At 70.9% G+C, this 55,556-nt stretch carries 52 protein-coding genes (1 of these 52 running past the window's edge); 34 read left to right on the top strand and 18 right to left on the bottom strand.

What is annotated here, in order from left to right:
- Nucleotides 1-334 precede the first annotated feature (334 nt).
- The 4 genes from JIG36_RS42210 to JIG36_RS42195 all read left to right on the top strand — a co-directional run bounded on the left by JIG36_RS42210 (nucleotide 335) and on the right by JIG36_RS42195 (nucleotide 5,230).
- Nucleotides 335-2,989 (top strand): AfsR/SARP family transcriptional regulator, encoded by a 2,655-nt coding sequence (locus tag JIG36_RS42210; RefSeq protein WP_203382483.1) that lies wholly within the window; start codon nucleotides 335-337, stop codon nucleotides 2,987-2,989.
- Nucleotides 2,990-3,066: 77 nt separating this feature from the next.
- A complete protein-coding gene (locus JIG36_RS42205) occupies nucleotides 3,067-3,660 on the top strand; it encodes a hypothetical protein (RefSeq protein ID WP_203382481.1) in 594 nt (197 codons plus the stop codon).
- Complete coding sequence (locus JIG36_RS42200; RefSeq protein ID WP_203382479.1) at nucleotides 3,657-4,304, top strand: bifunctional 4-hydroxy-2-oxoglutarate aldolase/2-dehydro-3-deoxy-phosphogluconate aldolase; 648 nt, start codon at nucleotides 3,657-3,659, stop codon at nucleotides 4,302-4,304. The genes JIG36_RS42205 and JIG36_RS42200 overlap by 4 nt, the downstream gene beginning before the upstream one ends.
- 2 nt (nucleotides 4,305-4,306) lie before the next feature.
- Nucleotides 4,307-5,230, top strand: coding sequence for a sugar kinase (locus JIG36_RS42195; RefSeq protein ID WP_203382477.1), 924 nt, complete (start codon nucleotides 4,307-4,309; stop codon nucleotides 5,228-5,230).
- Nucleotides 5,231-5,327: 97 nt separating this feature from the next.
- Here JIG36_RS42195 and JIG36_RS42190 read toward each other — a convergent pair whose 3' ends face one another.
- Nucleotides 5,328-5,525: a hypothetical protein gene (locus JIG36_RS42190; protein WP_203382475.1), complete on the bottom strand. Its 198-nt coding sequence runs from the start codon at nucleotides 5,523-5,525 to the stop codon at nucleotides 5,328-5,330.
- 77 nt (nucleotides 5,526-5,602) lie between these two features.
- Nucleotides 5,603-7,681, bottom strand: a complete 2,079-nt coding sequence (locus JIG36_RS42185) for a M14 family zinc carboxypeptidase (RefSeq protein ID WP_203382473.1) — start codon at nucleotides 7,679-7,681, stop codon at nucleotides 5,603-5,605.
- Nucleotides 7,682-7,862: 181 nt separating this feature from the next.
- Here JIG36_RS42185 and JIG36_RS42180 point away from each other — a divergent pair, with 181 nt between their 5' ends.
- The 3 genes from JIG36_RS42180 (at nucleotide 7,863) to JIG36_RS42170 (ending at nucleotide 13,394) form a co-directional block, all read left to right on the top strand.
- On the top strand, nucleotides 7,863-11,513 hold the full coding sequence (locus tag JIG36_RS42180; protein WP_203382471.1) for an NACHT domain-containing protein: 3,651 nt from the start codon (nucleotides 7,863-7,865) through the stop codon (nucleotides 11,511-11,513).
- 121 nt (nucleotides 11,514-11,634) lie between these two features.
- A complete protein-coding gene (locus JIG36_RS42175; RefSeq protein WP_203382498.1) occupies nucleotides 11,635-12,705 on the top strand; it encodes an RNA ligase RtcB family protein in 1,071 nt (356 codons plus the stop codon).
- Nucleotides 12,702-13,394: a peptide chain release factor-like protein gene (locus JIG36_RS42170; protein ID WP_203382469.1), complete on the top strand. Its 693-nt coding sequence runs from the start codon at nucleotides 12,702-12,704 to the stop codon at nucleotides 13,392-13,394. Before JIG36_RS42175 ends, JIG36_RS42170 begins: the two co-directional genes overlap by 4 nt.
- Here JIG36_RS42170 and JIG36_RS42165 read toward each other — a convergent pair.
- From JIG36_RS42165 to JIG36_RS42155, 3 genes are read right to left on the bottom strand one after another with little or no spacing between them, the layout of a single operon-like run.
- The gene (locus tag JIG36_RS42165; RefSeq protein WP_203382467.1) at nucleotides 13,336-14,076 is read right to left on the bottom strand and encodes a dienelactone hydrolase family protein; all 741 of its coding nucleotides are present in this window, start codon (nucleotides 14,074-14,076) and stop codon (nucleotides 13,336-13,338) included. The genes JIG36_RS42170 and JIG36_RS42165 overlap by 59 nt on opposite strands.
- An 11-nt stretch (nucleotides 14,077-14,087) precedes the next feature.
- Nucleotides 14,088-14,981, bottom strand: coding sequence for a GlxA family transcriptional regulator (locus JIG36_RS42160; protein WP_203382465.1), 894 nt, complete (start codon nucleotides 14,979-14,981; stop codon nucleotides 14,088-14,090).
- A 7-nt stretch (nucleotides 14,982-14,988) separates the two neighbouring features.
- Entirely contained in the window at nucleotides 14,989-15,573 is a 585-nt protein-coding gene (locus JIG36_RS42155) for a cysteine hydrolase family protein (RefSeq protein ID WP_203382463.1), read from the bottom strand.
- 115 nt (nucleotides 15,574-15,688) lie between these two features.
- On the opposite strand from JIG36_RS42155, the gene JIG36_RS42150 reads away from it, so the two are divergent.
- The 4 genes from JIG36_RS42150 to JIG36_RS42135 all read left to right on the top strand — a co-directional run bounded on the left by JIG36_RS42150 (nucleotide 15,689) and on the right by JIG36_RS42135 (nucleotide 19,439).
- Entirely contained in the window at nucleotides 15,689-16,555 is an 867-nt protein-coding gene (locus JIG36_RS42150; protein ID WP_203382461.1) for a S66 peptidase family protein, read from the top strand.
- A 72-nt stretch (nucleotides 16,556-16,627) separates the two neighbouring features.
- Nucleotides 16,628-16,969, top strand: coding sequence for a YciI family protein (locus JIG36_RS42145; protein WP_203382459.1), 342 nt, complete (start codon nucleotides 16,628-16,630; stop codon nucleotides 16,967-16,969).
- Between the two features lie 50 nt (nucleotides 16,970-17,019).
- Entirely contained in the window at nucleotides 17,020-18,192 is a 1,173-nt protein-coding gene (locus tag JIG36_RS42140; protein ID WP_203382496.1) for an RNA polymerase sigma factor, read from the top strand.
- Nucleotides 18,189-19,439, top strand: coding sequence for an FAD-dependent monooxygenase (locus tag JIG36_RS42135; RefSeq protein ID WP_203382457.1), 1,251 nt, complete (start codon nucleotides 18,189-18,191; stop codon nucleotides 19,437-19,439). Before JIG36_RS42140 ends, JIG36_RS42135 begins: the two co-directional genes overlap by 4 nt.
- A 237-nt stretch (nucleotides 19,440-19,676) precedes the next feature.
- Here JIG36_RS42135 and JIG36_RS42130 read toward each other — a convergent pair whose 3' ends face one another.
- On the bottom strand, nucleotides 19,677-22,694 hold the full coding sequence (locus tag JIG36_RS42130) for an FG-GAP repeat domain-containing protein (RefSeq protein WP_203382455.1): 3,018 nt from the start codon (nucleotides 22,692-22,694) through the stop codon (nucleotides 19,677-19,679).
- Between the two features lie 380 nt (nucleotides 22,695-23,074).
- On the opposite strand from JIG36_RS42130, the gene JIG36_RS42125 reads away from it, so the two are divergent.
- The 3 genes from JIG36_RS42125 (at nucleotide 23,075) to JIG36_RS42115 (ending at nucleotide 25,841) form a co-directional block, all read left to right on the top strand.
- A complete protein-coding gene (locus JIG36_RS42125) occupies nucleotides 23,075-24,043 on the top strand; it encodes an NAD-dependent epimerase/dehydratase family protein (RefSeq protein WP_203382453.1) in 969 nt (322 codons plus the stop codon).
- A 129-nt stretch (nucleotides 24,044-24,172) separates the two neighbouring features.
- Complete coding sequence (locus tag JIG36_RS42120; protein WP_203382451.1) at nucleotides 24,173-24,751, top strand: nucleotidyltransferase family protein; 579 nt, start codon at nucleotides 24,173-24,175, stop codon at nucleotides 24,749-24,751.
- Nucleotides 24,744-25,841 (top strand): XdhC family protein, encoded by a 1,098-nt coding sequence (locus JIG36_RS42115; protein WP_203382449.1) that lies wholly within the window; start codon nucleotides 24,744-24,746, stop codon nucleotides 25,839-25,841. Before JIG36_RS42120 ends, JIG36_RS42115 begins: the two co-directional genes overlap by 8 nt.
- Here the strand turns inward: JIG36_RS42115 and JIG36_RS42110 are convergent.
- Genes JIG36_RS42110 through JIG36_RS42100 form a run of 3 tightly spaced genes read right to left on the bottom strand, consistent with a single transcriptional unit; the run spans nucleotide 25,838 to nucleotide 28,473 of the window.
- Complete coding sequence (locus JIG36_RS42110; RefSeq protein ID WP_203382447.1) at nucleotides 25,838-26,377, bottom strand: dihydrofolate reductase family protein; 540 nt, start codon at nucleotides 26,375-26,377, stop codon at nucleotides 25,838-25,840. The two genes, JIG36_RS42115 and JIG36_RS42110, sit on opposite strands and share 4 nt — an antisense overlap.
- A 9-nt stretch (nucleotides 26,378-26,386) precedes the next feature.
- Nucleotides 26,387-27,136: a class I SAM-dependent methyltransferase gene (locus JIG36_RS42105; protein WP_203382445.1), complete on the bottom strand. Its 750-nt coding sequence runs from the start codon at nucleotides 27,134-27,136 to the stop codon at nucleotides 26,387-26,389.
- On the bottom strand, nucleotides 27,133-28,473 hold the full coding sequence (locus JIG36_RS42100; RefSeq protein ID WP_203382443.1) for a hypothetical protein: 1,341 nt from the start codon (nucleotides 28,471-28,473) through the stop codon (nucleotides 27,133-27,135). The genes JIG36_RS42105 and JIG36_RS42100 overlap by 4 nt, the downstream gene beginning before the upstream one ends.
- A gap of 121 nt (nucleotides 28,474-28,594) precedes the next feature.
- Between JIG36_RS42100 and JIG36_RS42095 the strand changes: the two genes are divergently transcribed.
- From JIG36_RS42095 to JIG36_RS42085, 3 genes are read left to right on the top strand one after another with little or no spacing between them, the layout of a single operon-like run.
- Nucleotides 28,595-29,596, top strand: coding sequence for a hypothetical protein (locus tag JIG36_RS42095; protein ID WP_236049274.1), 1,002 nt, complete (start codon nucleotides 28,595-28,597; stop codon nucleotides 29,594-29,596).
- Nucleotides 29,597-29,625: 29 nt separating this feature from the next.
- Nucleotides 29,626-30,771, top strand: coding sequence for a sensor histidine kinase (locus JIG36_RS42090; protein WP_203382441.1), 1,146 nt, complete (start codon nucleotides 29,626-29,628; stop codon nucleotides 30,769-30,771).
- Nucleotides 30,768-31,400, top strand: coding sequence for a response regulator (locus JIG36_RS42085; protein WP_203382439.1), 633 nt, complete (start codon nucleotides 30,768-30,770; stop codon nucleotides 31,398-31,400). The genes JIG36_RS42090 and JIG36_RS42085 overlap by 4 nt, the downstream gene beginning before the upstream one ends.
- A 197-nt stretch (nucleotides 31,401-31,597) precedes the next feature.
- Here JIG36_RS42085 and JIG36_RS42080 read toward each other — a convergent pair whose 3' ends face one another.
- Nucleotides 31,598-31,720 carry a ribosomal protein bL36 gene (locus tag JIG36_RS42080; RefSeq protein WP_203382437.1) on the bottom strand — a complete coding sequence of 41 codons (123 nt, stop codon included), beginning with the start codon at nucleotides 31,718-31,720 and terminating at the stop codon, nucleotides 31,598-31,600.
- 115 nt (nucleotides 31,721-31,835) lie between these two features.
- On the opposite strand from JIG36_RS42080, the gene JIG36_RS42075 reads away from it, so the two are divergent.
- Nucleotides 31,836-33,482 carry a S8 family serine peptidase gene (locus JIG36_RS42075; protein WP_203382435.1) on the top strand — a complete coding sequence of 549 codons (1,647 nt, stop codon included), beginning with the start codon at nucleotides 31,836-31,838 and terminating at the stop codon, nucleotides 33,480-33,482.
- A gap of 149 nt (nucleotides 33,483-33,631) precedes the next feature.
- Here the strand turns inward: JIG36_RS42075 and JIG36_RS42070 are convergent, their stop codons facing one another.
- Nucleotides 33,632-34,114: an NADPH-dependent FMN reductase gene (locus tag JIG36_RS42070; protein WP_203382433.1), complete on the bottom strand. Its 483-nt coding sequence runs from the start codon at nucleotides 34,112-34,114 to the stop codon at nucleotides 33,632-33,634.
- On the opposite strand from JIG36_RS42070, the gene JIG36_RS42065 reads away from it, so the two are divergent.
- The 8 genes from JIG36_RS42065 (at nucleotide 34,037) to JIG36_RS42030 (ending at nucleotide 41,541) form a co-directional block, all read left to right on the top strand.
- Complete coding sequence (locus tag JIG36_RS42065; protein WP_307873133.1) at nucleotides 34,037-34,636, top strand: molybdopterin dinucleotide binding domain-containing protein; 600 nt, start codon at nucleotides 34,037-34,039, stop codon at nucleotides 34,634-34,636. The genes JIG36_RS42070 and JIG36_RS42065 overlap by 78 nt on opposite strands.
- A gap of 55 nt (nucleotides 34,637-34,691) precedes the next feature.
- A complete protein-coding gene (locus JIG36_RS42060; RefSeq protein WP_203382429.1) occupies nucleotides 34,692-35,192 on the top strand; it encodes a winged helix-turn-helix domain-containing protein in 501 nt (166 codons plus the stop codon).
- On the top strand, nucleotides 35,189-36,457 hold the full coding sequence (locus JIG36_RS42055; protein WP_203382427.1) for an FAD/NAD(P)-binding protein: 1,269 nt from the start codon (nucleotides 35,189-35,191) through the stop codon (nucleotides 36,455-36,457). The genes JIG36_RS42060 and JIG36_RS42055 overlap by 4 nt, the downstream gene beginning before the upstream one ends.
- 162 nt (nucleotides 36,458-36,619) lie before the next feature.
- Complete coding sequence (locus JIG36_RS42050) at nucleotides 36,620-37,651, top strand: S1 family peptidase (RefSeq protein ID WP_307873132.1); 1,032 nt, start codon at nucleotides 36,620-36,622, stop codon at nucleotides 37,649-37,651.
- A 163-nt stretch (nucleotides 37,652-37,814) separates the two neighbouring features.
- Nucleotides 37,815-39,368: a GAF domain-containing protein gene (locus tag JIG36_RS42045; RefSeq protein WP_203382425.1), complete on the top strand. Its 1,554-nt coding sequence runs from the start codon at nucleotides 37,815-37,817 to the stop codon at nucleotides 39,366-39,368.
- A gap of 18 nt (nucleotides 39,369-39,386) precedes the next feature.
- A complete protein-coding gene (locus JIG36_RS42040; RefSeq protein ID WP_203382423.1) occupies nucleotides 39,387-40,013 on the top strand; it encodes a carbonic anhydrase in 627 nt (208 codons plus the stop codon).
- Nucleotides 40,014-40,191: 178 nt separating this feature from the next.
- On the top strand, nucleotides 40,192-41,001 hold the full coding sequence (locus JIG36_RS42035; protein WP_203382421.1) for a hypothetical protein: 810 nt from the start codon (nucleotides 40,192-40,194) through the stop codon (nucleotides 40,999-41,001).
- Between the two features lie 33 nt (nucleotides 41,002-41,034).
- Nucleotides 41,035-41,541, top strand: coding sequence for a DinB family protein (locus JIG36_RS42030; RefSeq protein WP_203382419.1), 507 nt, complete (start codon nucleotides 41,035-41,037; stop codon nucleotides 41,539-41,541).
- A gap of 54 nt (nucleotides 41,542-41,595) precedes the next feature.
- Here JIG36_RS42030 and JIG36_RS42025 read toward each other — a convergent pair whose 3' ends face one another.
- Complete coding sequence (locus JIG36_RS42025) at nucleotides 41,596-42,615, bottom strand: methyl-accepting chemotaxis protein (RefSeq protein ID WP_203382417.1); 1,020 nt, start codon at nucleotides 42,613-42,615, stop codon at nucleotides 41,596-41,598.
- 147 nt (nucleotides 42,616-42,762) lie between these two features.
- Between JIG36_RS42025 and JIG36_RS42020 the strand changes: the two genes are divergently transcribed.
- Both JIG36_RS42020 and JIG36_RS42015 read left to right on the top strand, forming a co-directional pair.
- Entirely contained in the window at nucleotides 42,763-43,719 is a 957-nt protein-coding gene (locus JIG36_RS42020; RefSeq protein ID WP_307873131.1) for a serine hydrolase, read from the top strand.
- Entirely contained in the window at nucleotides 43,716-44,282 is a 567-nt protein-coding gene (locus tag JIG36_RS42015) for a hypothetical protein (RefSeq protein ID WP_203382415.1), read from the top strand. The genes JIG36_RS42020 and JIG36_RS42015 overlap by 4 nt, the downstream gene beginning before the upstream one ends.
- A 163-nt stretch (nucleotides 44,283-44,445) precedes the next feature.
- Here the strand turns inward: JIG36_RS42015 and JIG36_RS42010 are convergent, their stop codons facing one another.
- Nucleotides 44,446-44,718 carry a hypothetical protein gene (locus JIG36_RS42010; RefSeq protein ID WP_203382413.1) on the bottom strand — a complete coding sequence of 91 codons (273 nt, stop codon included), beginning with the start codon at nucleotides 44,716-44,718 and terminating at the stop codon, nucleotides 44,446-44,448.
- 352 nt (nucleotides 44,719-45,070) lie between these two features.
- Nucleotides 45,071-45,415, bottom strand: a complete 345-nt coding sequence (locus JIG36_RS42005; RefSeq protein WP_203382411.1) for a VOC family protein — start codon at nucleotides 45,413-45,415, stop codon at nucleotides 45,071-45,073.
- 170 nt (nucleotides 45,416-45,585) lie between these two features.
- Here JIG36_RS42005 and JIG36_RS42000 point away from each other — a divergent pair, with 170 nt between their 5' ends.
- Entirely contained in the window at nucleotides 45,586-45,954 is a 369-nt protein-coding gene (locus JIG36_RS42000) for a hypothetical protein (protein ID WP_203382409.1), read from the top strand.
- 295 nt (nucleotides 45,955-46,249) lie between these two features.
- Here the strand turns inward: JIG36_RS42000 and JIG36_RS41995 are convergent, their stop codons facing one another.
- Together JIG36_RS41995 and JIG36_RS41990 are read right to left on the bottom strand one after the other, a co-directional pair.
- Nucleotides 46,250-46,843 (bottom strand): DedA family protein, encoded by a 594-nt coding sequence (locus tag JIG36_RS41995; RefSeq protein ID WP_203382407.1) that lies wholly within the window; start codon nucleotides 46,841-46,843, stop codon nucleotides 46,250-46,252.
- Nucleotides 46,840-47,616 carry an MBL fold metallo-hydrolase gene (locus JIG36_RS41990; protein ID WP_203382405.1) on the bottom strand — a complete coding sequence of 259 codons (777 nt, stop codon included), beginning with the start codon at nucleotides 47,614-47,616 and terminating at the stop codon, nucleotides 46,840-46,842. The genes JIG36_RS41995 and JIG36_RS41990 overlap by 4 nt, the downstream gene beginning before the upstream one ends.
- Before the next feature lie 115 nt (nucleotides 47,617-47,731).
- On the opposite strand from JIG36_RS41990, the gene JIG36_RS41985 reads away from it, so the two are divergent.
- The 5 genes from JIG36_RS41985 (at nucleotide 47,732) to JIG36_RS41965 (ending at nucleotide 54,211) form a co-directional block, all read left to right on the top strand.
- Nucleotides 47,732-48,646, top strand: coding sequence for a diacylglycerol/lipid kinase family protein (locus JIG36_RS41985; RefSeq protein ID WP_203382403.1), 915 nt, complete (start codon nucleotides 47,732-47,734; stop codon nucleotides 48,644-48,646).
- Nucleotides 48,639-49,685, top strand: a complete 1,047-nt coding sequence (locus JIG36_RS41980; RefSeq protein ID WP_203382401.1) for a YihY/virulence factor BrkB family protein — start codon at nucleotides 48,639-48,641, stop codon at nucleotides 49,683-49,685. Before JIG36_RS41985 ends, JIG36_RS41980 begins: the two co-directional genes overlap by 8 nt.
- 10 nt (nucleotides 49,686-49,695) lie before the next feature.
- Nucleotides 49,696-51,192 (top strand): phosphatase PAP2 family protein, encoded by a 1,497-nt coding sequence (locus tag JIG36_RS41975; protein ID WP_203382399.1) that lies wholly within the window; start codon nucleotides 49,696-49,698, stop codon nucleotides 51,190-51,192.
- A gap of 36 nt (nucleotides 51,193-51,228) precedes the next feature.
- Nucleotides 51,229-52,005, top strand: coding sequence for an endonuclease/exonuclease/phosphatase family protein (locus JIG36_RS41970; protein WP_203382397.1), 777 nt, complete (start codon nucleotides 51,229-51,231; stop codon nucleotides 52,003-52,005).
- 97 nt (nucleotides 52,006-52,102) lie between these two features.
- A complete protein-coding gene (locus JIG36_RS41965; protein ID WP_236049273.1) occupies nucleotides 52,103-54,211 on the top strand; it encodes an EAL domain-containing protein in 2,109 nt (702 codons plus the stop codon).
- Here the strand turns inward: JIG36_RS41965 and msrA are convergent.
- The gene (gene msrA / locus JIG36_RS41960) at nucleotides 54,208-54,714 is read right to left on the bottom strand and encodes a peptide-methionine (S)-S-oxide reductase MsrA (RefSeq protein ID WP_203382395.1); all 507 of its coding nucleotides are present in this window, start codon (nucleotides 54,712-54,714) and stop codon (nucleotides 54,208-54,210) included. The two genes, JIG36_RS41965 and msrA, sit on opposite strands and share 4 nt — an antisense overlap.
- 113 nt (nucleotides 54,715-54,827) lie before the next feature.
- Nucleotides 54,828-55,556, bottom strand: partial view of an MFS transporter gene (locus JIG36_RS41955; RefSeq protein WP_203382393.1) — the 3' portion only. The gene runs 654 nt beyond the window's last position; 729 of the gene's 1,383 nt are visible here — the last part of the coding sequence; its start codon lies beyond the right edge, outside the window; its stop codon occupies nucleotides 54,828-54,830.

The raw sequence follows: 55,556 nt of genomic DNA, 5'->3' as shown, positions 1-55,556 counted from the left end.
ACCCGCCGGCACGCCTCGCCGGTACCTACTCCCTGTTCCACAAGATCCAAATATGCGCGCCGCTGTTCAGCCTTGCCCAACCCATTGACCCAGCCCGCACCAGAACCCTCGAACACCTGACAACCCCTCGTTGAACTCAGGTGTTGCGACGACCCCTTGAACCGGAGGCGGGTGGGGGAGGTGGTGGCGGAACTGTCCTACACCAAGATCGGCAGGCGCTTCATCCGCCAAGATCGGCAGCGCGGCGGGGTTCGGCGTGGGGTCGGGAGTGCGGCGGGTGTCGGGTTTCCGCTGGGTGTGGGGCTGGGGCGGCGGCAAGCCGTAGGGTCGGCGCGTGCTCGTCCGGATGCTTGGGCCGTTCGAGGCCGGCCGGCCCGTGGCCGGTGGCAGCCAGCGGACTGTGCTGGCCCTGCTGGCGCTGCACGCCGGGCAGCCCGTGAGCGTGGCCGCCCTGGTCGACGCGCTCTGGCCGGACGGGGCGCCGGCCTCGGCCCGCAACAGTCTTCAGTCTCATGTGGCCCGGCTGCGGGCGGCGCTGGGAACTCCGGGGCTGATCACGCTGACGCCCGCGGGCTACTGCCTGGCGGTGGCGCGGGACCAGGTCGACGTTCTGCTGTTCGAAGACCTGCTCAAAGCGGGGGCGGCCGAGACGGCGCTGGAGTTGTGGCGTGGCGAGCCGCTGCCCGAGTTCGAGGGCGAGCCGTTCCGGGGGTTGGCGACCAGGCTGACCGGGGTGCATCGGGAGGCCTGGGCCGCGATCAGCGAGAAGGGTGGGCCGGACGATGAGCTGCGAGCGGCTGTGGCGGCGGATCCGTGCTGGGAGCGGGGCGCGGTCACGCTGGCCCGAAGTGAAGCGGAGAAGGGGCGGCGCGGAGAGGCGCTCGAGACCCTGCGGCGGTACTCGGACGCGGTGGTGGACCAGCTGGGGATCGACCCGTCCGAAGCCGTACGGGAACTGCAGGTGGCGATCCTGCGGCATGAGCCGGAGCGGGAGCCGCAAAAGACGGCCGTGCCTCTGCGGTTTTCGACTTTTCTCGGTCGCGCGGGGGAGCAGCGTGAGCTCGCCGGCCTGATGGCCGAGCCGGGGCTGGTGACCGTCACGGGACCGGGCGGAGTGGGGAAGACGCGGCTGGTTGCTGAGACCGTACGGGCCCGCTCGCGGGTGGCCTGGGTGGATGCGGCCGACGTGTCCGCCGCTGACTTTCCGGCCGCGGTTGCCCTGGCGGTCGGTGCGCGGCCGGGGCCGCTCGACGAACCGGTCGTGCTGGCGGGGCGGCATGCGCGGGAGTTCACCGTGGTGGTGCTCGACAACTGTGAGCACGTCGTCGAGGGCGCGGCCCGGGTGGCCGAGGCCATGCGGGGTGTCCGGGTGGTCGTGACCAGTCAGGAACGGCTGCGGGTGGACGGGGAACGGGTGCTGGAGCTCGGGCCGCTCGGCGGGGAGGCGGCGGCGCGGCTGTTCCGGGAACGGGCGCGGATCACCGACGGGGGTGACGCGGTCGGGGAGATCGTGGACCGGCTCGACCGGCTGCCGCTCGCGATCGAGCTGGCGGCCACCCAGGCGGCCGCGCTCGGGGTCGGTGAACTGCGGGAACGGCTGGACGACCGGCTCGACCTGCTGGTTCGCGGGCAACGTACGGGGGCGGCCCGGCACCGCACGTTGCGGGCGGTGGTGCAGTGGTCGTACGGGCTGCTCGACGACCGGGAGCGGGCGGTCCTGAGCGGGTTGTCGGTGTTCGCGGGCGCGTTCACGGTCGGGCAGGCCGAGGCCGTCGTGGGCGGGGCGGCGGTGGCGGCCACGCTGGCTTCGCTCGTGGACCGGTCGCTTGTCGCGCGGCACGGTCCGGGCCGGTTCCGCCTTCTCGAGACGGTTCGCGCGTACGCCTCCGAGCAGCTGGGCGCCGCGCGGGAGGCGCTGTTCGACCGGCACGCCGAGGCGATGCTGACCGCCGTGCGAAGGCTCGACCGGGAATTCCGTGGGCCGGGGCAGGTCCGGGCGGTGCGGGAGCTCGACGGCCTGCTGCCCGATCTGCGCCTGGTCGTCGCCCGCGGCCGGGTGGCCGAGCCGCTGGCGGCCGCCCTGTACCGCTACGGCTACCGCTGCCAGCAGTACGAGGTGCTCGCCTGGGGCCGCACCGCCTTGGCGGCGGCCGACACCCACGCCGCCGACCCGGATGCTCTGGCGGCCGCCGCCACTCACGCCTGGGGTCGCGGTGACCTGGCCGAGGCGCGAGCGTTCGCCGAGCGGGCGGCGCACCCGACGGCCGCGATCCACGAGGTTCTGGGTGACGTCGCGCTCGTCTCGTGCGACCCGGCCACGGCTCTGGCCCATTACCGGGCGATGGACGGCGAACCCGTGCACCGCGTGGCCGGGCTGGTCGGCGAGGCGCTGGTGCTGGCGTGGTCGGGACGGGCGGCCGACGCCGTCGCGGTCGCGCGGTCCGCAGTGGACCTGGCCGACGCGACCGGCAACCCGGGGGCCCGGGCCGAGGCACGCTACGGCCTGGGGGAGGCGCTCGGCGACAGCGACCCCGAGCGCGCCCTGGAGCTGCTGACCGAGGCCGCCGGCCTGGCCGCAACCGTCGACGACCGCCTGTTCCGGGGTGCGTCCGAGACGGCGGCGGTCGCGATCCGCAGCCGGCACGGCGACCCGGCGGCCGCGCTGGCCTCGTTCCGGGAGGTGCTGGCGCTGTGGCGGGAGGTCGGCAACGACACCCTGCGGGCGGCCGCGTTGCGCAACCTGGTGGTGCTGCTGGTGCGGGTCGGCGCCGACGAGACGGCCGTGCTGGTCGACGCCGCTCTGCCGCCGGCCGACGTCTATCCGGCCGAGCAGGCCCGCATCGACCGGGCCCGGGCGGCGGTCGCCGAACGGCTGGGTGCCGGGCGGGTGGCGGCCCTGCGGCGGCGCGGCGCCCTCCTCTCCCCGGCGGCGGTGCACGACGAAGCGTCACGTGCCATCGACGCTGCGCTGTCCCGGATGGCCGGATAGGTCAGGTTTTTCTGTCGGCTGGTCACGATCGGCCGACGCCCCGAGACCGGCGGGCGCGACGTCGATACGGTTAGCGCGTGTCTAACGTCCCGTGGTGGGGGCTGCCCCTCATCGCCGCCGTGTTCGCCCTGGCCGGAGCCGCTGCGGTCCAGATCGTGTCCGCCCGTAACGACTATCTGCGCGGCCGGCGGCGGCGCACCCGGAGGTGGTACGAGGAGCGCAAGGCCGCGTACGTGGCCCTGCTCGCGGTCTTCGAGCGCGACACGTTCCGGCTCCGGGCCGCCTACGACGCCGGCGACAAGCCGGTGCCCGCGCTCGTCTACATGGACGAGGTCGGCCCGGCCCTGATGCAGGTGCGGCTGCTCGCCTCGGGTCCGGTGCGCAGCGCCGCCCTGGCGGTCCACGTGCTGCTGCAGAAGCTGCACGGCGAGATGAACCCGGCGGCCGTGATCGGGGTCCAGCCCGAGATCCACTTCCGGGAGCTGCTGACCCAGGTGCCGCTGGTCATGCAGCAGTTCGAGGCGGCCATCCGCGAGGAGCTGCGCATCGACACCACGCCGCCGGTCTCCCCGCCGCCGCTCAACGGGCGGGCCCGGGGCCTGCTGAGACGTCCCACACGATCGGAGCCCCTGGATGGACTGGCCGAGATCGGGCAGGATCGCAAGGTGTGACCGATGAGAGCGTTCCCCTCGACGCCGTGTCCGCCGCCGTGGTGCGAAGCGGCATCGTCGCCATCCTCCGCGCCCCCACCGCCGACTATTTCGCTGCCGTCGCCGAGGTGCTGGCCGGCAACGGCATCACCGCGCTGGAGGTGACGCTGACCGCGCGCGGTGCCCTCGAGGCGCTGGCCGGTCTGCGCCGCCAGTTGCCCGCCTCGGTGGCGGTCGGCGCCGGCACGGTGCTCACCGCCGACGACGCCAAGGCCGCGGCCGACGCCGGGGCCGAGTTCCTGGTCTCTCCGGTTTTCGACCCCGATCTCGTACGGGGAACCGCTCTTCCGTTTTATCCCGGCACGTCCACCCCGACCGAGATGTACGCGGCCCACCTCGCCGGCGCCCCGCTGGTCAAGGTGTTCCCGGCGTCCGGTCTCGGCCCCGACTGGCTGCGTGACGTGCGAGCCCCGTTGCCCCAGGTCAACGTCATGCCCACCGGCGGCGTCAAGATCGAAGACATCGCCGACTGGCTGTTCGCGGGAGCCCGGGCGGTCGGTGTCGGTGGTCCGCTCGTCGGCGACGCCGTCACCGGAGGCAGCCTGACCGCCCTCGCCGCCCGCGCCCGCCACGCGGTCAGCGCGGTCGCGTTCGCGCGGTCCTGACCATGGGCGGTCTGCTCACCTTCGGCGAGACGATGGGTCTGGTCGCCGCCGACGGCATCGGCCCGCTGGGTCACGCCAAGAGTTTCTCGTTCGGCATCGGCGGCGCCGAGAGCAACGTCGCGATCGGCGTGGCCCGGCTGGGTGGCGAGGCGACGTGGCTGGGCCGGGTCGGGCCCGACGCAACGGGCGCGCTGATCGCTTCCCGGGTCGCTGCTTCCGGCGTACGCACCCTGGCCGTCACTGACGAGTCGTTCACCGGCCTGATGGTGCGGCACCGGCGGTCCGGCGAGTTCGCCCAGGTCGACTATCACCGCTCGGGCAGCGCGGGTTCGCGGCTCTCCCCGGCCGACATCCCGGCCCACGAGGTCACGAACGCCGCGATCCTGCACGTAACCGGCATCACGCCCGCGCTGAGCGAGAGCGCGCGGGCGGCCGTGTTCCAGTCGGTCGAGACCGCCCGCGCGGCCGGGGTGACAGTGTCGGTCGACGTGAACTACCGGGCCAAGCTGTGGAGCCGTTTCGACGCGGCGCCGGTGCTGCGCGACCTGGTGTCGCGGGCCGACGTCGTCTTCGCCTCGCCCGAAGAGGCGGCGCTGTTCGCCTCGGGTGACACGCCGGAGGCCCTGGCCGAGCTCGGGCCGGCCGAGGTGATCGTCAAGGACGGCGGCCGGGGATGTGTGGCGCTGATCGAGGGGAAACGGTTTCAGCAGCCGGCGCTGCCGGTGACCGTGGTCGACCCGGTCGGCGCCGGCGACGCGTTCGTGGCGGGTTACCTGGCCGACCGGCTGGCCGGCGCCTCACCCGAGGACAGGCTGGTCACGGCCATCGCCACCGGTGCGTTCGCGGTGACCGTGCCCGGCGACTGCGAGGGTGCGCCCACGCGCGACGAGCTGGCCTTCCTCAAGGGCGATGACGTACGGCGATAGGGCGCGCGATGCGATGCGGTGGCGCAGACGTTTCCCGTACGGCGGTAGGGCGCTTTGACGTGATGCGGGTGGCGCTGACACTCCCGTACGGCGGAAGTCAGCGCCCCTCGCGGGCCAGGCGCTTCTGTTCGCGCTGCTCACGGGTGTAGCGCTTGCGGTTCTCGAGGTCGCGCTTCCACTGCTCGCGGGCGCCCTCGTCGCAACCCTGCACGGCGCCCTTGGTCTGGGCCGGGCCGATCAGCGACCGGAACCACCAGTCGTCGAACGTATCGTGGAACCACTGGCGGAGCTTCATGTCAGCGCCCTCCGTTCGTTGCCGTGCCAATAATTTGTACCCCAACTATCGGCACGGCACCAAACGGATGTGAGCCTTTACTCCCGGTCCGACGACTCGGCGGCCGCCTTGTCCCGCGCCACCCGGACGAGTTCCACGAGCCCGCCCGCATACTCCTGCGACTCACCGTGCGCCTCGTCGAACGGCGGCTGGAACCCGACACCCTCCCACTGCTGGGTCGTCTCGTTCCACCGGTCGTTGCCGACCTCGAAGTCCCAGGCGTCGATGCCCAGCTGGTAGTAGAGCTCGTCGGCCGAGTTGCCGGCCGCCGAATAGAGCACGTCGGCCACCGGTCCCGTGTACGACGGCCACGTCACCGTTCCCCGCTCGGCCGAGATCGCGCTCACGATCCGGCGGGCGCTGTCGAGGAAGAACTTCGACTCGTCGATCGTCGGCCGGGGCAGCGTGACCCGGCCGTCCGCCTTGTAGGCGCCGGGCGGCCACATGAAGTAGCCGCCGTAGCTGTGCACGTTCATCGCCAGCCCGATGTTCGGGTGCGCCTTGACCAGGGCGACCACGTTGCCGCTCTCGGCCTCGGACAGCTCGGCCGTGCCCGCGTACGTGCCGGAAAGGCAGTTGCCGCTCGCCCCCACGTACCCGTCGAAGAACGACCCGACGGTGTAGTTGCGGTTGAGGTCGACACCCCACGAGTCGCGGTAGCGCGGGTCGCGGGACGTGCCGGTGCAGTGGTTGACCATGTTCTTGCGCTGGAAGTTGTAGTCGTTGAAGGAGTAGTTCGCGCCGTCCGGGTTCACCGTCGGCACCACGAACACGTCCACCGAGTCGACCAGTTCCCGGGTGGTGGCGTCGGTGGCGTAGTTGGCCAGCAGCCGCTCCGCGAACTCCAGCGTCACCAGGGGAGTGGCCCACTCGCGGGCGTGCTCCTGCGAGTAGGCGAGCACACCCGGCTTCGACCCGTCACGGACCTTGCCGATGCGCAGCGCCTGCACGGTCCACGGCGCTTTCGGGACCTCGGTGCCTTTGAGGCCGTCGTCGAGGCGTACGGGCCCGGTGATCGGCATCGGAACCCCCGCCGAGCCGTCCTCGACAAAGGCCCGGAACCGCTGGGGGTAACGCGCCGTGACGAAGGCGGCCACATCGTCCGTCGTGCTGATCACCTTGCCACCCGCGTCGGTGGCGAGACGCAAGGTCAAGACCCGGTCCCGGTACGTGGCGGCGAGTGGACGATTGGGCAGGCCCGGGTCGACGGTCCGTACCTGGACGCCGTTCATACCTTGATCACCGAACGGCACCGACTCCACCACCACGGCGGCCGCGGCCGGATTGCCGAGATAGGCGACCGCCGTACGCCGGTAACCCTGCGTCTTGTTGGGCAGGTTGATCACGTCGACCAGGTTCGGATACTGCCGCGCGAGCCGCTTGATCCGAGCCCGCACGTCCACCGGCGTCATGTAGGCGTCGACGAAGTCCTTCTGATACCCGCTCGGCGTGGCCGGCGGCGTCGCTCCCGGCCAGGCCGCAGGCGTGACCGCACGCGAGGCCCCACCCAGACTGGACGTGGCCGTGACCTGCACCGGTTTGGCCGGCAACGGCCGCGGAAGCGTGTAGTGGTACTGGTATTCGCCCGAGTCCTCGAACCGCACCAGCGGGAACGACCCGGTAGTCCCGTCGGCCGTCCGCCAGGTCACGGTGATCTCCACGTCCGGGTCGTCGGTCGCGGTCGTGGCCACCTGGGTCTGCAGGAACGTCTTGCCGCCGGTGGTCCACCAGTAGGCCTGCAGGAACTGAAGCGTGTCAGCCTGGGCCGCCTGCAGTTGGGTGCGCAGCTGCGGCCGTTGCGAGGACCGTTGAATGACCTGCATCGGGACGGCGCCCTGCCCGGTCAGTTCGGCCAGTTGACGGTCGTCCACAACCAGGTCGACCAGGACGGCTCCCGCTTGGTTCCGGGGCCGCGCGGCGAGGTCGGCCCCCTGGTTGACGAGCCGTTGAAGGGCGGCCTCATCGGGAAGCCGGAACCGGACAAGGGCCGCTTCCCCCGAGGCCAGGGTGAGGGCCGGTGGATCTTCGGGTGCGGCCGCTTGGGCCGGCAACGCGGCCGGAACAACGGTGAGAGCGAGAACGGTGGCAACCGCCACCCACCGAGCACGAGACGACATCGAACCTCCTGCTACATCGAAGGACGTCGTTCTCTACCTCAGACTTCGATGTGCACTCCTGTCAATGACCGTTCGAGTCGGCCGCCTGATTTCACCGGCCGCGCAAGCGTGGTAGTAGTCAGACGTCGGTGGACCCGAGAGGTGGGGGCGAGCCTTGTCCGGAGCAGAACTGTCCGCGGTGATGAAGCTGCTGGGAGCCGTCGCCAAGCCCGCGACCGACAGGCTGAAGCGGCAGGAAGGCGTAGTTGCGACACTGCGCAAGGCCGGTCTGGCGCCCGAGGTTCCGCCATCTGATTTCCGTGGCGTCTACACCTACACCGTCGTCGAGTACTGCTACGGCAAACCCGAGCCGGTGCTCCGTCTCTTTCAGAACGAATACGTGCGAGCGGCGTTCGAGAAGTCCTTCGCCACCGGCGAGGCGGCCCATCTCGACCGTGAGATCGACGAGATTCTGCAGTGGAACGACGAGACCGGTGCACTCGGCCGCATCGACTACAACCTGGCCCGCGAGGTCACCGGCTTCTCCGTCGTCTTCAACCGTCTCGTCGACCGCACCCGAACGGCCGCTGAGACGCGCATGGAGCGGGAGGTTCGGGACGTCAAGGGCGGTGTGCGCGACGTTCAGGAGTCACTGTCCACGCTGGTCAAGCGCCTGGACAGGATGAACTCGCGGGAGGAGATCCTGCGCCAGGAGGGTCCTGACCGGTCTCCGCTGAGCCACCTGGCCTACGAGGTGCGCGAATGGTTCGCCGCCGTGGAATACAAGATCCTGTCGGAGCCGGAGAGCGGCCCGGACGAGTTCGTCTGGCTCGTTCGCGTGCCGGCCCGCCGCGGCTTCGAGACCGTCCTGGTGCTCGGCCGGAGCGGCGAACTGAATGCGCCGGACGTCGAGCGGGCCGCCGGCCTAGTGGCGACCCACCACGCGGCCGAGGGCTGGGTGATCGTTCCCCAGCGCATCAGCCCGGCCGCGAGGGTCGCCGACGAGGATCTGGACCAGATCTACTGCTACACGCTCGACGAGCTGATCGACGAGCGAGCCGACTTCGAGCCGTACCTGACCTGGCTGGAGAACGAGGTCCGCAGCCGCGGGATCGACCAGCGATACGTGCCGCTGTCCTGCTTCAAGGAAGAACCGGACAAGCGGACCGGCCGCGTCGCCGCGTCGAGTCACTACTCGTGGCGCGAGGGCGGGCTCGACGACTACGTACGGGCGTGGGTCGACGACAACGCCAAGGAACACCTGTCCATCCTGGGCGAGTTCGGCATGGGCAAGAGCTGGTTCAGCCTGCACTTCGCCTACACCGTCGCCCAGGAGTGGCGGGCCGCCAAAGCTGCGGGCCGTAAGCGTCCCCGCCTGCCCCTGGTGATCCCGCTGCGCGACTACGCCAAGGCGGTCAGCCTGGAGTCCCTGTTCTCCGAGTTCTTCTTCCGCAAGCACGAGATCCTGCCGAACGGCTACCGCGTCTTCGAGACCCTGAACCGCATGGGCCGCCTGCTGCTGATTTTCGACGGCTTCGACGAGATGGCCGCGCGGGTCGACCGCCAAGCGATGATCAACAACTTCTGGGAGCTGGCCCGGGCCGTCGTGCCCGGCTCGAAGGTGCTGCTCACCTGCCGCACCGAGCACTTCCCGGAGGCACAGGAGGGCCGCAACCTGCTCGGCGCTCGGCTGGTCGCGTCGACCGCGGCTCTGACCGGTGAGCCACCGCAGTTCGAGGTGGTAGAGCTGAAGCCGTTCGACGACGACCAGATCTTCCAGATGCTCGAACGGCTGACAACCGAGGAGACCCGGGAGACGATCCTGCGGAACAAGGACCTCGTCGATCTGATGCGTCGGCCGGTTATGGCCGACCTCGTTCTCACCGCGCTCCCGAGAATCGAAGGTGGTGCGAAGGTCGACATCGCGCGGGTCTATCTCTACGCGGTCCAGCACAAGATCGACGCCGACATCCGGGCCGAGCGCACCTTCACCTCGCTCGCCGACAAGGTGTTCTTCCTCTGCGAGCTGTCCTGGTTCATGCTCACGGAGTCGATGCTGAGCATCAACTACCGTGCGATCCCTGATCACATCCGCGCCTGGTTCGGGCCGGCCGTGCAGGAACAGCGCGACCTCGACCATTGGCACTACGACATGCTCGGCCAGACGATGCTGGTCCGGAACGCCGAAGGTGACTACACACCAGCCCACCGGTCGTTGCTCGAGTTCTTCGCGGCCTACAAGATCGCGGCCGAGCTCGGCATCATGAACACCGACTTCATGGCCTTGGTCGGCGCGACCAAACCGACCGAGGCCCCGTCCTTCCGCTGGTCCAAGCTGCCCAGCATCGAAATTGACGTCCGGGTGACGGCCGGCGGATGGCTGCCCGAGGATGCCAAGCAGCACACGAGGACTCTCAGCGGCATGGTCCTGGACGACGCGGTTTTCGATCTCATGCTGCCAATGCTGACCGGTGATGTCATCGAACCACTGGTCGAGATGCTGATGGCAGCATCGGCCCTGGGTGCAGAAACATCAGGGACCACCGGAGCCAACATCATCGAGATCCTCGGGCGGCTGGACCGGACAGCTCTGCGTGGCCGGCGGCTCGACGGAGTCGTCTTGCGCGAGGCCGAGCTCGAACGAGGCGGACACGGTATGGACCTGGCCGGTTGCTCGTTGCGCCGAGCCGATCTCGCTGACGTCGGACTCGAAGACGTCGATCTCTCCGGTGCGGACCTAGAGGAAGCGGACTTTACAGTAGCTGATCATCTCGGTTTCGACCGGAAAGCGGTTGCCGCCCTGGCACGGTTGTGGAATGCCGATTTCGTATTCGGCGTCAGTCGGGACTACCGGGTCTATGAGTGGGATCTCACCAACGAACCTGTTCAGGTCTTCGCCGCGCCGGATGATGTCAGTGGCGCAATGCGGCTCTCCGGCGGTGCCACACTCGTCGTCTACAGCGACCTGACGACCGCGAGCGGCCATGCAGGAGCGATGCTTGACCCGGTTGGCGGCGAAGTCAGATACATTCCCATCGAGGGAAGTGCTGGTGATGTGTGGGAAACCGAAGGAAGATCTTACCTGCTGCAATCGCGTCGGTTCGACGTTGGCACGCAATTCTCGGTCCAAGATCTGGCTACCGGAAACCGCGAATCAGAAAGTCTGATCGGGGCTTTGACGGTTACTTTCGAAGTGAACGCCAGTGGTCGGGTCTTTGGCTTGAGCGACCTGCGCGACCCGACTGATGGCGCTCCCGGTTTTGGTCCAGTCGTTGTTTTCGAAATGCTGATGGAGCGCGGTCAGCTCACGTATGTTGAGCGTCGGACCGTCGATCTTTCCGCCCAGTACAACACGGAAATCGAGCTATTCGGCGACAGCGGTGTCGGGCTTCTGCTGGTGGAAGAAAACTTAAGCCTGGCGATTGGGCTAGTCGGTATAGATGCCGACCGTGTGATTGTTCACGGCATTCCGCCGTCGATCGTCAGATCTGGCAATCTGTATCTGAATTACCCGGAATTTCCTGGTCGAAGATTCGCGCTGAACGGTGACGGTACGTTAGTCGCCCTATCGGTAGGCGGAGGCGTTGTCGTACTCGCGCTGAACAACCCTTCGAAGCCGATCCTTGTAATCGGCCCGGACCGTCGGGTCACGAGCTACGCGCTTACGCAGGACGACAAGCTCGTCGTGGCCGACGCCTATGGTGGCCTGACCGCGTACGACGTGCGTTCCGGCGTCGAGATCGCGGACGTGCATGTTGGTACCAAGATGCGAGGCGCGATCCTCCGCGGCGCCACAGGGATCGACCCAGCGGCCCGTAACCAGCTCGAACGGGCCGGGGCGATCTTCGACTGAGCTTGGCGTTAATCGGTTGCATCCGGCTCTCGCGTCGGCCAGAGTCGGGGCATGACGTACTGACGAACCACACCCAGCCCTCTTCATCGGCGCCTCATCGAGGTGTGTCGGTCGTCTCGTCATTTCTGGAGTTCTTGTTTTGTCTGTTCGTGTCTTTGCGTCCGCCGGCAGCTGGATCGAGTCGGACGCGGTTGATCAGTGTCACCGGGTGGCCGGGTTGGACGGCATGGTTCATGTGGCCGGCATGCCCGATCTGCACCCGGGCAAGGGTGCCCCGATCGGGGCCGCCATGCTCTCGTCGGTGCTTTATCCGTTTCTCGTCGGCTCCGACATCGGCTGTGGCATCGCCGTCTTTCCGATCCGCGTCAAGCGGCCGCACCTGGAAAAGCTGGCCGCCCGCTTTCCCGATCTCGACCGGGGCCTCACCCCGGACGACGAGGAGTGGCCTGACGACATTCCGGCCGGGCACCGGGACAGCCTCGGAACGGTGGGGCGGGGCAACCATTTTGTCGAGCTGGCCCGTGTTGATGACGTGTTCCGGCCGTACGAAATCAATAAGGGCGACCTCGTCCTCATCGTGCACAGCGGCTCGCGCGGGTTGGGTGAGAGCATTCTGCGGGCGCACACCGAGGTGCACGGCGCGGGGCCTGCGGCCGATCCAGCGGCTTATCTCAAAGAGCACGATGACGCCGTACGGTGGGGGTCTCTGAACCGCCGTCTCATGGCTGAGCGGGTCGCGAATGCGCTGGGTGCGGTGGTCGAGGCGCCGATTGTGGATGAGTGTCACAACTTCGTCGAAGTGCGGGACGGGCTTTATCTGCACCGTAAGGGCGCGGCTGCCGGGGACGGGCGGGACGTTCTGGTCGCTGGGACGCGGGGCACACCTTCCTACCTGGTTGCGGGGCATGCGGGCGCCGAGGCGAACTTCTCGGTCGCGCATGGTGCGGGGCGCAAGATGTCGCGTGCGGACGCCCTGCGGCGGGGCAAGGCCAAGCACACGGTGGCCGAGTTGCGGCGTACGGCGGTGGGCTCGTTCGTTGTGTGCGGGGATCGGCAGTTGCTGTTCGAGGAGGCGCCGACCGCCTACAAGCGCATCGAGCAGGTGATCGGCGACCTGGTGGCGTACGAGCTGGCCACGTCGGTCGCGGTGACGATTCCGCTCATCACGTACAAGACGAAGGACCGGTCATGAGCCGGGAGCGGGGAAAGGGAACGAGCCGGGAGCAGGGAACGGGCCGAGAGAGCGTGCACCTGCTCATTTCGGCGGGGCGAGGGCCGCGCGAATGCGATTGGGCGCTGGCTGAACTCGTACGGCGGCTGGAAAAGGAGGCCGCGGAAAGCGGAATCACCGTCGGCAAGACGCCCATGCCGAGGTCGGTCGTGATCGAGATCGCCGGGGAAAAGGCCGCCGAATTCGCGAAAAGCTGGACGGGCACGCTCTGCTGGCAGGCTCCGAGCCCGTTCCGGAAAGGGGCCGGCCGCAAGAACTGGTACGTCATCTCGGAACCGTGCTCCATGACGAGCCGGCACACGGTTTTCGACGAGGCCGACGTCGAGATCGTGGCGACGCGCACCGGTGGCCCGGGCGGTCAGCACCGCAACAAGGCGAGCACGGCCGTCCGCGCCACCCACCGTCCCTCGGGGCAGGTGGTCGTCGTGGACACCGAGCGGCAGTTCACGCTGAACCGCCGGATCGCCCTGCGGCTGCTGCGCGAACGCCTCGAAGCGGGCGACGCCGCCGCCGAGCGGGCCGCGGTGACCGCCCGGTGGCGGGTGCACGACGACCTCGTACGGGGAAATCCGACCCGTGTGGAGAGGCCGGTCAGCCCACCGAGCGCCCGTGGAGGAAAGACACCGCCTCGGTCAGGCCGAGGTCGGTGAGGGCGGGGTCGTAGCGGGGGCCGACGTCGCGCATGAACGCGTGCTCACCGCCCGCGTAGACGTGCAGTTCCAGGTCCTCATGCCCCGCCTCGTAGAGCGCGGAGAGGATCTGGACGCGCGCGGCCGCGGGCACGTGCGGGTCCCGCGAGCCAAAGATGATCATCAGGCGGCCGTGGATGTCGGCCGACCGGGACAGCGAGTCGGCCTGGTCCTGGCCGAGCGAGCCGTTGTGCAGGCCGGTCGGATAGAAGCAGACGGTCGAGGCGACCCGCCCGTCGAACGCGGCCCGGAACGCCAGGTGGCCCCCGAGGCAGTAACCGGCCGCGTGCACGCTGGTGACGTCGTCCCGCGCGGCCAGGTGGTCGAGAACGCTCGCGCGGTCTTCGTCGAACTCGGCCGTGGTCATCGACGCCGCCCCGGCCAGCCCGGCCGCCTTGCCCTCGTCGTCGAACTCCAGCGCCACGCCCGCGAGCTCGCCGCGCGGATAGATCTCGGGCACGCACACGATCAGCCCAGCCGCGGCCAGCCGGCGGCACGTCCGCAGCGTCGACTCGGTCAGCTGGAAGATGTCGGAGTAGAGCAGCACCCCCGGCCACCGCCCGCCGCCGGCCGGCGTGAGCACCTTGGCCCGGATCTCGTGACCGGCCCCGGGGATCCGTACGTCCTCTTCGTGCACCTTCATAGAAGCGAACCCTACTGAGTTCCGGGGCGGCGGTTACGCAGGCGGCGCAGCATGCGCGCGTCGCCGAAGCCGACCGCGCGGGCCGCCGCCTCGACCGTGGTGCCGTGGCCGATCAGGTATTCGGCGCGTTCGACGCGGAGCTGCTGCTGGTAGCGCAGCGGTGTCCGGCCGGTCGCGGCGTCGAAGAGCCGGGTCAGCGTCCGCTCGCTCACACCCGCGCCGGCCGCCAGCGACCCCAGCGGGAGCGGCTGCGTGAACTCGGCGTCGATCCTGTCCTGCACGCGGTGCACCACGTCGCTGAGGTGTCCGCGGTGGCGCAGCATGGCCGAGGCCTGCTGCTCGTCGCCGTTGCGCCGGGCGTAGACGACCATCTCGCGTGCCACCCGGGCCGCCACTGCCGGGCCGTGGCGCTGCGCCACCAGGTGCAGCGCGAGGTCGATGCCGCTCGCGATCCCGGCCGACGTCACCACCCGGTCGTCACTGACATAGAGCACATCCCGTACGACCGTGGCCCGCGGAAACTCCCGCGCCAGTCGCTCCTGCAGGTCGTGGTGGGTGGTGCAGCGCCGCCCGTCGAGCAGCCCGGCCCGGGCCAGCGCCTCGGCGCCCGAGCAGACACTGGCCACCGTGCCCCCGGCGGCGTGGTGGTCCGCGACCCGCCGCAGCATGGCCGGCCCGACCGGCCCGTACCCGTCGCGCCAGCCCGGCACCAGCACGAGGTCGTCGCTGGTCAGTGCCGGCCACTCGACCGACGCCTGGAGGGTCACGCCCTGCCAGGACGGCACGGCCGGCGACTCGGCCACGTAGTCGAGGCGGTAGCCGGGCGCGGTCGAGAACACCTGCGCCGGTCCGGCCAAGTCGAGCAGGTGCAGCCGCGGGGTCAGGACGAACACCACCCGGCGCACGATCCGGTCACCCTCCCAGATAGTCGTCCACGCGGCGTACGGCGGCGAACCGGCCGGCCAGCGCGTACTCGGTGCGGGACACCACGTCCGCGGCCGACAGCGTACGCGGGTCGGCCAGCAGTTCCGCCACGGTCTGGTCGGCCGGTGCGGTCCAGTGCGGGATCGGGAACGTGCCGGTGGCATCGGTGACGAAGGTGACGTCGTAGCCGAAGTCGGACGCCACCCGGGACGTGGTCTCGACGCACTGCTCGGTACGCAGTCCGCAGACCGTCACGGCGGTCACCCCACTTGCGGTGAGGTACTGCTGCAGGTTGGTCGTGCTGAAAGCGTTGTGGGAGGTCTTCACGACAACGTGTTCGTCCTTGGCGGGCTGCAGGTCGTCGACGACCCGGACGTGTCCGCTCGCGGGGTCGAAGAGGTTGCCGGTGCCGGGCTCGGCGTGCAGCACCCAGACGACCTTGTCGCCGGACGCCCGCGCGGCCTCGACGAGACGGTGGACGTTGGCGATCAGGGCCGGGTTGTCGAGGGTGCGCCAGAGCGGCCGCTGCCGGAACGACTCCTGGACGTCGATGACGAGAAGGGCTGTGGTCATACACCGAGCGTGCGCCGTCCGGCCGGGGCCCGGACAGACACCATCGCGACCCGAGGCGGAACGATCCGGTCGGTCGCCCGAGGCGTCCGGGCGAAAGCGACGCGATAATGCGAGCGTGCAGAGTGCATACGAGTACGTCGATGTCGTCCGGCCGCCGCGACTGCGCGCCGGCGACCACGTGCGCCTGGTGGCGCCCACCGGCGCGCCCGACGGCGCCGAGATCGAACGCGTCGGACAGGTGCTCAAGAATCTGGGCCTGGAGGTGTCGGCCGGCCGGCACGCCTTGGACGCCCTCGACACCGGGGACCGGGTGCAGGACATCGACCGCGCCCTGCGCGACCTGTCGATCAAGGCGATCATCGCCGTCGGCGCCGGGACCGACGCCCACCGCATAGCCGACGACCTCGACTTCACCACCGCCGCGCACCTGCCGACGCTGCTGGTCGGGTTCCGCGAGTGCACCATCCTGCACCTGGCCTTCTGGGAAAGGGCGGGGCTGGCCGGCATCTACGGCGTACCGGACTCCTCGTTCCCGGCGGTGGCGTTCGGGACCGAGCCGGTGGTGGTGCGCAGCGACCCCGACTCGCACACGGCCGAGCTGACCACGCGCGGCCGGGCGACCGGGGTGCTGCTCGGCGGCGACCAGGAACAGATCGCGACCGCCGCGGGCTGGGTGCTGCCGAGCCTGCACGGGGCGATACTGCTGCTCGAAGCGTACGGGCTGAGACTCGAACAGATCGACCGCCAGCTCACCATGCTGCAGCGCACGGGACGGCTTCAGGGCGTACGGGGAGTGGCGGTCGGCCGTTACGTGGAGTGCGGTCCGGGCGATGTGCTCCGTGTGTTGCGTGACCGGCTGGCCCCGCTCGGCGTACCGATTCTGGGCGGTGTGCCGATCGGTCAAGGGGCGATTCCGGTCGGCACCCCGGCCATGCTGGACGCCGATTCCGGCACCCTCACGATCGAGCCGGCAGTTTCCTAGCGGGATTGTCGATTCGGGGCCCCCGGCGTTCGTCGGTGGGGTGACAGTGACCCACGACGAAGGGGAAGAACCATGGCGAAGTACACCCTGCTGATCTACGGCGACTCGGCCCGGTGGGAGGCGCTGACCGCCGAGGAGCGCGAGGCCCACGACGCCGCGCACGCCGAGTTCCGCGCGGCGGCCGGCGACCGGATCCTCGGTGGGCAGGAACTGGAACCGTCGCCGAACGCCACCACGCTGCGCGGGTCCACGACCTCGGACGGGCCGTTCCTCGAGACCAAGGAGGCGCTGGGCGGGTTCTACATGATCGAGGCGGCCGACCTGGACGAGGTGCTGGCGCTGGCCAAGCTGCTCCCCGAGGTGCGCGCCGAGCACAGCGGCGTCGAGATCCGCCCGGTCGTCGATCACCCGTGACCGCGGTCTCCGAGGCCCTCGCCGACGCCCACCGCCGCGACTGGGCGCAGGTGCTGGCGACCACGGCCCAGGTCACGCGCGATCTGGACCTGGCCGAGGAGTGCACCCAGGATGCGTACGCGCAGGCCCTTTCGACCTGGCCCCGGGACGGCGTGCCGGCGCGCCCCGGGGCCTGGCTCACCCGGGTGGCGCGCAACCGGGCCCTCGATCTCGTACGGCGGGAGGCGGCGCTGCGGCGTCGCCTGCCCCTGCTCGTGATCCCTCCGGCGGCCACGCCCGGCGACCCGTGGGACGACGACCGGCTCCGGCTGATCTTCACCTGCTGCCATCCGGCCCTGTCCCGCGACAACCAGGTGGCCCTGACCGCGCGGCTGGTCTGCGGCCTGTCGGCGGCCGAGGTGGCGCGCGCGTTCCTGGTCTCCGAGCCGACCATGGCGGCCCGCCTGACCCGAGCCAAACGGAAGATCGCCACGGCCCGGATCCCGTACGCGGTCCCGCCGCCGGAGGCTCTGGCCGAGCGCCTGGAACCGGTGCTCGAGGTGGTGCACCTGCTGTTCACGACCGGTCACACGGCGCCGGTCGGCCCGGCCCTGCTGCGCACCGACCTCACCGCGGGCGCGATCCACCTGGCCCGCACGCTGCACCTGCTCATGCCGGCCGCGGCCCCGGTCACGGCCCTGCTGGCGCTGCTGCTGGTGAACGACGCGCGGTCGGCCGCCCGTACCGCCCCCGACGGCCGCCTGATGCTGCTGCCCGACCAGGACCGCACGCTCTGGAACCACACCCAGATCGCGGAGGGTGTGGCCCTGCTGACCGACTCGCTGCGCCGGCACCCGCCGTCACGGTTCTCGGTGGAGGCCGCGATCGCCGCCGTGCACGCCGAGTCCCCGTCGTGGGAGCGGACCGACTGGGACGAGATCGTCCGCCTCTACGCGGTTCTGGCCCGCCTGACCGGCAACTCTCCGGTGGTGGCCCTCAACCGGGCGGTGGCGCTCGGCTTCCGCGACGGCCCAGCGGCGGGCCTGGCCGCGCTGGACCTGCTGACCGCCGAGCCGGCCCTGGCCACCTACCCCTACCTGGCCGCCGCCCGGGCCGATTTCCTGCGCCGCCTGGGCCGCGTGGACGAGGCCGACGCCGGGTACGAGGAGGCGCTGGCGTTGACCGACAACGAGGTCGAGCGGCAGTTCCTCACGTCCCGGCTGGAGAGGCGCAACAGTTCATGACTTCACGACACGCAGTTGTCTCCGGGGCCAGCATCGCCGGTCTCTCGGCCGCGTTCTGGCTCCGCCGCACGGGCTGGGAGGTGACGGTGATCGAGCGAGCGCCGTCCTTCCGCGACGGCGGTCAGAACGTCGACGTGCGGGGCGTGGCTCGCGAGGTCCTGACCCGGATGGGCTTGTTCGACGCGGTCAAGGCGCAGAACACCACGGAAACCGGAACGGTGCTGGTCGACGAGTCCGGCGACGTGCGGGCCGAGCTGCCTTCGGACGGTCCCGACGGTGCCACAGCCGAGCTGGAGGTGCTGCGGGGCGACTTCGCCCGGACGATCCTCGACCACCTGCCCGAGGGTGTGGACCTCCGCTACGGCGAAACCATCGACGGGGTGGACGACCGCACCGTCACGCCTTCGACCGGCGACGCTGTCACCGCCTCGACCGGCGCAGACCTGTTCGTCACCACTTCGACCGGCCACACCCTGCACGCGGACCTGCTGGTCATCGCCGAGGGCGTGCGTTCCACCACCCGCGATCGCCTCTTCGGCGACGAGGTCGAGCGTAACGAGCTCGGCATCACGATGGTCTTCGGAACCATTCCCCGTACGCCATCGGACGACGATCGCTGGCGCTGGTACAACACGGTCGGCGGCCGCCAGATCCACCTGCGCCCCGACAACCACGGCACCACCCGCGCAATCCTGTCCTACGCCCGTGGCGCCGACCTCACGAGTCTCGACCGGGCGGAAGCCTTGGCCGAGGTGCGGAAGCGCTACGCCGACGCCGGCTGGGAGGCACCACGCGTCCTGGACGGGTTCGACACCTCCGACGACGTCTACATCGACCACCTGACCCAGATCCGCATGAAGACGTGGCACCGAGGCCGGGTCGTGCTGGCCGGTGACGCGGCGTGGTGCGTGACCCCGATGGGCGGCGGGGGCGCTTCGCTGGCCCTCACCAGCGGTTACGTGCTCGCTGCGTATCTCGCACAACAGCCGCGGGACATGGAGAGCGCGCTCATCGCGCACGAAAAATGGATGCGCCCCTTGGTGGACGACGTGCAGAAGCTGCCACCGGGAATCGAGCGCTTCGCATACCCGCAGACGCGCCTCGGCCTGACGCTGCGGAGCCTGGCCGACAAAGCGATGACGTCGTCGTTGTTCGCGCCGCTCACGGCCAAGCTGACCCAGGTCGCCGACACCGACCAGCAACTGCCGGAGATTGAGCCCGCAGAGAGCCCGGCAGATCCGGACTGAGCGCCGCCGTCCGGCAATCGGCTTACCGTCTCGGCGACGCGTCTACACAGGAGATTCCGGAACCCGAAGTTTCACTGGTTGAGATCGCCGCAAGGCCACCGAACGCCTCGGGGCTTCAGTGGGAGGCGTCCGGATCTGCCGATGACAGTGCGTTCTGCCGGCGCCTGATGGTGCTGCTCGGCGGCACAGGGCAACAGGCCGGCGACATCGCCGTCGTCGCCCTGCGCCGCCGATGGATCAGTAGAGACCCGAGTACTGCTGGTAACCGGAGCCGTACTGGGCCCGGTCGCCGAACGTGCCCTGACCGGTGCCCAGGCGCCGGAACAGGTTGCCGGCGGTGTCGCGGAGGACCAGGTCGTTCTTCCCGTCCTCGTTGAGGTCACCGGCGCCGATGACGGTGCTGTAGCCGAGCCAGCCGGTGCCGACGATCTTGAGACCGGACTGGAAGGTGCCGTCGCCGTTGCCGTACAGGGCGTACATGGTGCTGTTGGAGTCGAGCTGCATCATCAGGTCGGCCTTGCCGTCGCCGTTGATGTCGCCGTTGCCGACGAAGCGGCTGTAGCCCTTGTAGCCACCCGCGATCTTGACCGAGCCGGACAGGTCGCCCTCGGCGGTGCCCCCGAAGACGAACAGCGCGCCGCTCGCCCGGTCGCGGGCGATGAGGTCGGCGAAGCCGTCGCCGTTGAGGTCACCGGTGTGGATCAGAGCGTCGTACGAGTTCCAGTTGCCCGAGATGGCGATCGACTGCGCGCCGCTGAACGGCAGCGCGTCCCGGCCGAAGTAGGCCCGCATCGAGCCGTCGGACCGACGGATCAGCAGGTCGTTGCGGTTGTCGCCGTTGATGTCGCCGAACGGCACGAGCCCGGACAGCCCGGACAGCGCCTCGGCCGGGCCGTTGGCCACGACCGTGCCGCCGACCCGGGTGAGCAGCCAGCGGCCCTGGCCGGTGCTCGCGCTGGTCAGCCCGAGGATGGTGGGCTGACCGGTGCAGTCATAGCTGTGCAGGGTGGGCGTTCCGCCGCAGTCGATGTAGGTGGTCCCGTTGGCCACCGTGACCTCGCGACCGTCGGCCGTGGCCGCCAACGACCACCGGTAGGTGCCCTGAACGGCCGGCTTGCCGTTCACCTGGCCGTTCCACTGATAGGTCGTGGTCACCCGGGCCGCACCGCCGCTGAGGCGCGCGACGACGGAATCGGAACGCACCTGGGTGATGGTGAGCCGCGTGGCGGTGACCGGGCGGGTCAGCTTCGCGATCACCAGGAAGTTGCCCGGCAGGTCGGTCTCGCTGCTGGCCGAGACGGAGCCGGCCGCCGGCGCCGAGGTGGTGACACCGGGGTCGACGATGTGCACGGCGTTGTCGGCGTCGACCCACGCGACGTTGCCGCCGAACTTGTCGACGGCCCAGGTGATGTTGCGGTCGTCGGTCAGCTCACCCCGGGCGAACGTGGCCAGCGTAGCCGGCTCGCCGAGCGTGCCGCCGGTGAGGTCGAGTCGCACCAGGGCACCGTTGGCGTCGTGCCGCACCAGGAAGTTGTCGCCCAGCAGGTACTGCCCGGCGGGCACGTCGATGCGCTTGCCGCCGTCGATCTCCACGACACCGGCCGGCCCGTTCGCCCCGCAGGTCCAGTACAGGTGCTTGCCGGTCGCCTGCACCTCGGTCTTGGTGCAGCTCGAACCGGTGGTGATCGGCTGCGGACCGGCGCTCGGGGTGTCGGCGCGCAGGTTCCAGTTCTCGATCTGACCGGTCGCGTTGGCCCGCCACAGCGTGTCGAACCACAGGGCGGAGGCCGGGGCGCCGGTGAGCTGGATGCTGCTTCCGTCGGTGCGGTACGCCAACTGGTAGTTGCCGAAGCTGAGCAGCCGGTGGGTCGGCGAGGCGTCGACGAGCTTGGCGTCGCTCCGGATGTTGATCGTGGCGCCACCAGTCGGCGACGACCGCAGGTACGCCGTCGTGACGAAGTCGCCCGTGGTGATGCCGTCCAGGTAGGCCGAACCGGTGTCCGCGCCGTCGATCATCCGGACGCAGACCGCGTCGGTCTGGCAGGGCGTCGGGTTGACGAGCGCGCCGTCGGCCACCGGAGAACCGGTCGTCGGCTCACCGGGCCCGATCTGCTCGGCGAAGTGCCGGTACTCGGGCTTCTCGCTCGGCAGGGGCATCGCCACCGTGTGCCGCACGACGCCCGAAGCGAGCGTCACGCCGGCGTTGACCAGCGGGGCGACCAGCGGCAGAACCACCGACTGGTCGGACGCGGTGACCTTGCGGACCGCGTAGTCACCGATATCGGTGCCGCCGACGAACAGCACGCCGTCCGGCGCCTGCGCGCTGGCCGACTCGCCCCGGGGCACGACCTGCACCGGGGTGCTACTGCCGACCGAGTAGCGCAGCACGGTCTTGTTCGTGGCTCCGGTGCTCGGCGTCACGATGACGTCGTCACCGGCCAGCCGGGCCAGACCCAGCGGAACCGTGGTCAGGAACTCGATGGTCCCCGGAACGGTCGCGGTGCCGTCCAGCACCGCGGCGCGCGACAGGCTCTGCGCCGAGGTGCTGGTGAACAGGCCGATCCGGTCCTTGGTCAGCGTGGTCACGTTGGCCGGCAGCACACCGGCGGGCAGCAGGGCCATCCGGCCGGCGGCCGCGTCCACCAGGCCGTACCGGGGACCGTCGGGATGGACGACCCGCAGCACGGCGCCGGTGTCGTCACCGGCCACGATGGTGAGTCCGGTCGTGCCCGTCGGGACGCCGGTGATCGGTGCGGACGTCCACGACCCGTCCGCGGCGATCCGGCGCAGCTCGGCCGTGGGCGGAGTGCCGGAGGAGATCGCCACCGCCGCCGAGTTGCCCAGCAGCCGGGTGAGCTGCACGTTGCTGCTCACCGGCACGTCCCGCCAGGTGTTGGTGGCCAGGTTCAGCGCCGGCTGGGTCGTCGAGGTGGCCGGGTGGCTGGGCACTCCGCCGAGAAACACCATGGTGTCGCCGCCGGCCGGCGTGGCCGAGAACGTGTTCGGGAGGCTGGTGACCGGTGTGGTCTGCCGATCGGCGTAGGTGGTCCACACCCACGGCCGGTTCGCGGCGCGCTGGTGCAGGAAGCCGGTCTCACCGGCGAAGGCGATCCGGTCGGTCGGATAGACCGGATAGGACGGAGCCGGGATCACCCTCACCTCGGACGGCGGCTCGGCCGCCTGGGCGATGCCGGGTGCGACCAGTCCGACGGCGGCGACCAGGCCGCCGACGGTAGCCGCGAGAGTTCTTCGCATGACTTTTCCCCGTGATCAGTAGAGACCGGCGTGCTCGTAGCCGCCGATAAGTGGCCGATCGCTGAACGTGCCGTCCCGGCGCCGTGCGGGGAGTCCATCGTTGTGCCGCGGCAGCAGGAGGACGGCCCGGAGTGATCAGCCGGATCGTAGACATTCGCCGCTGTCGTTTCAACAGCGATGCCTCCGGCCATACGAAGTTCTCGCCGTCGGACAACTCTGTACTGCCGTTGAGGACTGGACCAAGTCACTCCTGTCGGGCCGCGTCGACGGGCCGCTGGGCTGCACTGTCTGGTGGCGTTTCGTGCGTTGCGATCGAATCGGCTGACTTGCGGGACTACGCTCGCGTCTTCGCTGGGAACTGGGTGGGACGAGGTGCCGGGATGAGTCGTGTTGTGGTGATCGGGGCTACCGGGCACACCGGCAGCTATCTGGTTCCCCGGCTGGTGCGGGCCGGGCATGAAGTGGTGGCGGTCAGCCGTGGGGAGCGTACGGCCCACCAGGAACGGCCTGAATGGGGTGCGGTTGAGCGGGTTGTCGCCGATCGCAAGGATGAGGATGCCGCCGGGACGTTTGCCGGGCGGATAGCGGACCTGCGGCCCGATGTTGTGGTCGATCTGATCTGCTTCACGCCCGACTCGGCTCGCCAACTGGTGGATGCGCTGCGCCCGAGCCGGCCGTTGCTTTTGCACTGCGGCAGCATCTGGGTTCATGGGCCGGCGTTGCGGGTGCCGCTGACCGAGGACGAACCGCGCACGCCGTACGGGGATTACGGGCTTGGCAAGGCGGCCGTTGAGGCGTTGCTGCACCGGGAGACGCTGAGCGGGGGAGTGCCTAGCGTGGTGCTGCACCCGGGGCATATCAGTGGTCCGGGGCGGCGGGCGATCAATCCGGCCGGCAACATGGATGCCGATGTGTGGCGGCGACTCGCGGTGGGGGAACCGGTGGCGTTGCCTGCGCTCGGGATGGGTGTGCTCAACCATGTGCACGCTGATGACGTGGCCCAGGCCTTCGAGCGGGCGATCACCCGGCCGGCTGCGATCGGGTCCAGCTTTCACGTGGTTGCCGAGCAGGCCATGACCAGCCGGGGGCTGGCGACTGGCGTGGCTGCCTGGTTCGGGCGCCGGGCTGAACTCGAGCTGGTCGACTGGCCTGAGTTCGAGGAGCGGGCGGGGGCCGAGCATGCCGCCGTCACCCGTGAGCACATCGAGCGCGGGATCTCGGCGAGCATCGAGCGGGCCCGTTCGGTTCTTGGCTACGCCCCTCGCTACACCTCGCTGGAAGCTCTGCACGGCTCACTGACATGGATGGTCGCCAACGGCCAAGCCGACGTGGGCGGACAGGCATTCTGAGCCCGCGGGAGCAAAGAGCGCCGGAGTAAAAGCGAAGAGCGGTCGGTACGGCGTACGGGGCAATTTGTCGTTTGCTCTGGTTGTTGATCACGGCGGGGCGGGAGCGGCGCGGCGGACTACGCTCGATCTATGGCATGGATCACGGCGGGAGTCGTGCTCGCGGGGGGAGCGGGCCGCCGGTACGGGCTGCCCAAGGCGCTGATCCGCTACCCGGACCGCCTGCTTGTGCAGCGGGCCGCCGACACCCTGCGTGAGGCCGGCACCTCACCGAACGTCGTCGTGCTCGGGGCGGAAGCGCAGCGCGTGACCGCCGAAGCCCCCGATCTGCCGCGCGTCGTGGTCAACGAGGAATGGGCGACCGGCATGGGGTCGTCGCTGCGGGCGGGGCTGCGGGCGCTCATCGCGGAACCGGAGCCGGTCGACGCGGCGGTGATCCTGCTGGTGGACATGCCGGGCATCACGGCCGAGGCGGTGCGGCGCGTGGTCGAGCACGCCGACCCGGACGCGCTGGTGATGGGCGGTTACGGCGGCCGGCGCGGGCATCCGGTGCTGCTCGGCCGTGCGCACTGGGTGGGCGTGATCGCCTCGGCGGTGGGTGATCAGGGCGCCCGGGGGTATCTCAAGAGCCGTCCCGTACGCGTCGTGCCCGTCGACGATGTGGCCGACGATCTCGATCTCGACGTTCCGGAGCTGAACCCTCATGCGTGATGTGCTGGACAGGCTGCTGGCCTGGTGGGAGGCGGGCGAGCCGGTCGGACTCGCCACGGTGACGGCGACCTGGTCGAGCGCGCCCCGGCAACCGGGCGCGGCCATGGTCGTCGGGCCGGACGGCGAGGTGGTGGGCAGCGTCTCCGGCGGGTGTGTCGAGGGTGCGGTCTACGAGCTGTGCCGCGAGGTCATCGAGACCGGCGAGGCGCGCACGGCCCGCTACGGCGTCAGCGACGACGACGCGTTCGAGGTGGGCCTGACCTGCGGCGGCATCATCGAGCTGCTGATCGAGCGGGTCGACCGGGAGTCGTTCCCGCAACTGCCCGAACTGGCCCGCGCGATCGGGGAAGGCCGTCCGGTGGCCCTGATGACGCGGCTCGACGGGGCCCGGCATCTGCTGATCACGCCGGACGAGCGTACGGGAACTCTGGGCGGTGACCGGGTCGACGACGCCGTCACCGACGACGGGCGCGGGCTGCTCGCTGCGGGGCGTACCGGTGTTCTCCACTACGGACCGTCGGGCGAGCGCCGCGGGGAAGGACTGTCCGTGCTGGTTGCGTCGTTCGCGCCGCCGGCCCGGATGCTCGTCTTCGGCGCCACCGACCACGCCGCGGCGACCGCGCGCATCGGGTCGTTCCTGGGCTATCACGTGACCGTCTGCGACGCCCGGCCCATCTTCGCGACCAGGCGCCGGTTCCCGTCGGCCGACGAGGTCGTGGTCGACTGGCCCCACCGCTATCTGAACGCCGAGGTCGAAGCGGGCCGGATCGACGAGCGGACCGTCCTCTGTGTGCTCACCCACGACCCCAAGTTCGACGTGCCGGTGCTGGAGGTGGCGCTGCGGCTGCCGGTCGCGTACGTGGGGGCGATGGGCTCCCGCCGCACCCACGACGACCGCAACAAGCGCCTGCAGGAGGCCGGGCTCTCCGACGCCGACCTGGCCCGGCTCAGTTCACCGGTCGGACTCGACCTGGGCGCGCGCACCCCCGAGGAGACCGCGGTCAGCATCGCGGCCGAGATCGTGGCGCTGCGCTGGGGCGGCACGGGCGCCCGCCTGACCGCGACCGCGGGCCGCATCCACCCCGACTAGACGACCGCCGGGGCATATTCGAGCAGCACCACACCAGAAGCGAACTGCTGCGTCCGTACGGGTGCGAGGCGCAGTCCCGCATCGTCGAACAAGCGGGTTCCGCGCCCCTGCGCGAGGGGATAGACGAAGAGCCGGAACAGGTCGACGAGCCCGGTCGGAATGAGCGAGTGCACGAGCCGAGTGCTGCCGGTGACGGTGATGTCCTTGCCGTCCAAGGCTTTCAGCGCCGCGATGTCCTCGGCGAGATCCCCGTTCAGGATCGTCGTGTTCTGCCAGTCCACCTTGTCCAGACTTCCCGACACCACGTATTTCGAGACCCGGTTCAGATAGTCGGTGATCGGCCCCTGCTGATGCGGCCAGAAACCGGCGAATTCCTCGTACGTCACCCGGCCCAGCACCAGGGCGTCGGAGTCGGCGCTGTTCTGGGCGTTCACCGCTTCCAGTTCGTCGTCGGTCGTCATCGGATCGAACCAGTCACCGATCGGCGCGATGATGCCGTCGACGGTGATGTTCTCGGTCACCACGAGTCTGCGCATGGGCTGCTCTTACCCCGTACGGGCGGTCCACAACGTCGCCGAGCGCCGCAGCACGAATCCCGGCAGTTCGACCATTCTCTCGAGCAGCCGCGCGTGCATCTCGGCCCGGCGGAACGGGGTCAGGCCGTCGATGAACCGGCCCGACCCGTGCGATCGGCTCCACTGCCAGTAGGTCTCGCCGTCCGGCACCGGAATCGCGATATCGAGCGGTTCGGCGCGCAGATCGACCAGCCCGGGAAAACCGTCCTCGATGTCGAAATCGTTCCCGTGGCGGCCGTCGCCGTCCTGCTGGAACTGCCGGTATTCCGCGTACAGATCGACCAGCGGGTCGGTGGTGTCGCCCGCCTCGGGAACGGTGAACGCCACCCGGCCGCCCGGCTTCGTGACCCGGATGACTTCGCGCAGAGTCGCCTCCGGGTCGGCCACGATGTGGATGGCGAAGCCGCACACGACCAGATCGAAGGTCGCGTCCGGAAAATCGAGGCGGGCCGAGTCCATCACGCTCGCGGAAATGCCGGGATAGGCGCCGCGCACCAGCTCGATCATTCGCGGAGCGGCGTCGACCGCGGTGACCACGGCCCCACGGTCGAGTAGCGCACCGGTCAGCGCTCCGCGACCACAGGCCAGGTCCAGGGCCCGTACGCCGGAAGGAAGCGCAAGCCTCTCGACGGCGGCCGTGGCAAAGGCCGAGAAGAACGGCAGCACCTCGTCGTAGCGCTCGGCCACCCCGTCGAAGTGGGCCACCACGGCATCGGTCATCGCTTGACCAGCCCTCGCACGGCGGCCAGGCCCAACGCCGTACGCGGATGGTAGGCCGTCGTCCACAGACCGCCGTGCACGGCTGACACCGCCTCGTCCTGCCACGCGGCCGGCGCCGACGAGCGGGGCTTGCGGATCTGGTGGACCAGCAGCAGGGCCATCAGGCGGTTGGCGGTGGCCGGCTCGAAGATCTCCACGTCGAACAGGTGCGCCCCCGCGTAGGCCGCGGCCAGCAGGCGGTTGCTGGTCACCGAACGGGTGCGGGTCGGCGGGGCCACGGCGAAGCTCACCACGCCGTCGCGCCGGGTCACCGACGCCCGCCAGCGCTGGATCCGCTTGGCCAGCGCGTAGTTCGGGCCCTGCTGCGGCACCAGGCTGTCGTTGACGGCCTCGCCGGGATAATTGGGCTGCAGCAGGCGACCGGCCGAGAGGGCGCCGGTCGTGCGGGCCAGGCGGGACCGGCGCTCGAAGCGCGACCGGGAGAGCTCCACGGCGGTCGGCGGCACCGCGAAGACGTCGGTCGGGGTGGCCAGGAAGGCCAGCGCGACGTCGTCCCGGCGGGCGCGGAGATGCGTGGCCAGGGCGTCCACGGCGACCGAGAGACGGGCGTACGCGGCCCCGGGCGCGTAGACGTAGTTGCCCAGGATCAGCCGGCCCTCCAGCCCGGCCAGCCAGTGCGCGACGGCCCCCAGCTCGGTGAGCAGGTCGGCCCCGGCCGGTCGGCCCGGCCGTTGAGGCGTGATCAGGCGGCCGGCGCTCGGGACGGCCGCGACCCGGTCCCAGACCCGCGGCAGGTCGATCCCGACCACGGTTCCGCCCCAGGTCAGCACGGCCGGCAGTGGGCCCATCTCGGCCCCCGCGCCCAGCACGACGAGGCGCTGATCGGAGAGGTCGAGCCAGTCCGGGTTGGCGGCCACGTCCCGTACGGCGTCGGCGCACGACTGCTCGACCACACCGCCCGCCACCCAGGCGTCCAGCTGCCGTTGCAGGGCGGGCCCGCGCAGCAGCTCACCCCGGTAGGGCAGCACGACCTCGGTCTCGCGTTCGGCGTCGCCGTCGACCGTCAGCGTCTCGAACGGCTGGGACGGCTCGGTGATCTCGACCGGCATCCGGGAGTGCACGGACGCGAGCCCGGCCTCGGCGATGTCGTACCCGTCGGAGAGCCCCGCCGACACCAGGGCGCGGAAGTGACGCAGGTAGCCGCGCCGCCAGTCCTTCTCGGCGAGGGCGGCGTCGGCGGCGGCGGGGTCGGCCACACGCAGCGCGTCGGCCACCACGTGGCGGCCGAGGGCGGAGCTGCTGCGCCGGCCGGACTCATCGGCGGGGAAGTCGATCACGCGCGCCAGTATCCATGGCCGGGCCGCCTCCTACCTAGGGAGGAGACCGCCTCGGACCGGCGGCCGCGACCGGGACCCGCGGGCGGACGATCCAGGCCCCGGACCCGGCGAGGCTGCGGTCATGAGAAGCGAGAGATGGCACCGGCCCCTGCTGCTGATGACCGCGGCCATGGCCGTGCTGACCGTGATCACCGCCGTCGGGGTCTTCGCCGACGACCGCGTGCTGGTCGGCGCCCCGGTCTGGCTCAAGCCGTTCAAGTTCTCGGTCTCGTTCACCGTGTACGGCCTCACCCTGGCCTGGATGCTGGCCGTGCTGCCGCGGCGCAGCCGGGTCGCCGAGTGGGCAGCCACGGTGATCGTCGCCGCCTCGGTGGCCGAGGTCGCGATCATCACGTTCCAGGCCGCCCGCGGGCATCGCAGCCACTACAACAACGCCACCCCGCTCGACGAGCAGCTCTGGACGCTCATGGGCAACGTGATCGTGGTGCTGTTCCTCGCCCACCTGGTGATCGGCGTGGTGGCGCTCGTGCAGCGGATCCCGGACCGCACGGCCGCGTACGCGATCCGCGCCGGCCTGCTGCTCTCGCTGCTCGGCATGCTGGCCGCAGTCCCGATGGTGCTGCCGATGCAGCAGGACACCGGCATCGAGGGCATCGCGGGCGCGCACGCGGTCGGGGTGCCGGACGGCGGGCCCGGCCTGCCCCTCGTCGGCTGGAGCACGACCGGCGGCGACCTGCGCATCGGTCACTTCATCGGCCTGCACGGCCTGCAGGCGTTGCCGTTGCTGGCGATCCTGCTGACCCGGCTGGGGGTGCGGGCTCGCGCGCGGCTGGTCGTGGTCGCGGCTTTCGCGTACGGCGGGTTGACCGTGATCCTGACCTGGCAGGCGCTGCGGGGTCAGGCGTTGCTGCGGCCGGACGCCCTGACCCTGACCGCGCTGGCCGCCTTGATCGTCGTGAGCGCGCTGGCCGCCCTGGCCATGATCAAGTCATACTGGGGTCACCAAAAACCCACCCTCCCAGGGGGCTCCCCCGCCAAGCATTCTGACGGAAATCGCGGCTCCGCGCCGGACGAGGCGAGCGACCTGTGGATAACTCCGAGCCTGTGGACAACGCGGAAGTGATCGGCCCCGAACCTTCTAAGCTCAGCGCCATGGGTTGGCTCGGCAGGCTCTTCGACAGGCGCGACACGTGGGCGCGCCTGTTCCTGCTCGACCTCACCGGCGTCAGCTATCTGCTCTTCACCCCCGACGGCCACTACGTCACCTCGGTCACGCAGTGGGTGCTGGCCGTCCTCGCCTTCGTCTCGCTGCCCCTGCTGGGCCGCCACCCGATCGCCAACCTGGCCGTCCAGGGCGGCCTCCTGGCCGTCGCGTTCCTGCTCATCGACGACACCACGATCAACCAGGTCGGCAGCAGCTGGGCGCTGGGCGAGCTGGTCGTCTGGGCCGCCCGCCCCCGCGTCTTCGTGGTCGGCGCGGCCCTGCTGGCCTCCGCTCACATCGCGCTCGACATCGTCCCCGACGGCGAACGGATCAAGGACGGCATCTTCAGCCTGGTCATCCCGATCGGGCTGCCGCTGCTGCTGGGGCTGGTCGTGCGCACGTCGCGTGAGCTGAGCCGCCAGTCCGAGCAGCAGGCCGCCATGGCCAACCGGGCCGCCCGGGCCGACGAGCGCGCCGCCATCGCCCGCGAGCTGCACGACGTGGTGGCCCATCACGTGGCGTCGATGGTGCTGCGCGTGGGCGTGGTCCGGCACGTCGTCCCGGGCATCGACCCGCGGGTGGGCGAGGTGCTCGACGACGTGCACAGCACCGGCTCGGCCGCCCTCACCGACCTGCGGCGGCTGGTGGCGGTGCTGCGCGACGAGGGCGCGGGTGACGACGCGGCGGTCACGGTGATCGAGCCGGGCACGCTGCCCACGGCCCTGGGCGCGGCGGTCGACACGGCACGCCGCGCGGGCCTGACGGTCGAGGCCGATGTCGACGAGGCGGTGGGGACAATTGATTCCGTACGCGGTCTGGCCGTGCTCCGCCTCACTCAGGAAGCGCTGACCAATGTGGCCAAGCACGCCGGCCCGTCCGCCCACGCGCGCCTGCGGGTGGCCGTCGAAGGGGGCGACGTGATCTGGGAGGTGTCCGACGACGGCGGCGCCGATCCGGTCGTGAAGCCACCCGGCGGCGGCCACGGGCTTACCGGCATGCGGGAGCGCGTCGAGGTGCTGGGCGGCGAGCTGAGCGCGGGGCCGCAACCGCCGGGCTGGCGCGTCGCGACGGTGCTGCCGGGGGTGGCCGCGTGATCCGGGTCCTGCTCGTCGACGATCAGCAGCTCATCCGGGCCGGGCTGAAGATGCTGTGCGACGCCGAACCCGATCTCGAGGTGGTGGGCGAGGCCGGCAACGGGCGCGAGGCGATCAGCCTGGCCGCCCGGCTCGCGCCCGACGTGATCGTGATGGACCTGCGGATGCCGGGGGTCGACGGGATCAGCGCCACGAGCCGGGTGCTGGCCGAGCGGCCGGCGACCCGGGTGCTGGTGCTGACCACGTTCGGCGACGACGACCACCTCTACCCGGCGCTGAACGCGGGCGCCTGCGGGTTCCTGCTCAAGGACGCGCCGCCGGCCGAGCTGCTCGACGGCATCCGGCGGGCCGCGGCGGGGGACAGCCCGTTCAGCCGTGACGTGCTGAGCCGGTTGGTGAGACGCGCCACGAGCGTGGGGGCGGAGCGGCCGCGGCCGGTCGAGGGGTTGACCGCGCGCGAGCGTGACGTGCTCGATCTGGTCGGCGAGGGGCTGAGCAACACCGAGATCGCGGAGCGGCTGCACATCGGCGTGACCACCGTGAAGACCCACATCACGGCCCTGATGACCAAAACCAGCAGCCCCAACCGCGTACGGCTGGCCCTGGTGGCCCACCGCGCGCAGAGCTGAGCCCCGCCGCGCAGTCGAGGCCCGCCGAGCCCTGCGGAAGCCCGCCGTGCTGCGCGGAAGCCCGCGCTGCGCTGCGCAGAAGCCCGCCGTGCGAAGTCTGGGGACGTGAAAAGCCGGAGCCCCGTGGCGGCGGGACTCCGGCTTTGTCTCTTCCACGTTATCGCGATTCGCCCCTGGCGTCCCGCGATCGTGCTATGTCAGCCCTGACGGCCGTTCCAGCGCGGGTTCTTCCGGTTGATCACGACCTGTCGGCCGCGACGGCGGGTGACCACGCTGCCGGGCTTGCTCTTCAGTGACCGCAGCGAGTTCCGGACCTTCATGATGGTTCCTCCCTTGAAGCCGTCTCGCTCAACGCTCGTGGCAGAGCCGGTATTTCCGTGGTGCGAGCCGGGTCTTTTCCTCACCCTGACCAGGGCGAACGCCGATGAGGCGGCCATGCGTATGCGCACCCTTGCCTCCGCGGCCGCCGCCACCGCCGCCGTCGTCCTCGCCGGAACCGCCGTCCCGGCCCAGGCCGCCCTGCCCGAAGGAACCGTCTTCGGCACGGGTGCGCCCGGCGCCATCGCGGGCCGCTACATCGTGACGCTGAACCAGCCGGTCTCCGGTGACGCGTCGGCGATGTCGGTCGACGGCGGTTCGACGTACGTCGCCGACATGAGCGCGACCCAGGCCCGCCGCCTGGCCGCCGACCCGGACGTGCGCTACGTCGAGCAGGACCGCATTCTCACCATCCAGGGCACCCAGAAGAGCCCGCCGTGGGGCCTCGACCGCATCGACCAGCGGGCCGTCAAGGGCTCGAAGTCGTTCACGCCGACCGACGACGGCAGCTCGGTGCACGCGTACGTGATCGACACCGGCATCCGGATCTCGCACGCCGACTTCGGTGGCCGTGCCGGCTACGGCTACGACGCGCTCTCGGGCACCACCAACGCGGGTGACTGCAACGGGCACGGCACGCACGTGGCCGGCACCATCGGCGGTCAGATCTTCGGTGTCGCCAAGCAGGTCAAGCTGGTCTCGGTGCGGGTGCTCAACTGCAAGGGCGAGGGCTCGCTGTCCCAGGTGATCAGCGGCGTCAACTGGGTGACGGCGCACGCCGTGAAGCCGGCCGTGGCCAACATGAGCGTGGGCGGCTCGTACAGCGCGTCGCTCAACGCGGCCGTCCAGCGGTCGATCAACTCCGGCGTCACGTACGTGGTGGCGGCCGGCAACGAGAACGTCAACGCCGGCAAGACGAGCCCGGCCAGCCTGGCCGCCGCGATCACCGTGGGCGCCACCGACGCGTCCGACCGTCGCGCCTCGTTCTCGAACTGGGGCCCGGCCCTCGACCTGTTCGCTCCCGGCGTCAACATCCGGTCCGACTTCTACAGCGGCGACTACATGACGGCGATCGCCAGCGGCACCTCGATGGCGTCCCCGCACGTGGCCGGCGCCGCGGCCCTGGCCCTGGACGCCGCGCCGACCATGACCCCGGCCCAGGTCCGCAACTACCTGGTCAAGAACGCCACCACGAGCAAGATCAAGGACCCCAAGGGGTCGGCCAACCGGCTGCTGTTCGTGCCGGCGCCGCCCGCCGCCCCGGTCATCACGAGCTCGTCGCTGACCGTGACCACCGGGACCGCGTACTCGGGCAAGCTCACCCTGAAGGCCGCGCGCCGGGGCTCCTGGAGTGTCGCCTCGGGCCGTCTGCCCTCGGGCCTGACGCTGTGGCCGAGCGGGGCGATCACCGGCAAGCCGGTCGCGCCGGGCACCGCCACCGTCACCGTCCGGTTCACCGACTACGTGCCGCGGTCGGCCACCCGTACGCTCACCGTGACCGTTCGCAAGACGACGCCGGTGATCTCGACGAGCTGGCTGCCGGACGGCTCGGCCGGCACGTACTACTCGCAGAACCTGGCGGTCGCGGACGGTCGCACCGGCACCTGGTCGGTCGTCGACGGCGCTCTGCCGGACGGTCTGTCACTCGGCGCGAACGGCCTGATCGAGGGCTGGCCGTCGGCCGGCTCCGGCACCTTCACGGTCGCGTTCACCGACGGCTGGGGCACCCGCACCACGCGCACGCTGTCGATCAACGTCGCCTGAGCGCCAGATCTTGAGAAAGGCTCGTCCCGCTCGGTGGCCGGGGGCACGGCACCACCGAGCGGGACGAGTCTGTTCCGGTCCGAGCCGGGGCGGGGCGGTGCCCAAGATCGGACACGCGCACCGTACGGATGACGTCTATCAGGGCCCTGTCACGAACCTGTGGAAATGCTGAACGCGGCCGCGTACTTCTCGGCGATCGCCGCTGAGCCGGGCAGGTCGGCCTCGACCACCGGCAGCCCCTCGGCCACGTCGGCGCCGAGTTCGGTGAGCAGCTGACGCAGCAGGGCCTCGGCCGCGGCCGCCTGGGGTGCCACCCCCGCGGTCACCACCGGGACGGCCCGTTTGCCGGCCAGGGCCCGCGCGGGCAGCTGGTCGAGCAGCACCTTGAGGATCCCGGTGTAGCTGCCCTTGTAGGTCGGCGTCGCCACGACCAGGACGTCGGCCCCGGTGAGCGCGGCGACGGCGGCCGCGGTCGGCTCGTCGCCCGGGGTGAGCAGGCCGGCGCCGAGCGCCCCGACCTCGATGATCTCGGGTGTCCCGGGGCCGGCCAGGGCCTGGCCGACGGCGGTGGCCAGGATCGAGGTCCGGGAGCCGGGACGGGGATTGCCGGACACGACGACGATCTGGGTCATGACTCTCCTGAGCGCGATCGGGGGTTTCCGCTAAATCCTAGTGCGCCTAGAGAATATGGGGCAATAGCGGGGTCTTTAAGCTCGGGGGATGGCCGGACAGCAGCGGACCACCAGCTCGCACTGGGGTGCCACTCCCAGCTCGACATGGGCGGGTTCTCGCAGGCGGCGAAGAGGTCGGGTCGTGAGCCGGTGCGGATGAACCCGGCCGACGCGGCGGCCCGCGGGATCGCCGACGGGGACGTCGTGCGGCTGCACAACGACCGCGGCCGCGTGCTGGCCGGCGCGGTGCTCAGCGACGACTGCGCGCCCGGTGTGGCGCAACTCTCGACCGGCGCATGGTGGGATCCGTCGGCGCCGGAGGTGGCGACCTGTGTGCACGGCAACCCCAACGCGCTGACCGCGGACGTCGGCACCTCGCGGCTCGCTCAGGGCTGCACCGGGCAGGTCACGCGGGTCGAGATCACCCGGTTCGACGGGCCGCTCCCACCCGTACGGGCCTACGACCCGCCGATCGGGTCTTAACCTATCTCGCAGATAGGAGATATATTGATCCGGCCGCCACCGGAGGGAGAACACCATGTCCGCGCTCGCCGTCGCCCACCCCGCCGTTCCACGCCGCCGGCTCCGCCCCGTCCCCGACATCCACGAGTCACCCGTCACCGTGACGATCAGCATCTCCGGCCAGGGCGCCGGTCGTGACCGGGTCGTTGCCGCGTTGCGCGACCTGGTGGACGCCGCCGGACCGGCGGTCGAGGTGACCCTGGCCGACCCCGGCGGGAGTCCCGCGCTGAGACTCGACCCGGGGGCGCGGACCGCGATCCGGGACGGTCAGCCGCTCGAACTGAGCCGCCTCGAGTACGACCTGCTGCTGTTTCTCGCGCGCCACCCGCGGCAGGTGTTCAGCCGCAGCCAGCTGTTGTCCCAGGTCTGGGGGCACACGCACACGACCAACCGCACGGTCGACGTGCACGTGAGCCGCCTGCGCACCAAGCTGGCCGACCCCGAGGTCGTGACGACCGTCTACGGGCTCGGCTACCGGCTGGCCGACGACGCCTCGGTGACGGTGGTCGAGCGGTGACCGCGGTCGCCGTCGTGGGCGGTGGCTGTGCCGGCGTGCTGGCCACCCGTGAGCTGCTGCGCAACACCGACGACCGGGTGGTGCTGATCGAGCCGGACGAGCCGGGCGGGGGTCTGGCCTACGGGGCGGCCCGGCCGTGGCACCTGCTCAACTCGCGGGCCGGGGCGATGAGCGCGGATCCGTCCGATCCCGGGCATTTCGCGCGCTGGGCCGGGTGTTCTCCGGACGACTTCCTTTCCCGTACGGAATATGGCCGTTACCTGCGTTCTGTGTTTTCGGACATCTCGTCCTCGGCTGGTGACCGGCTGGTTGTGCGCCGCTCGCGTGCGTCGGGTCTGTCGGCCACGGGCGTCCTGCTGGCCGACGGGGGAGAGGTGCGCGCTTCGCGGGTCGTGGTCGCCACCGGCAACCCGGCGCCCGCCCAGCCGGCGGCCCGGCCCGACCACCCCGACTACATCGCCGACCCGTGGGCCAAGGGTGTGCTCGAGGCGATCCCGTCCGATGTGCCGGTGCTGCTCGTGGGGGCCGGGCTGACCGCGATCGACGTGGCGCTGACGCTCACGGCCGAGCGCGACCGGGACGCGCCGATCACCGCCGTCAGCCGCCGGGGCCAGTTGCCGCTGACCCACACGGCGGTGGCGGCGTCCCCGGTCGGGCCCGTGCTCGACGACTGCACAACGCTGCGGGACGTCGTACGGGCGGTGCGCGCCGAAGCGGCCCGGGCCGGGGACTGGCGGGCGGTCGTCGACGGCCTACGCCCCTACCTCGACCAGCTGTGGACGGCGTTCACCCCCGACGAGCAGGAGGCGTTCCTGCGTCACCTGGCCCGCCCGTGGGAGTGTCACCGCCACCGCATGGCCCCCACGGTCGGGGCCCGGGTGGCCACGTTGCGCGAGGAGGGCCGGCTCGAGGTGCGGGCCGGTGGTGTCCGCTCGATCAGCGCGCCGCCCGCCGGTGGTCTGCTGGTCGAGCTCGAGGCGGGCGTGCAGTGGTTCGGCGCGGTCGTGAACTGCGCCGGCCCGGGTCGTCTGCCGGGGGCCGCCGGCTCGTTCGTCCGCAGCCTGCTCGACGCCGGCCAGGCCCGGGTCGGCCCGCACGGCCTGGGGCTCGACATCGATCCGTACGGGCGTCTGGTCGGCGCCGACGGGCGGGTTCAGCGTGACCGGTGGCTGATCGGGCCGCTGCGCCGCGGCGCGAAGTGGGAGACGACGGCCGTGCCCGAGATCCGGGCCCAGGCACATAACCTCTCCATCCCGGTTGAGTAATACGATTCGCGGTATGTGGTGGTGTTTGTGCAGCTCAGGATGGTTGTGAACAGCTTGTGGCAACAATTTCCGAGTCTTGAATAGGGATCGAGAACTCTCAATACTCCGAGGGCAAGTGGTGCGCCGGTTCCGGCGTACCCCCCACCCCCTGGGAGGAACCCCGTGCTCAACCGGAAGCTGCGCCGGCCGATCGTCGGCCTGGCCGCCTGCATGCTCGTCGGCACCGGACTTGCCGCCTCACCCGCCTCGGCGGCCGTTGCCGGAGACCCCTCGTTCGCCCCCTCCACCCTGGCCACCCGGCTCGACGCCCAGTTCGGGGCCGACGCCGCCGGGTCGTTCATCGACTCGGCCGGCAAGGTCGTCGTCAACGTGACCGACGCCGCCACCGCCAAGTCGGTCAAGGCCGCCGGTGCGACCCCGCGCTTCGTCAGCCGCAGCGGCGCCCAGCTGGCCGCGGCGGACAACGCCCTCAAGGCCACGCTGAAGACCCCGGGCACCGCGTTCGCCGTCGACCCGGTGAGCAACCAGGTCGTCGTCGAGGTCGACAGCACGATCACCGGCGCCAAGCTGGCCGAGGTCGAGGCCACCGTGGCCAAGCTGGGCGACAACGCCCGCATCGAGCGCACCTCGGGCACGCTGAGCACCAACATCAGCGGTGGCGACGCCATCTACGCCGGTGGCGGCCGCTGCTCGCTCGGCTTCAACGTGCGCTCGGGCAGCACCTACTACTTCCTCACCGCGGGCCACTGCACCAACATCGGCTCGACCTGGACCAACGGGTCGGCCACGCTGGGCACCCGCGCCGGCACGAGCTTCCCGGGCAACGACTACGGCATCGTGCGCTACACCAACACCTCGATCACCAAGAGCGGCACGGTCGGCTCCCAGGAGATCACCTCGGCCGGCACCCCGGCCGTCGGCGCCACGGTCACCCGTCGCGGCTCCACCACCGGCATCCACTCGGGCCGGGTCACCGCCCTCAACAGCACCGTGAACTACGCCGAAGGTTCCGTCTCGGGCCTGATCCGCACCACCGTCTGCGCCCAGCCGGGCGACAGCGGCGGACCGCTCTACTCCGGCACGACGGCCCTGGGCCTGACCTCCGGCGGTAGCGGCAACTGCACCTCCGGCGGCACGACGTACTTCCAGCCGGTCACCGAGGCCCTGAGCGTCTACGGCGTCAGCGTCTTCTGACCTGCTGTTCTTCCCCCGTTTCTCGAGGAGCCCCGCCGGTGACGGCGGGGCTCCTTCTTGGCAACCGAACGGCAATTTCCGACTCTTCAAGTGGCCTCCCCCACCGCCGATCTTGCGGTCACCTGAGTGGCGCCGCGCCACTCTCGACCTTGGGGGAGTTGTGGTGCTTCGTTCCGGCAAGCGCGCGTCGGCCGAGAAGGCCGAGGCCGAGCTCGCAGAGGCTCGCGCCGACGTTCAGGCGGTCACCGCCATCATGCGTGCCATGGAGGGTGCGAGCTCTCCGCAGCAGGCGATCGGTGACGCGCTCGAGATGGTGCGCAACCTGCTCGGCTGGGCCTACGGCTCCTACTGGCAGCTCGACGTCCCGGCCAAGGTGCTGCGGTTCGCCCAGGAGAGCGGCAGCGTCAACGAGGACTTCCGCCGGGTGACCCTCGAGGCCTCGTTCGCCGAGGGTGTGGGCCTCTCGGGCCGCGCCTGGCGCAGCCGGGACCTGGTCTTCGTCACCAACATCGCGGACGTCACCGACTGTGTGCGCGCCCCGATCGCGGCCCGCTCCGGTGTGCACAGTGGTGTCTGCTTCCCGCTCATCGAGGACGACAAGGTCGTCGGCACGATGGACTTCTTCGCCACCGAGGAGCTGCACCTCTCCGACGCCCGGCTCTCCGTGCTGCGGGCCGTCGGCCAGCTCGTCTCGGGTGCGCTGGCCCGCCTGCACGAGGGCGTCCGCCAGGAGAAGGCCGCGCAGGACGTCGACGCGGTCTCCGAGGTCATCCGCGAGCTGACCCAGACCACGAGCCGCGACTCCGCCCTGCGGTCCGCGCTCGAGATCATCCGCAAGGACTTCGACTGGCAGTACGGCTCGTTCTGGCAGCTCGACGAGAAGGACGACGTGCTGCGGTTCGCCCTCGAGTCGGGCGACGCCGGCGCCGAGTTCCGCCGGGTCACGATGTCGGCCTCGTTCGCCAAGGGTGTCGGCCTCTCGGGCCGGGCCTGGGCCCGCGGCGACCTCGTCTTCGTCGAGGACCTGGGCGAACTGACCGACTGTGTGCGCCGCCCGGCCGCCCAGGCCGCCGGCGTCAAGTCCGGCGTCTGCCTCCCGATCCGCGTCGGCGGCAAGATCATCGGCACGATGGACTTCTTCGCCACCCGTACGCTGATCATGTATCCGGGTCGCGAGAGCGCGCTGCGCAACACGGCGTTCCTCGTCGGGCAGGCGCTGGAGCGCTTCGCCTCGACCGAGCAGCTGCACAGCGCCGGCCGTGAACTGCTCGACTCGATCGCCGAGGTGGAGCGCAACGTCACGTCGGCCGCGACCGTGGCCGCCCAGGGCGAGAAGCTGACCGTCGAGGCCAACCAGCAGGTGGCCGCGCTCGGCCAGGCCAGCGCCGAGATCAACGCGGTGGTGCAGAGCATTCAGTCCATCGCCGCCCAGACCAAGCTGCTCGCGCTCAACGCGACCATCGAGGCCGCCCGCGCCGGTGAGTCGGGCAAGGGCTTCGCGGTCGTCGCCGGCGAGGTCAAGGAGCTGTCGACCGAGACCGAGCGGGCCACCGACGAGGTCAGCACCAAGGTCAACGCCATCCAGGCCCGCGTCGACGCGGTGACCGCCTCACTGGCCGAGATCCACACCGCGGTGGAGGAGATCAACCAGACCCAGCGACTCATCAGTGGAGTCCTGACCGAGCAGGTCGCTACGACCGGCGCCATCCTCAACTGACTTCGGAGCTGACGAGATATGTTCACGGACCAGAACACCGCTTGGGACCGACTGCTCGACGGCAACCGCCGTTGGCTCGAAGAGCGCAGCACGGCCGCCGGTGACCGCGGCGCCGCCCGCCGCGCCGCCCTCAGCCAGTCGCAGGAGCCTTTTGCTCTCGTGGTCGGCTGCGCGGACTCCCGGGTGCCGGCCGAGATCCTGTTCGACCAGGGCCTCGGTGACCTCTTCGTGGTGCGTACGGCGGGCCACGTGGTCGACGCGGCGGTGCTCGGCTCGGTGGAGTACGCGGTCGGGATGCTCGGAGTGTCCCTGATCGTCGTGCTCGGCCACGAGGGTTGCGGCGCCGTCGCCGCGGCGGCCGGTGTCGTCGACAACGCCCAGGTGCCGTCCGGCTACGTCCGCGACATCGCCGAGCGGATCGCGCCCAACGTTCTGCGGGCCCGCCTCGACGGGGCGACGACGCCCTCCGAGGTCGGCGCGGCGCACTCGCTCTATACGGTGGACCTGCTGCGGGAGCGTTCCTCGCTGATCGACCGGGCCGTCCGTGGCGGCAAGCTCCAGACGGTCGCCGCCCAGTACTGCCTGAGCACCGGCGAGGTCGCCGAGGTCCGCACCCCGGCCCGCCTGGCCGCCGCGGCCGCCTGACAGCTCCACAACAGATCCGGACCGGTCCCCTTCACCAGGACCGGAGCGGTTCACCCCCAGCAGTATCCGGCCCGGCCCTCTTCCCGAGGGCCGGGCCGGCTTTCGTTGTGACCCCGCGAGCCGCCGCGGCCCGGTTCGCCCGGACATTGCTGGCGCTAGGCGTCTAGCGTGGCCTCCCATGTACGGCGACAAGTTTGATCAGCTCTTCGAAGCGGGGCGCGCGGCTGTGCTGGCCGGACGCCACGGCCGCAACACCCCGCCGGCCGACGGCGACGAGCGTTGGGGGCTGTCGGTGGTGCTGCGGCCGGACGACGACGCGGTGCGGCGGCTGGGCGAGGTCACCCGGCAGGCTCTGGCCGTGGCCGGCGAGGGGCACTGGCCGACCGGCAACGAGGCGGCACTGCACATCACCGTACGGTCTCTGGAACCGCACCGAATCTCCGTGCCCGACGACGACCCGGCAGCTGCCCGGTATCGCGAGGCCGTGGATCGGGCCGCGAGAATGGGCCGGCCCGACCTGCGGCCCGTCCCCGACGCCGATCGAGCGCGACACCGGTCGGAGTTCAGCGGTGGCGGGTTCGGGCCGGTCGACAGTGGGGCTGGGCCCGCGCGGTTCGAGATCACCGGGCTGACGCTGACGCCCGGCGGCGTGATGGCCTGCCTGCGCCCGCTCGACGGCGTGGCCGACATGTTCGCGGCGCGGCTCGCCGAGGAACTGGGCCCGGACGGCGCCTACGAGGCGGACACCGAGCGCGACATCTGGTACTCCACCCTGGTGCATTTCGCTGCTCCTCTCGCCGATCCGCAGGCCCTCGTCGACTTCGTCGCGGCCCGGCGGAGGAGCCATCTTGGCACGGTCGAGACCGGGGCCGTGGAAGTTGTCCACTGGCGCTACGACGGCCGTCAGACCGTCCGCGGAGTTATCCACAGATCCACGATGGACCACCCCGCGGGGTCGCTCGGCGCGCCAGAATCAGGGCATGTCTGAACGCGAGGTGGTGGGGCTTATCGTCGAGGTCTGATGGACTACTCACACCTGCACCCGCCCGAGCGGGAGACGCTGGTCCAGTTCCTCGATCAGCACCGCGCGATGGTGCTGGCGGCGCTCGACGGCCTGAGCGACGAGGCCGCCGTGGCGCGGTTGCTTCCGGCCACCGAGATGACGATCGGCGGCATCGTGAAGCACCTCGCGCACATGGAGGACCTCTGGTTCACGTGCCGGCTGCTGGGCGCGAGCTACCCGCCGCCGTGGGAGGCGACGGGTGACGACGAGACCTGGGCGTGGGAGTCCGCGCGGGACGATTCGGTGGCGTCGTTGCGGGCGCTCTACCGGGCGGCCTGCGACCGGAGCCGGGCCGCGACCGCGCGCTTCGACGACCTGGACCATCGCGCGGCACAGCCGTCGTTCGGGAAGGCCCCGGTCAGCCTGCGCTGGATGCTCGTGCAGATGATCCGCGAGACGGCCCAGCATTGCGGCCACCTCGACCTGATGCTCGACGTGGTCCGCCGCGCTCCGCACCCGCGCTGACGAGCCGCGCTCGTCGCGGTTGCGGGACACGCGCGGGTCGGCGTCATCTTTCGGTCAGCGGGACTCCTCGACTCGCTCCTCGCCGCGGCGGCGGAGCAGCTTGAGGCCGGGGAGGCCGGCGATCGCCAGGTGCAGGTCTTCGGTGACTTCGAGCAGCTTGTGCAGGTCGGGGCCGACCTGGTCGAGCTTGCCGAGCAGCGGCATCACGTCGTCGACCAGGTGGGCGCGCAGGGTCGGAAGCTGGTCGATCATCCGGATGGCGGCGGTGACCTCCTCGGGGGACAGCTCGTTGACGAAGCGCTGTGCGAGAGGGGCGCCCTTGAGGAGCGTTTCCGAGTAGGCCTCCAGCAGGCGGGTGGCCTCCTTCGCGGCGGCCTCGGCCTGGTCGACCACGCCCTCGGCGCGGTTGCTGACCTCGGTGGCCCGGCCGACCACGCCCTCGGCCGCGTCGGAGATGCCGACCGCGCGCAGCACCACGCCGTCGGCGCGCTTGCTGATCGACTCAGCGCCGCCGACCACCGTTCCGGCCCGGGTGCTGATCTCTTCGGCGGTGCCCACGACCACGCCCGCCCGGCCGCTGATCTCTTCCGCCGTGCCGACGACAACGCCGGCCCGCCCGCTGATCTCTTCGGCGGCGCCGACCACCGCACCGGCGCGGGTGCTGATCTCTTCCGCGCTGCCGACGACGACGCCGGCGCGGGAGCTGATCTTCTCGGCGGTGCCGACGACGACGCCGGCTCGGGAGCTGATGTCTTCGGCTGTGCCTACGACCACGTCGGCTCGGGCGCTGATGGCTACGGCCTGGCCGACCACGTCGGAGGCGGCCGCGGCGATCGTGCGGGCCTCGGTCACCGTCGTCTCGGCGGCCTCGACCACGGCCGTGACGCGGTGGATCAGGGCCTCGGCCTCGTCGGCCAGCATGGTGACCCGGCTCACCAGGAGTTCGGTCTGGCCGAGGACGCCGATCACCCGTACGGGAACGGTGGCGACCGCGGCCGCGGTTTCGACCACCTGGCCTACGGCGGAACGGGCGAGCTCGGCGATCGCGGCCGGGGACAGCAACGGGAAACCCATGCCTCCATCATGCGACAGAACGTCACGCCCGGCGGCGGTCACCCGGGGTGAGCGGAGATACGCCGTACGTGGATAGTCTCTGTCAATCTCGTATGCGAACCACGCTAGGACGCACATGAACCGGCGCGACACGGCACTATGGCAGGCGTGCGACGTACGCGAAATTGGATCTTGGCGATCGCGACGGTGGGACTCCTCGGGGGTGCGGGGTTGGTCGGCGTGGGCATGATGCGCAACGACTCCGGCAATCCGGTCGTCGGGACGTTCAACAACGCGGCGGTCAACGCGGCCGCGGCGCCGACCTCGGCCGCCCGGTCCACGGTGCGGGCCCAGGCTGCCCCGACGCCGACCGGGCCGAGCGCGGCCGAACTCGCAGCGCAGGAACGCGCCAAACGGGTCAAAGCCCTCGACGCCGCGCTGAAGAAGTACGCCGCGACCGCCCCCGAGTTCTCGGTCGCGGTGCTCGACCGCAAGACCGGCCAGCGTTACTCGTATCGCGGAACCGAGAAGTATGAGACCGCGAGCGTCGTCAAGGTGCAGGTGCTCGCCTGTCTGCTGCTCAAGGCCCAGGACGCCCGCCGCGACCTCACGTCGACCGAGTTGTCCCTGGCCAAGCGGATGATCCGGCTCAGCGACAACGACGCCACGACGTCCCTTTTCGCCAAGCTCGGCCGCGCGTCCGGCGTCGGCGCCTGCAACAAGCGGCTGGGCCTGACCGAGACCAAGGTCAACAGCGCCTGGGGCCTGACCCGCACGACCGTGAACGACCAGGTCAAGCTGCTCTCCGAGCTGGTCGACACGTCCGGCCCGCTCGACGCCGACTCGCGCAAACTGGCATACACGCTGATGAGCACCGTCGACGACAGCCAGGACTGGGGCGTGCCGGCCGCCGCCAGGAGCACCGAGAAGTTCACGGTCAAGAACGGCTGGCTGTCCCGCTCGACCGAGAACTACCGCTGGATCATCAACTCGGTCGGCCGCATCACGGGTCCGACCACCGACGTGTCGATCGCCGTGCTCTCCCACGACAACGCCACGATGTCGGGCGGCATCACCTCGGTGCAGAAGGTCGCCAAGCTCACCCGCCAGCACCTGAAATATTGATCCTCCCGCCCGGCGCGACGAGTTTCGCCCCGCACACCCTCGACCTGCGCGCCTTCAAAACCGCCTGCCACCGGGCCGCGCGCGCCTTCCAGGGCCGGGTCGAGTCGATCGTCCCGCCCGGTGCGGCGTCCAGTTTCGCGGTGGCCAAGTTCGCTTTCCCCGTACGCCGGGTGGCCGTCCTTCACCACGCCGTGCTCCCGTGGGCGACCGTCCGGGAGGCCGCAGCTGAGCCGGACGAACACGTAGACGCGCCCGGCAGCGGGACGGACGACACCGGTTCCGGGTCGAGAAAGCCGGCCCATTGGGCCGCGTTGACTCAGCGCCGCTCCGACCTCGGGGCGCTCCTGTCCGACGACCGCCCCGAGGAATGGCCGGCGCTCGACGGAGACGCGCTCGAGGAGTGGGGCGCCGCGTTCGATGGGTTGCGCGTGCTCACCCCGGCCGAACTGGACACCGACATCACCCGAGCCGATCTCACCTCTCTGGGCCGCGACGAACTCACCCAGGTCCGCTACTGGCAGCCCGCCACCGTCGGCGAGCTGCTGTTCAACCGGTGGGATTGAGGGCGGCGCCTTCGTCAGCTCAGCCGGGGGACCGGCGACGCGGTCGCCGGCGCGGGAAGCTTGCGGCCGAACCTGATCGACACTCCCGGCCATCCCGACTTCATCGCCGTTCGCGACGGCGGCCCGGGCGCCACCGGTGACGCGGACGCCGGGGTCCGCGCTCCTACCGTGTGGACGGGATGGGCTTGACGGGCGGGGCCAGAATGTCCGCGTCGCTGGGTTTCTGGGCGGCCTTGCGCTGCCCCCGCTGCCCCGCGGGCGCGGCCGCGCCGTCTTCCGGCAGATCGGGGAGAGCCTGCCCCGGCTCGAACGGCGGTGTCTGCACGGTCGTCACGGGGGTGGCCGGGGCGGCATCGGCGGGCTGGTCGCACGCGGCAGCCAACCCTCCAGCGGCAGCGATGGCGGCCGCAGCCAGCCAGGTACGTGTGTTGATCAAGGCTCCCCCTCGAAACGATGAGAGGTTGTCTATCACGCGGCGGCCCTGCCCTGCCCGGGGCACCGTCGCGTGTCCTCACCCTGGGATGCCGCGGCTCCTTTCGCTGGGACGCGGCGGCTCCTTTCGCTGGGATGCGGCGGCTCCTTTCCCTGGGACGCGGCGGCTCCTTTCCCTGGGACGCGGCCGCCCCTTTCCTGGGACGCGGCCGCCCCTTTCCTGGGACGCGGCCGCCTCCGACACCTGTCGGTCCGGCACGGCGAAGCGGTCGAGCCCGTCGGCTATCGGGTCCGGCATGAGGAGGCGGTCGAGCCCGTCAGCTATTGGGCCCGGCACGGGGGAGCGGTCGAGCCCGTCAGCTCAGCGGCGCGCCGCCGAAGCTCAACTCGTTGCCGTCGGGGTCTTTGAAGTCCGCCTTCCGTACGCCGTTGGGATAGGTCTCCCGCCGGACGGGCTCGACACCCCGCTCGGCGGCGTGACCGACGAAGGCGTCGAGGTCGTCGACGAAGATCGTGTGGAGCGAGTGACCCGCGTGCTCGGGTCGTTGTTCGATGAACACCGACCGGTGCTCGGCCAGCTCCCACACCGCCTCGGTCTCCCCGGCGACGAACGACGGCGGCGACCCGAACAGCCGCGTGTACCAGGCGAGCGCGGTCGGATAGTCGCTGACGGCAATGCCGGCGTACAGGTCGATGGACATCCCCGCATGGTAGGGATTTCCGGCCGCCGCGCCGTGGCCGCTGTGGATAACTCTCGATTGTGGATAACCCGATTCGCCGTCTGCTCGCGGCGTACGCTCGGCTGGAAATCGCAGGTTGAGGCTTTGAAGGGAGAGGCGCGACGTTGCCGCGAAGCACACGCCTGCCCGGGTTGGCCGCCGGGCTGACGGTGGCGGCTCTGGCGGTCGGCGTGGCCGGCTGTCGGTCGGGTGATGATGACGGACGCAGTGTCACGGCGAAGGTGTTCGTGACGTTGTGTGCGGCCGAGTCGGCGACTTGTCTCAAGGCCGCGGTCAGCGGAGTTCAGGTTCGTGTGCTGGCCGGTGACCGGTCGTGGGGGACGGCTGTCACCGATGAGGGCGGTGGCGTGGCGATCGCGCTGCCGGACGGGGTGAGCGGGCCGGCCGGCGTCGAAGCGTCGTCGCCCGTGCTGTCGCGTGCCTTGCGCGCGGACATCTCGGTTCCACCGGATGGGAGCGTGTCGGTGGAGCTGATCGACCCGACGCCCGCTCGTCGGTGAGTGCGGGAAGAGCAGGGAGAGGCGGGAAACGGGGGAGTCGGGAAGGCAGCGGAGCAGGGAAGGCCGGTGGGGTGACGACGGCGCGGCCGGATGATGACAGCTCGCCCGCGAACATGCGCACGTAGGCCAGCTTCTCGCCCGCCGGCCCGCGCTCCACCTATGAGCGGTCGGGCGAACGTCGAAGCGCCGGTGACGGTGTTGTCGGGTGCTCTTGCGCGCGGACGTCCCGGTTCCGCCGGGCTGGAGCGTGTCGGTGGAGTTGATCGACCCGACGGCTGCGCGGTAAGCGGCGGCCTCAGGCCTCCGAAGGGGACTCCGTCGCGGCGGCTCGGGCCTCGCGGCGCTTGGTTATCCACGAGACGGTCTGGTTGACGATCAGGATCAGGAGGACCGCGGCGACCACGCCCTCCCACGGCTCGGGGAAGATGGAACCTCCGGCCACGCCGATGGCTGCGTAGACGCCGGCCCACAAGGCGCACGCGGGGGCGTTGGCCACCACGAACGTGCGCCACGGCATGCCCAGGAAGGCCGCCGCCAGCAGGACCGGCACGCGGCCGCCGGGGATCAGGCGCGAGACCAGCAGCACCGGGATCTGGCTGTTGTTCAGCTTCTCCTTGACCGCGGTCAGGTGTTCCTCGTCGCGCAGCCAGCGCAGGCGCCGGGCCAGCTTCTCGCCTCCGAAGCGGCACATCGCATACATGACCAGGTCGCCCACGTAGGCGCCGGCGGCACCGGCCGCGATGACGAAGACGATGGTCACCGGGTGGTGCTCGTGGAAGGCCAGGGCCGCCGCGCCGCTGACCGCGGCTCCGGTGGGGACGATGGGCAGGATGGCGCCGAACGCCACGACCGCGAACAACCAGGCCAGCGCGCCCAGGGTGGCGATCACGCGGTGGGCCCGATCGTCAGGGTCTCGCCCGGCGCCAGCACCCGGACCACCGAGTCGGGGGCGGTGCGCTCGGCCAGGCGGGCGAAGTTCGCCCCGGGCTCGCGGAACATGTGCGACCGGACCCGGCCCATGCCCATCGGCCACAGGGTGCCGTAGTGCACCGGCACCGCCCACGACGCCTTGGCCCGGCGCAGGGCCTCGGCGCCGGCGGCCGCGTCGAGGTGGCCGTGGGAGCCCAGCGTCGGGCCCCAGCCGCCGACCGGGATCAGGGCCAGGTCGAGCGGGGCCAGGTCGCTCATCTCGTCGAACAGGCCGGTGTCGCCCGCGTACCAGCTGCGGGCCGCGCCCTCGGTGACGAAGCCGATGGCGATCGCCCGGTCGCGTGACCAGGGACCGCGGCCGCCGTCGTGGGCGGCGGGGACGGCCCTCACCCGTACGGAACCCACGGTTGTCTCCTCGCCCGGCGCGAGCTCGACCGTGCGGGAAGCCGCCTCGAGGCCCATCGAACGGGCGACGAACGACCCGGCGCCGCGCGGGACGATCAGCTTCGGGCTTCCGCCGAGCCGGCGCAGTGAGGCCACGTGGAAGTGGTCGGCGTGCAGGTGGGACAGGAGCACCGCGTCGGGCACGCCGGGCAGCTCAGGAGTGGGACCGGCCATCCGCTTGAGGTGGGCGACGCGGTCGGTGAGCACGGGGTCGGTGAGCAGGGTCGTGCCCGAGTCTTCGAGCCACACCGTGCTGTGACCCCACCAGGTGACCGACGTCGTGCTCACGAACCAACGGTACAGATCCGCGGAGGAGTTTCAGCTGTTACCTCCCCCGGGCAAACTGTGCCGCGTGACGGGACCCCGCAGCGCAGTCGTCGTGAACCCCACCAAAGTGCCAGATATGGACCTTCTTCGCCGCGTCATCAGCGAGGGAGTGCAGAGTGTGGGCTGGCCCGAGCCGGCCTATTACGAGACGACGCCCGACGACCCCGGTGAGGGGCAGGCCAAGCAGGCGATCGAGAACGGGGCCGAGCTCGTCTTCGCCTGTGGGGGCGACGGCACGGTGATGGCGGTGGTGTCCGCGCTGGCCGGCACCGACGTGACGATGGCCGTGCTCCCCGCCGGCACCGGCAACCTGCTGGCCGCCAACCTGGGGCTGGGCACCGACGCGGCGACCGGCATGCAGGTGGCGATCGAGGGCGGCCGCCGCCGCATCGACGTCGGCGTCTGCGACGGCAAGAGCTTCGTGGTGATGGCCGGCATGGGCTTCGACGCCCAGATGCTGGAGGGCACCTCCGAGCAGGCCAAGAAGCGGATCGGCTGGGTCGCGTACGTCGGTGGCGCGCTCAAGCACCTGCGGGACCGGCCGATGCGGGCCCGGATCGTGCTGGACGACCGTCCGCCGATGCCGCGCCGCCCCCGCACGGTGATCGTCGGCAACGTGGGCCGCCTGCAGGGCGGGGTCCGCCTGCTCACCGAGGCCGACCCGGCCGACGGGCAGCTCGACGTGGCCATTCTGAGCCCGAACAACCTGGCCCACTGGGTGTCGCTGGCCTGGGGCGTCATCCGCCGCCGGGACCGGGTGCCGCTGATGGAGACGTACACCGCGTCCAAGATCGAGATCCAGTCCCGCAGCTTCCAGCCCCGGCAGCTCGACGGCGACCTGATCGAGCCCGGCCGCACCCTCAAGATCTCGGTCAAGCCGAAGGCGCTGCTGCTCAGCGTGCCCAAGCCCGAGGGCGACCCCGATCTCGCGTACGACGTGAGCGTCGCGGCCGAAGCGGCCGAGGACATCCGTGAGGCGGCCCGTGAGTAGTACGGAGCCGGTCCCCGAGACGAAGGACATGCGGGGGGACGAGCTTTCGGCCGACGACGCCGTCCACGCGCTCTGGCACTACGGCCGCTGGCCGCTGCTGCGCGACGCGTTCATCCGGTTCCGCTACGGCGACGGGTTCAGCCACGCCCGGGCCTTCGCCTTCCAGCTCTGCCTGGCGATCGTCCCGTTCCTCATCGCCCTGGCCGGTCTGGCCGCCGACCTGGGCGCCGAGGACGGGGGCCGGGTGGTGGCCGAGACGATCCTGGAACTGACCCCGGGCGCCAGCGATCCGCTTGTCGGGGAGCTGCTGGAAGACAGCGAGAGCAGCAGCGACGCCGGGGAGGTGGCGCTGACGCTGGGTCTGATCACCGGTCTGGCCGCCCTGATGACCGCGATGTCGCAGATCGAGCGGGGCGCGAACCGCATCTACGGCGTCGAGCGGGACCGGCCGGCGCTGTTCAAGTACATCCGGGCCGGCCTGCTCGCGGTGTGCGCCGGCATCCCGGCGCTGTTCGGCTTCCTGCTGCTTGTGGGAGGCCGGGCGTTCGGGGACGCGGCCGCGCGACATTGGCCGTGGGCCGACGACGGGGTACGGGTGGCCTGGGATTTTGTCCGCTGGCCGCTGAGCCTGCTGTTGATCGTGTTCGCGGTCGGTCTGCTGTTCAAGTACTCGCCGCGCCGGCGGCAGCCCGGTTACTCCTGGCTGCTGTTCGGGGCCGTGGTCGCGACCGCGCTGTGGTGGCTGGCCAGCCTGCTGCTCGCCGGGTACGTGCGCTTCGGCAGCAACTTCGGCGCCACGTACGGGCCGTTGACCGCGATCATGGCGCTGTTGCTCTGGGCCAACCTCACCGGCATCGCGCTGTTCCTGGGCATCGCGTTCGCGGCCCAGCTCGAGGCGGCCCGGGTCGGGGTCGAACGGCCCGCGCTGCAGGACAAATGGGAGCCGAGCCCGGACGAGCCCAAGACGAAGCGGAGCAAGCCCCGGCCACGTCGGGCGGCCCGCGTCGGGCGCGGTGTACGGGAGAAGCGCTCCGGGTAAAGCCCTATATGTGACGGACGACAAGCATGTGGTGGAACGCGCCGGGTGGGCCCCGGTGCGGCATTTCGCCGAACGCAGTGTGGCCGGGCTGGCCGCGGTAGTGCTGGCCGGGCTCGCGTTCGGGACGTTGCTGCTGCTCGTGCGCTCCAACTGGAGCCCGCTGCGCAGCCTCGACCAGTCGATCGCCGAGCGGATGAACGACCTGGTCGCGCCGCACCCGGCCGTGGTCAAGGTGATCACCACGATCACCTCGCTGGGCGGCCGGGGGGTGCTGATCCCGCTGGTCACGATGGTGGTGGTGTGGCTGCTGATCCGGCGGCGCCCCCGCCTGGCGATCTATCTGGCGGTCACCGGGCTGGGCGCGATGGTGCTCGATCCGTCGCTCAAGGCCCTGGTCGGACGGGTACGGCCGGTGGTCGCGGACCCGGTGGCGTTCGGCGGGGGCAACAGCTTCCCGAGCGGGCACACCCTGGGAACCACGATCGTCTATGGCTCGCTCGCCCTGGTGCTGCTCTCGGCCACCCGCGGCCGCTGGAAGGGCTGGATCCTCGGCGTCGCCGCGCTGGTCATCGTGGCCGTCGGGCTGACCCGCATCGCCCTGAGCGTGCACTTCCTCTCCGACGTGCTGGCCGGCTGGATGCTCGGCCTGGCGTGGATCAGCGTCACCGCGTACGCGTTCCGGGTGTGGCGCCGCGAGGCCGGCCACCCGGTGCCGGCCGTGACGGACGGGCTCGAGCCGGAGGCCTCCGACGACCTCGCGCCCGCCCCGGCCGAGGAGAAGGTGCTGCCCCACCCGTGGGCCAAGGGCGCCGAGATCCTGGTCGGCTGGGTGTTCACGTTCGGGATCCTCTATTTCGTCGGGTACGCCCTGACGAAGTGGACGCCCGGCACCGCGTTCGGCTCGTGGGACGAGGGTGTGAACCGGTGGCTGCAGACGTTCCGTACCGAGCGGCTGGACGACCTGAGCTGGCTCGCCTCCAAGGCGGGCGACACCCACGCGATCCTGATCGTCTGCCTGGTCTTCTGTCCGCTGGCGCTGGCCCTGTGGCGGCAGTGGCGGCCGGTGCTGTTCATCGTGCTCACCATGGTCGGTGAGATCACCCTGTTCCTGACCAGCGCGGCCGCGGTCGGGCGGCCGCGTCCGCCGGTCGAGCAGCTGGACGGGCAGATGCCGACCTCGTCGTTCCCGTCCGGTCACATCGCCGCCACCATGTGCCTCTGGGTCGCCATCGCGGTCGTTTCCATGCCCCGCGTACGGCAGTGGTGGCGCTGGGTCTTCCCGGTGCTCGCGGTGCTGATGCCGGCGCTGGTGGCGCTGTCCCGGATGTACCGCGGCATGCACCACCCGACCGACGTCATGGGCGCGACGCTGTTGACGGCGTGCTGGGTCGGCGCGCTCTACTGGATCATGCGCCCGAACGAGAAACCCGAGACGGTCAGCGAGGCCGCCGAGGAAGCCGCCGTGGTGGCGGAACACCAGCATCAGCACCGGCCGGTTGCGGCCTGACGAACAGGCGGTCCGTGCCGCAACCGGGGAGCCAACATGACGCTGCGTTTCATGACCTGGAACATCAAGACCGGCGGAAAGGGGCGGCTCGACGCGATCGCCACGGTGATCCGGCGGGAACGGCCCGACCTGCTGGCGTTGCAGGAACTGCGGGGCTTCGACCGCGACGACGGCCGGGTCATGCGGGAGCTGGCCGGGGCGACCGGCATGACGGCCCACCTGGCGCGCTCCTTCCTCGGGCAGCCGGTCGCTGTCCTCGTACGGGAACCGCTCGAGATCGTCGAACGGGCGGCCGTGCGCTGGCGTCTGCATCACGCGGCCGCGATCGTCACCGTGGCGACCCCGGCTGGTCGGCTGCGCGTCGTCAGCACACACCTCAACCCGTTCTCGCCGCCCCGGCGCCGGCGGGAGGCGGTCTGGCTGGCTCACCGCTACAACCCCGCGAAGATGCCCACGATCGTCGCCGGTGACCTGAACGGGCTCGACCCGGGCACCGACCACACCGAGACGTTGCGGCCGCAGCCCGGTTTCCTGCAGGCCCGGCACCTGGCCGCGGACGGCACGGCCGACACCCGGGCGGTGGCCGCGTTCGTCGACGCCGGGTTCACCGACCTGTGGAAAGTGGCCGGTTCGGGGTCGCCGCTGACCGTGCCGACCACCCGCGGCGGCGGTCGCGAGTTCTCCCGGATGCGCCTCGACTACGTGATGGCGAGCCCGCGGATCGCCGAGGGCGCGAAGGACATGGTGGTGGTCCGGGGAGATGAGACGGAGTTCGCTTCCGACCATTACCCCGTACGGGTGGAATTGTCTTAGATGATCGACTTGAAACGCGCGAGCTGATCGCTAGGATCAGCGAACGCCGCACTCGGAAGCACTCCAGTGAGGGAGTGCACGAAACCGGAGGCGTTCGATGGCCAATCAGCGCTTCGCGGTGATGGTGGGTGTCAACGACACCTACTCCCGCCTGCGCTTCGCCGAACGCGACGCCGAGGCCGTGCACGAGCTGCTCGAGCTCGAAGGCTTCGACGCCCGGCTGTTCACGGGCCCGAAGGTGACGGCCAGTGACGTCAAGACTGCTCTCCGCCAGATCGCGACCCGGGCCGACAAGACCGATGTCCTCTTCGTCTATTTCGCCGGATCGACACTGAACCCGATGTGGAGTCGCGGTTCGGAGACCTATTTGGTCACGCCCGATCTGGATGAAACGGCGCTTTCCGAAAATCCCGACTTGGGGCTTCGGATGGCATTTCTCGAACGGGACGTCCTCGACTTCTTCCCCGGGGCGGCCGTGCTGGTCGTCGACGCCGTCGGCCCCTCGGGACTGCCGAGCCTGCAGAGCCGTCGCTACAGCGCCTTGGTGTCCTGCGCCGAAGACGCGTCGGAGCGCGAGACGCCGGTCATCGGCCACGGCGTGCTCACCGCGCACGTGCTCGCCACGCTGCGACGGGAGCAGCGCGTCACCTTCGGGGCGCTGACTTCCGCCGTACGGGAACAGGGGTTGTCGCCGCAGGTGGCGGGACCGTCGTGGGGTGAGGGAACGGTGCTGACCGGGTCCGCGGGTGATCCGGCGCCCGCCGTGCTGCCGCTGGCGAACCCGCTCGACACCTCGACCGGCGAGATCATGCGACTGATCCGGCGGCTGTCCCAACACGCCCGCATGCCGCGCCACGCTGCGCCGCGCTCGTCCGGCACGCGCGCCGACGCCGGGGTGGCCGCCCCCTCGCGGGTCGAATACGTGCGCGCGGCGACCAAGGCCCACTCGACGGCGCTGCTCGAATACACCGCCGGCGGGTTCCAGCCGATCGACTCCAGCAAGCGGTTCGACCTCGAGGCGATCCGCCCGATGCTGCGCTTCCCGCCCGGCGCCGACTGGTTCGGACACACCGTGCACGACGATCACCGCACGGTGCTGTGCGTGCCGCTGCGCCACGCCGAGGGCCGGTCGCTGCTGCTGGCCCTGGTCGACCCCGCGCCCGAGCTGCTCGGTCTCGGCCAGCCCCTCGCCAAGATCCTCGAGACAATTTGGCGTACGGATTTCGCGGCGTCCCCCGACGAGGCCGAGATCGAGGTGCTGACCGCGTTGCGCGGCGCGTTCGGCCGGCTGCCCGGCGCGATGTTCGAGCACTGCTTCGAGCTCTACCGGCGGGTGCTGGAGTCCTACTGCGTCGTGTTCCAGCCGGTCATCACGCTGGGCAAGACGGCCCGGCGGATCGAGGTGCACAGCTACGAGGCGCTGGCCCGCCGCTCGTCCGCCGACTCGCGGGCCCCGGTCGCCATGCTGCGGCTGGCCGAGGTGTGGGGCGACCGGTTCGTCGTCGAGCGGGACAAGGTGATCCTGCGGATGGCGCTGACGGCGTACGCGCGGGCGCACGCCGAGGGGCCGTGGGGCCGGCCCAAACCGCTGTCGATCAACGTCGCCGTCCGGTCGTTGCTGAGCGACCCGTACGTCGAAGTGCTGCGCTCGGCCATCGCGGAGCTCGGCATCGACCCGGCCACGATCACCCTGGAGATCTCGGAACAGGACCCGATCGAGCCCCGCCGCGGCGAGCAGTGGGCCGAGGCGCCGCACGCGTACTTCCACAACCGGCTGGCCGCGATCGCCCGCGACGTCGGGGTGGCGTTCGCCGTCGACGACTTCGGCGAGGGCTACGCGTCGCTGTCGCGCATGGCCGAGCTGCCGCTCACCCAGATCAAGGTGGACCGGGCCATCCTGCACCACCCGCTGGCCGCCAAGGAGCTGTCGCTGGTGATGGACACGGCCCGGCACGCCAGCCACGCGCCGCGGGTCGTCATCGTCGAGGGGGTCGACGACGAGTCCCCGCTCACGCTGCGCGAGATCTACGACCAGCGCATCCGGCACGTGCAGGGCTGGATCACGCAGCAGCCGGCCCGGCCCACGCTGAGCCGGCTGCAGCCCGAGGTGTGCGAGCGCATCGCCGCCCTGGTGCGGGGCGACGACGAGCACCGCGGCACCCTGATCACCCGGGCCGACGACTTACCGCTCCAGCGCGGGGCCTAAGCGGTCGCGCGCTTCGGCAGCTTCCAGTCGGGGCGGGGGAAATGGCAGGTGTATCCGTCGGGGATGCGCTCCAGATAGTCCTGGTGCTCGGGCTCGGCCTCCCAGAACGGCCCGGCCGCGGTCACCTCGGTGACCACCTTGCCCGGCCACAGCCCCGACGCCTCGACGTCGGCGATCGTGTCTTCGGCGACCCGCTTCTGCTCGTCGCTCTCATAGAAGATCGCCGACCGGTAGCTGGTGCCGACGTCGTTGCCCTGGCGGTTGAGCGTCGTCGGGTCGTGGATCTGGAAGAAGAACTCGAGCAGATCCCGGTACGACGTGAGGGCCGGATCGAAAGTGATCTCGATGGCCTCCGCGTGGCCGTCGTGGTTGTAGTAGGTCGCGTTCTCGACCCGCCCGCCGGTGTAACCGACCCGGGTCGTGATCACCCCGGGGCGGCGGCGGATCAGGTCCTGCATCCCCCAGAAACAGCCCCCGGCGAGAATCGCCTTCTCCTGCGCCATGCCATCACTCCTCGGTTCGGTGTTCGTGCCGCTCTCCAGCGTTCCTCGTCCGACGCAATCCAGCCACTGTCACCTCCGCCACTTCCTGCTCGCGCCGCTTCTGCCCTTGTCGCTCAATGCACCGGGCGGGCGCCGGCCGGCTCGACCGTGGTGCGGGGCGGGGTCAGCAGTCCCGCGATGACGACGCTCACGGCAGCCACGACGGCGGCGACCAGGAACGCGTTCTCGAAACCGGCCAGGGTGGTGCCGGTGATGCTGGCGGCGGCGACGCTGGACACCACGGCCGCACCCAGCGACGCCCCGAACTCGTGGAACGTGCTGACGATGCCCGACGCGATGCCGGACTCGTGCGGAGCGACCTGACCCAGCGCGGTGGCCGAAGCGACCACGAACAGCACCCCGGTGCCGGCCGCGGCGATCACGACGCCGGTCAGCACGGCCGGGGTCCGCAGGGACAACGCGGGCAGAGTCATGCCGACGGCCGCGATCGCGGTTCCGGCCATCGCCGGCGGGCGGGCGCCGAGCCGGCCGATCAGGCGACCGGTGAGCTGGGCGGCCAGCATCGTGGCGACCGCCACCGGCAGGAACAGCAGGCCGGTGGTCAGGGCGCCGAAGCCGCGGGCGTGCTGGAAATAGAACGTGCCCAGGAAGAAGACGGCGATCATCAGCGCCGTGGCCAGCAGGATCAGGAACGTGCCGGTGGCCACCGGGCGGCGAGCCAGCAGGCGGACGTCCATCAGCGGAGCCCGCGTACGCCGCTGCCAGGCCACGAACGCCAGGTAGCCGAGCGCGGCCGCCAGCACCAGCAGGCCGGTGACGGGAGAGAGCCAGCCGCGGTCGCC

This window comes from Paractinoplanes ovalisporus (assembly GCF_016834655.1).
GTDB lineage: Bacteria > Actinomycetota > Actinomycetes > Mycobacteriales > Micromonosporaceae > Actinoplanes > Actinoplanes ovalisporus.
Note: the sequence above shows the minus strand (reverse complement) of the source record. Positions and strands in the feature narration are given on the sequence as shown.

Coding starts and splice junctions, on each gene's coding strand:
- JIG36_RS42030 (WP_203382419.1), top strand. CDS start 41,035: ATGGACTACTCACACCTGCACCCGCCCGAGCGGGAGACGCTGGTCCAG.
- JIG36_RS42170 (WP_203382469.1), top strand. CDS start 12,702: ATGAGCCGGGAGCGGGGAAAGGGAACGAGCCGGGAGCAGGGAACGGGC.
- JIG36_RS42070 (WP_203382433.1), bottom strand. CDS start 34,114: ATGACCCAGATCGTCGTCGTGTCCGGCAATCCCCGTCCCGGCTCCCGG.
- JIG36_RS42145 (WP_203382459.1), top strand. CDS start 16,628: ATGGCGAAGTACACCCTGCTGATCTACGGCGACTCGGCCCGGTGGGAG.
- JIG36_RS42190 (WP_203382475.1), bottom strand. CDS start 5,525: ATGAAGCTCCGCCAGTGGTTCCACGATACGTTCGACGACTGGTGGTTC.
- JIG36_RS42115 (WP_203382449.1), top strand. CDS start 24,744: ATGCGTGATGTGCTGGACAGGCTGCTGGCCTGGTGGGAGGCGGGCGAG.
- JIG36_RS42125 (WP_203382453.1), top strand. CDS start 23,075: ATGAGTCGTGTTGTGGTGATCGGGGCTACCGGGCACACCGGCAGCTAT.
- JIG36_RS42155 (WP_203382463.1), bottom strand. CDS start 15,573: ATGACCACAGCCCTTCTCGTCATCGACGTCCAGGAGTCGTTCCGGCAG.
- JIG36_RS42025 (WP_203382417.1), bottom strand. CDS start 42,615: ATGGGTTTCCCGTTGCTGTCCCCGGCCGCGATCGCCGAGCTCGCCCGT.
- JIG36_RS42075 (WP_203382435.1), top strand. CDS start 31,836: ATGCGTATGCGCACCCTTGCCTCCGCGGCCGCCGCCACCGCCGCCGTC.
- JIG36_RS42185 (WP_203382473.1), bottom strand. CDS start 7,681: ATGTCGTCTCGTGCTCGGTGGGTGGCGGTTGCCACCGTTCTCGCTCTC.
- JIG36_RS41985 (WP_203382403.1), top strand. CDS start 47,732: ATGGACCTTCTTCGCCGCGTCATCAGCGAGGGAGTGCAGAGTGTGGGC.
- JIG36_RS42180 (WP_203382471.1), top strand. CDS start 7,863: ATGAAGCTGCTGGGAGCCGTCGCCAAGCCCGCGACCGACAGGCTGAAG.
- JIG36_RS42040 (WP_203382423.1), top strand. CDS start 39,387: ATGTTCACGGACCAGAACACCGCTTGGGACCGACTGCTCGACGGCAAC.
- JIG36_RS42130 (WP_203382455.1), bottom strand. CDS start 22,694: ATGCGAAGAACTCTCGCGGCTACCGTCGGCGGCCTGGTCGCCGCCGTC.
- JIG36_RS42135 (WP_203382457.1), top strand. CDS start 18,189: ATGACTTCACGACACGCAGTTGTCTCCGGGGCCAGCATCGCCGGTCTC.
- JIG36_RS42105 (WP_203382445.1), bottom strand. CDS start 27,136: ATGACCGATGCCGTGGTGGCCCACTTCGACGGGGTGGCCGAGCGCTAC.
- JIG36_RS42005 (WP_203382411.1), bottom strand. CDS start 45,415: ATGTCCATCGACCTGTACGCCGGCATTGCCGTCAGCGACTATCCGACC.
- JIG36_RS41970 (WP_203382397.1), top strand. CDS start 51,229: ATGACGCTGCGTTTCATGACCTGGAACATCAAGACCGGCGGAAAGGGG.
- JIG36_RS42080 (WP_203382437.1), bottom strand. CDS start 31,720: ATGAAGGTCCGGAACTCGCTGCGGTCACTGAAGAGCAAGCCCGGCAGC.
- msrA (WP_203382395.1), bottom strand. CDS start 54,714: ATGGCGCAGGAGAAGGCGATTCTCGCCGGGGGCTGTTTCTGGGGGATG.
- JIG36_RS42110 (WP_203382447.1), bottom strand. CDS start 26,377: ATGCGCAGACTCGTGGTGACCGAGAACATCACCGTCGACGGCATCATC.
- JIG36_RS42195 (WP_203382477.1), top strand. CDS start 4,307: ATGGGCGGTCTGCTCACCTTCGGCGAGACGATGGGTCTGGTCGCCGCC.
- JIG36_RS42165 (WP_203382467.1), bottom strand. CDS start 14,076: ATGAAGGTGCACGAAGAGGACGTACGGATCCCCGGGGCCGGTCACGAG.
- JIG36_RS42060 (WP_203382429.1), top strand. CDS start 34,692: ATGTCCGCGCTCGCCGTCGCCCACCCCGCCGTTCCACGCCGCCGGCTC.
- JIG36_RS42090 (WP_203382441.1), top strand. CDS start 29,626: ATGGGTTGGCTCGGCAGGCTCTTCGACAGGCGCGACACGTGGGCGCGC.
- JIG36_RS41965 (WP_236049273.1), top strand. CDS start 52,103: ATGGCCAATCAGCGCTTCGCGGTGATGGTGGGTGTCAACGACACCTAC.
- JIG36_RS42095 (WP_236049274.1), top strand. CDS start 28,595: ATGAGAAGCGAGAGATGGCACCGGCCCCTGCTGCTGATGACCGCGGCC.
- JIG36_RS42035 (WP_203382421.1), top strand. CDS start 40,192: ATGTACGGCGACAAGTTTGATCAGCTCTTCGAAGCGGGGCGCGCGGCT.
- JIG36_RS42120 (WP_203382451.1), top strand. CDS start 24,173: ATGGCATGGATCACGGCGGGAGTCGTGCTCGCGGGGGGAGCGGGCCGC.